Here is a 57,671-nt window from a genome sequence, read left to right as displayed (position 1 = left end):
AACTTGCTAAATCCACTAATATCCCACGAGTGGTAAAATAATATCCATTGTCCTTCGTATTCAACTACAGAATGGTGGTTGGTTCCATTATAGATGTTATCCATAATTTTACCCCCATAAATATAAGGTCCCATTGGATTGTCAGAAGTGGCATAGCCAATTGTATAACCCTCATCGGCAAATACGTGTGCAAAAGTTAAGTAGTACGTACCATCTTTTTGAAATGGGAAAGAACCTTCTTTGTATCCTGCAGGTAAACCTTCAATTAAAATTGGTTCAGCAGTAATTTCGCTCATGTTATCAGCCAAGGGAGCTACATATAACTCATGTCCTCCCCCAAAGAAAAGATAAGCATCGTTTTTATCGTCTACTAACAAACCTGGATCGATACCAGAAACGCCTTCGATAAAGTTCTTATTCCATTTAAACGGACCGAGTGGATTATCAGAAACCCCTACACCAATTCTTCTAAAAGCTTTATCTTTTTTTGGTTTGGCCGGATAATAGTAATAATACTTTCCGTCCTTTTCGATACAATCAGGTGCCCACATGGCATATGTATCTTTCTCGCCCCAAGGCACATCATTCTCTTTTAATATCCAACCATGATCTTTCCAAGTGGCACCATTTTCGAGCGTAAAAGCATGGTATCCTGGCATACAGAAACGCGGAAATTCTTCTTCGCGCCCAGCAGGGGGATAAGTATCACTTGAAGGATAAACATATAACTTTCCATCGAATACACGCGCTGTGGGATCAGCTGTAAACATGTGTGTAACTAATGGGTTTTGCGCATACAATGTTCCTGTTATTATGAACAACGCGAATAAGATTCTTCTCATACCTTGTTTATTTTATGTGTTTTTGTTTCTCACAAATCTAAGCTACAGTTCACCTATCCTGCGGAAATAATTAGAATTGATAAAGGGGATATAATTTAAACTTACTCAATAGCACTAGTTAAAATGAGTTCTAATTTTGTGTTGGTTCTACTTTTACCTTCGGCCTTAAATACCGCAATAAAATACGGAGAGTTATTAGTATTCTTCTTTATAAATGATGTTAAGCTTTCCCTATTGGTGAAAAATTCGATGGTAGAACTTACGCCAATATCGTGATTAGAAAAAAACAGCAATTGATTTGTATTAGCTGGACCAGGTATATTGGAAACCACGGCATATTCCTCGGTTAAGCCCGATGAGTTTAGATAAAACGAGGTATCAGCTAATTGTGGGTGCCCCTTTAAAAACAAAGAATCATTACTGATTCTGAAGTATTTATTGCTCTGATTGAAAAAGTGGATAAAGTGATTGTTATTTTTAGTAGGTCCCACATAAATAGCATTCTCCTGCTTAATATCGGCAATAGAGCTTTGTGATATAAACTTTATACTAGGCGAAGTATTAAACTGCTGAAAAACTTGTTCAATACGCTGAGTAGCAATTACAGCCATACCCGTAGTATAAGTATAGTTTGCTGGCTTTGTATTAGTTTTAAGCTCTTCACTCTTCTGACTTAGAGCATAATAATCGCTCAAGCTATTTACGGTGTAGTCTCTATTCCAGCCATAATTCCCCGTTGCTGTATTTCCCATAATGCCAAATATATCTCCAATATATAAACTTGTGGGCTTTTCAATATACGAGCCCCAAATTGCATCCTTTTTAGGGGGTAAATTCGATACCAAAAATGCCACTAGCATTATTAAAATAAGACCATACGGAACAACATTTTTCAACTTAATTTTAGAATAGAATGATTTAATCGGTGGCCTTTTTGTAAAATGAAGATTGTATTGTCCTTTTTCGATTGAAACAATATGAGCGTCTTCCTTACCTTCTACTTGGTAATATTCGTTCAGCTTTTTTCTTAGATTATAGATATTCACCCTAACCCTAGGCGAAGACTTATCACTATCGGCATTACTCTTAAAAAACTCTACATCGATAATACTTTCTTTTAAAACTATTTCATTAATCGATGCATCGCACAAATATTGTAGCAAAGAATTACTGGTAGTTGCCTTCGAAAAGGTTTTACTATTACGAATGGATGATATTAATAATTGCTTCTTTTCGTTATTGATATTCATATATAGATTACGGATAAACAAGTCTTTACGCAAAACTTTAACGGTTATAGGTACCGTTAAAACGCTGTTAAAGTTATTAAATAATGTATAAATCTATTGTTTTGTGTATTCAATATTTAATATCAATACAACAAAATAAAGACTTATGAATAAATATTCTCTTGCTACATTTCTACTTAGCATTGGCATGATACTTCAAGCACAAATTAAAGAACTTAGCGATGATGGAACCTGGTGTTGGTTCTCAGCACCCGGAGCTGTATATCATCACAATGGTCTACCACAAATAGTAACTGGTTGGGTAAAAGCCGATGGCTCAATAGAAGCTGCTGTACTTAATTATGAAAGTGATGAAATAAGCACCCAAATAGTAAGCCCTAAATTGGATAAAGACGACCATGCTAATCCCGGATTTGTAGAGTTAGAGAATAACGAGGTGCTAATGATGTATACCAAGCATTTTGATGAAGGGGTACGTTCGCACCGTTTAAATGCAAATGCTAAAAAGGCTACTTTTTCAGAGCTTCAAATGATTGAAGTATTTAACGAAGCCCAATTTAAACGCTACCCTAAAAAAGGTATTACCTATGCAAACCCAATTTCATTAAGTGACGAGAATGGCCGCTTGTTTGTATTTGGTCGATGGACAGGCTATAAGCCTAATATGCTATGGAGTGATGATAATGGTAGAACTTACAATGATGCACAAGTATACATAACCAATAAACCATTTGACGATGTAAACCGCCCTTATGTAAAATACTATTCAGATGGAAAATCTAAAATCCATATAATTTTTACTGATGGACACCCAAGAAAGGAACCTACTAATTCTGTTTATTATGCCTATTATGAAAAGGGTGCCTTTTGGCGAGTTGATGGATCAAAAATATGCGATCTTGAAAACATACCTTTTGAGCCCAAAGAAGCCTCTGTAATATATAAAGCCACTAAAGAATCGGGCCGAGCTTGGGTATATGATGTTACCCAAGATAAAAAAGGAAATCCGGTGGTTTTATATGCCAGATATCCAAAAGAATCGGAACACTTATACCACTATGCCAAATATGAAAAAGGCAAATGGATAGATCATAAAATATGTAACTCTGGCAAATGGTTTCCACAAACTCCTAATGGCAAAAAGGAGCGTGAACCGCATTACTCCGCCGGCTTAACCTTTCATCCCTCAAAATCCAATACTATTTATTTATCGCGCGATATTAATGGGGTATTTGAAATAGAAAAGCGAGTGACCAAAGATAAAGGCAATTCGTGGGACATTACGCCCATCACATCAAACTCTAAATACGACAATGTGCGCCCAATTGTACCCAAAAATCCGGAAAAAAGAGATAAAACGGTAGTGCTATGGATGGAGAACGAAAAATACATTCATTACTCAGATTACAAAACCCGCGTTAAGTATATGGTTGAAAACAAATAACAAGCATTCACAAAATCTATATAATTCATAAAGAATCTGAAATATGAACTTACTAAAAACAATTGCCCTAATTATTGTACTGAGTTTACCTTCTGTTGGCTATGCTCAAAAAATCAAAGCCAAACGCGTTAAAAAGGACATGCAAACGGTTGCCGATTGGCAGATAACGCATTTTAGAGACACCTTTAGCATGAAGCACAACAAACCCCACCATATTGCCGATTGGACCAATGCAGCTTTATATGTGGGCATGGTAAAGTGGGCAGAAATGGCCGATAGCGACAAATATTATCAATGGCTAAAAGGCGTTGGCGAAGAGCAAAAATGGAAACTACATTGGCGTAAATACCATGCCGATGACCATGCGGTAGCTCAAATGTATATTGAGCTTTTCAGAAAGTATGGCGATTCAACAATGATAAAACCAAGTATTAAAGGGATGGACTACATTATTAATAACCCAAGTACACAACCCATTACATTAGACAACTACAAACATTTAGAGCGATGGACATGGTGCGATGCACTATTTATGGCTCCTCCGGTATTGGCAAAATTGGCTAACATAACGGGCGATGAAAAATATACTGACTTCATGCTAAAAGAGTTTAAGGCTACAACAGCGCATTTATACGATGCAGACGAAGATTTATATTATCGAGATAACTCTTACATCGGTAAATTAGATCAAGGTCATAAAACCTTTTGGTCGCGCGGTAATGGATGGGTTTTTGGAGGCTTAACCATTATAATGGAAGAATATCCGAAAGACTCTAAAGAGTATGCTTACTTTTTAGATATCTACAAAAAAATGGCTGAAAAGTTAATAGAAATACAAACTCCAAAAGGGCATTGGGCTATGAGCTTACTGGCTGCAGATTTATATCCAACTCCTGAAGCAAGCGGAACGGCGTTCTTCACCTTTGGTCTGGCTTGGGGAATAAACAATGGCATCCTCAATAGAGAAACATACGAGCCGGCTGTAAAAAAAGGATGGAATGCCCTCACTAGCTACATTACAACAGATGGCATGCTCGGATATGTACAACCCATTGGCGCAGCTCCTGGTAAAGCCTGGCCCGATAAAACAGAAGTGTATGGTACCGGTGCCTTTTTAGCTGCAGGTAGCGAAGTTTACAAAATGTATAGCAAATAGATTTCTTAGAGAAAAGCTTTTATTTATGCCCTTTGTAATTAACAATCATCTGTTATTGCAAAGGGGCATTTGTTGATACAAACATAAGTTCGGCGCCAATGTTTGAACCTTTGTTGATACAAACACGTCTTTGGCGCCAATGTTTGAGCCTTTGTTGGTACAAACACGACTTGGGCGGCGATGTTTGAGTGTTTGTTGATGCAAACACAGCTCTGGCGTCAATGTTTGAACCTTTGTTGGTGCAAACATTGTATTACCCCGTCAATCCCATTAATAATTATAATATCCCCCCTATTTTACCAATAATACCAAATCTCTAATCATCATAATAAGTATAAATTAGCATACGTAAATAAACTACTCATACTACTTTATGAAACGGATTTCATTATTCTTAATAATATCCTTAGTTACCGTATTTTCCCAGGGGCAAAAATTACCCTCATTTGCTGCAGGCGACAAAGTCTGTTTTATTGGCAATAGCATAACTCAAGATGGCAGGTACCATATGTTATTCCAGTCCTATTATGCTACCCGATTTCCTGGTGTAGAAGTCGAATTCTACAATTGCGGAATTGCTGGCGATGTAGCAACAGGAATGATCAATAGATTTGAATCGGATATTTGGATACACAAACCCACCAAAGCCTTTTTAATGACAGGCATGAACGATGTAATGCAATATTTATATGAACCATCTGCCATAGTAGACTCCTTGAATTTAGCTCGCCGAGAGCAGGCATTGCAAGCCTACATTAATAATACCGAAACACTCGCCTCGATGCTTAAAAACAAAGGTGTAGAAACAATATTCATCACACCTTCCATTTACGATCAAACTTCAAAAATATCGCAAAGTAATAATTTTGGGGTTAACGATGCCCTAAAACAATATTCAGCACATATTAAACAATTGGCAAAGAAACACAATGCAACAGTGGTTGATTTCAATAACATGATGGAAACCATTAATCTAAAAGGCCAACAAAACGATAGTTTATTTACTATTGTTGGGCACGATAGGGTTCACCCTGGTGATGTTGGGCATTTTATTATGGCCTATGAGTTGATTAAAACAGTACTGCCACAACAAGCTCTTTCAAAAATTGTAATTGATGGTAAAAAAGGAAGAATACAAGCAAATAATAATGCAACAGTTGAATGCAAAAAAACGCGAAAAGAGATTAGTTTAAACGTAAAAAACGTGTCACTACCCTTCCCTATTTTTAAACAATATTCACAAGCTTTAAACTGGATACCTTTTCTGGATGAACTAAACCAAGAACTATTAACCATATCCAACCTTAAGCAAGGAAATTACACACTAGATATCGATGGTATTTATATTGGGACTTTCTCATCTGATGAACTAAAAAATGGAATTAACCTTGCTACAAATGAGAATACACCACAATACAAGCAAGCCTCTAAGGTTTTAAAATTATGCACACAATATCATAAAACAATGGGTAAACTCAGAACTCTGGCTTTTATCGATTATCGTATGTTAAACGAATACACAGGCCCAAATACGGCAAAGAGAAAACAATCTTATCTGCAAGCTAAACTCGATGCCGATATTGGTAAAAGTTGGCATGCTTGGAATACAAAAAATGTAAATAGATATTTTGAATTATTACCCCAAAAAGAAGCCTTAATAAATGAAGTTAACGAACTAAGAAACCAAATATACAAAAGTAACTTACCGCTCAAACACAATTATGTAATAAAGGCACAATAAGCCCAACATCGGGTACAGACTAGTGAATTAGCATTACTTTGTCTAGTTACTACGATATTCACCCCCTGTTAATGCACGTAAAAATGTAGCATCTGTGCAGACACATTTTAATACATTTGATACAAGAAATCAAAGTACTTTATATGAAAATAATCACAGCAAAAAAAGCAACCAGCTAAGTTGTGAACTAATAAAACTTAATTATAAGAACATGAATAAAATTACTTTATTATTCGGTGTTTTCTTGCTATCAATTACCTTGAATGCACAAAAAGACAAACAACCCAACGTATTAATTATTCTATCCGACGACCAAGGTTGGGGCGATGTTGGCTTTAATGGCTGCACCGATATTCCAACACCTAACTTAGATCAGCTCGCAGCTGATGGAGTAATATTCTCGCAAGGATATGCTGCCCACCCATATTGTAGCCCAAGTAGAGCCGGTTTGCTTTCTGGTAGAAACCAACAACGATTTGGTCACGAAAACAATTTACCATATACCGATGCAGATGCGGATGATGGTTTTCCTCTAACACAATTGATGATGTCGGAGTTGTTAAGCGATTACGATTTTCAAACTTGCGCTATTGGTAAATGGCATCTTGGTGACTCCATAAGCCTTTGGCCCGACAAACGTGGTTTCGACGACTGGTATGGTTTCTGGGGTGGCGGAATGAACTATTGGGGAAAACCAAAACACAACGACCCCTACCACGGTGTACTGCGTAACGGTGTGCCTGTACCACTGGATGAGATTACTTACCTAACCGACGATTTCACTAACGAAGCCGTAAACTACATAGATGGCTATGTGAAAAAGGACAAACCATTTTTTATGTACCTAGCGTATAATGCGCCTCACACACCCATTCAGGTTACCAACGAATATACCAAAGCCGTAAGCCATATTGAAGATGGGGAACGAGCTGCATACGGTGCCATGGTTTATGCAATGGATCAAGGTATTGGTAAAGTCATCCAAAAGTTAAAAGACGAAGGAGAATACGAAAATACTTTAATATTCTTTTACAGTGATAATGGTGGAACACGCTATAGAGCGAGTAACGCTCCCTATAGAGGATATAAAGGGATGCTCTTTGAAGGTGGTATTAGAGTGCCATTTATTATGGCCTACCCTGGACACCTAAAAGGAGGAAAGACTTACCACAAAATGGTTTCTGCTTTGGATATTTACCCAACTATTTTAGCCGCTACAGGATTAAAACACCCCGAGCCTGAAACACTAGCTGGAGTAGATATTATGCCTTTTGTTAAAGGAAAGAAAAAAGGAGAACCACATACCGATTTATACTGGCGATACTCTGATGGTGCAGGTTATGCCATGCGTTTAGGAAAGTATAAAATGGTAATGTCTGGGTTTAAAAAAGATTTCTTTTTATTTGATATGGAACAAGATCCATACGAGCACACAAACATAGCTTCAGAAATGCCTGAAAAATTAGCAGAAATGAAGCAACTCTATGCCAAATGGGATAAGGGTAACATAAAAGCCTTGTGGCAAGATCCTCACGCTGCTAATTTATCTAAAGAAGAAGGTGGTAGACAAAAAGCTCTTGATAGAGCAACAAGTGGAGAAAAGTCAAACAAATAAAAATATAGAAACATGTTAAGAAATATATTCACCATATGCATACTAACCTTAATGCTTGCAGTGCAAGCTCAAAAGGATGAACGCCCAAATGTAATATTCATACTTACCGACGATCAACAAGTGGGTTTATTGGGCGTTGAAGGAAACGAATTAATTCAAACACCCAACCTGGATAAACTGGCCAACGAAGGCGTACGTTTTACCAATGGCCATGTATCAACAGCCATTTGTACACCTAGCCGTATTTGTATGCTCTTAAGCCAATACGAACGTAAGCATGGTGTAAACTTTAATTCAGGTACATCTGTAGCACCTGAAGCTTGGGCACAATCGTACCCAGTGGTAATGCGTAACAATGGTTATTATACGGGTTATGTGGGTAAAAATCATTCGCCTATTGGCAAAGGTGGTTACGCAAGCGGACTAATGGAAAAATCATTCGATTATTGGTATGCAGGTCATGGTCACTTGAGTTTTTATCCTAAAAAGCGTCACGAAATTTTTGAGGATGCTTACCACAATACTCAGGTAGAAATTATGCAAGAAGGTGTGAACGATTTTATGAGTAACGAGCACCGATTGGGTGGTGCATTACACTTTATTGATGAGCGCCCAAAAGACAAACCTTTCTTATTAAACATTTGCTTTAACCTACCGCATGGCGCCAGCACAGGAACCATGAAGTTGCTAAAAGGGGATTCTGTTATTTATCGCGATTTATATCGTGATATAGAAATACCAACGCCTGAAAATTATATTGCTAAAGCAGATATCAAAGAACCTAAATTGCCAGCTTCTATACATAGAGCATCCGACCGACAAGCGGGATACGACTATGTAGATACTCCTAAGAAAAACAAAGAGCGCATTATTCGCCAAATGCAGGCCATGACAGGCATCGATGGCTTAGTTGGTAACCTTCGTCAGGTTCTAAAAGAAAAAGGTTTAGATAAAAATACCATCATTGTATTTACTTCTGATCATGGTTTATTTATGGGCGAACAAGGCATGGGTGGTAAAGCCCTTTGTTACGAGGCTTGCACCAATGTTCCTATGATTATCTATAATCCTTTAGATAAAAAGAAAAGCAGAAAACGTGTTAGTGATGAATTGATATTAACCATCGATTTGGCACCTACCATATTAAGCTATGCGGGTATCGAAGCTCCAAAAGAATTTCAAGGTAAAGATGTTTCAGGAATAGTTTCTGGCACAAAAGATAAAGTACGCGACTATTTATTTACCGAAAACATGTGGTCTACACAATTCGGTAACCCACGTTGCGAATCAATTCAAAACAAAGAGTGGAAATACATCCGATATTATAAAAACGAGAACTTATCAGCAGCCACTAAAATTGCAGCTGCAAAACAGCTAGGTATTCCCGTTAATAAAATGTTGTATTCAGTGCACGATCCGGATATTGCGCTTTACCGCAGCTTTGTTGAAGGGCCATTGAATGGTGAAAAAGCCGTATACGAGGAGTTGTATCACTTATCAGAAGATCCTAAGGAAGTACATAATTTAGCAAGTAAAAAAGAACATGCTGAAATATTGGAAACACTCAGAGCCGAGTGGAAAATTGCCATTAAAGAAGCGCGTGGTGAAGGGAAACCCAAAGTATTACGCTATACAGCAGATAGCATGATGGAACAATTTGGAACCGTAAAAAATCATTAAGGTGTTACATATTAAAAGAATATAATAAAAAGCAGGCTCTCACATTGGAACTATTCAATGATGAGAACCTGCTTTTTTTATTTAGGTGCGGTTGCGCTATGTGCATAGGAGATAAATAAACACAGTAATATTTAAAACTAAATAAACTAAGATTTAAAACTATGAAACAAATTATTTTCCTAGCCATAGCAATGGCTTTTGTGCAACATGTAATCGCCCAAAACAAAGTAAGCGGTAGAGTAACAGCCTTCAATAAATATACCTTAGAAGGAGTTAAAGTTGAAGCTAAAAAGAGTGGAAACACAGTGTATACCGATAAAAATGGGAACTACGATATTGAATGCAAAAAGAAGGATGCCCTAAAAATTAGTGCTGATGGATTTATGCAGGCACGGATAAAATTAGATGGATCCGAGTTGTACTTCAACACTAACCTTATCATGCTAAAAGGAAGTTCTGCACAATATAAAGTAGTTAACAAAGGGTATATGACTCAAGATGAATTGGATTATGCTTTAGAAAATCTGACATCCGAAAATAACGATTTCTCAAGATTCCAGGACATCTGTGACCTTTTACAATCCAAGTTTCCATTGGTTAAGTGCATTGAAGACAATGGTATTAACCGTATTTATTTAGGCTCTAATCCTCAATCGCTTCAATCTGGCTCTTGGGCCCTATTGGTAGTTGACGGGATTACAACTGATGAGATTAGCGGATTATCACCTATGCAAGTGGCCGACATTAGAGTACTTACCAAAGAGGGTGCTTCAGCCTATGGCGTTCGGGGCTCAAATGGTGTGGTAGAAATTGATTTAAAAGCATCTGCAGGATCAGGATATTAATAAAATAACATATTTAAAATAATGAAGAAGACATTAATCACACTCTTAGTTATACTAATTGCAATCCCATCATTCTCAAAGAAAAAACCCAATGTTATTGTGGTTTTAGCAGATGATGTTGGCACAGGTGACATTTCGTTTTATAGAAAGAAACATAGCCAAGATATTAAAGTAGAAACACCCAACCTCGATAAAATTGCAAGTCAGGCAATGGTTTTCACCAATGCCCACTCTCCTGCTGCCCTATGCGCTCCGTCGCGCTACGCTATAATGACGGGCAATAGCTGCTACCGTAGCGATTATCCTTGGGGGGTTTGGGGAGCCTATGAAAAGTCGCCTCTAAAAGAGGATCAATTAACACTGGGTAAATTAATGAAGGAAGCTGGTTACAACACCGCCTTTTTCGGAAAATGGCATTTAGGCGGAGATTACCGTCGCAAGGATAATCCTGAAAAAATATATCGCGGTCCCCGTTGGAAGCCAGAGTTAGAGGTAGATATCACCGAAGTTATTGGCGGAGATCCGTTAAGCAATGGCTTTGATTATAGTTTTATGTACCCAGCAGGCATACAAGATGTACCCTACGCCGTATACGAAAATAACAAATGGATGCCCTTAGCTGATGATTCTGAAATTACCTTTATTTCAAAAGAAAACATGCTAAAGAAAGATGTGAAACTCGATAAATCAGAAGGCTTAGGAGACAGTAATTGGGATGCCCACAATATGGGTCCTTTATTGGTTGCTAAAGGAGTTAATTACATCAACGAACAAGCTTCGGAAAAGAATCCATTTTTTATGTATTATTGCTCTCAAGCCGTTCACTTACCGCATACCCCTCCTGATAGCCTTAATGGAATTGCCATTAAAGGAACCACTCCAAGCCATCATTTAGATATGATTAAGGAGATGGATGTACAAATGGGTATGCTTGTGGATGCGCTAAAGGAAAATGGAGAATATGACAACACTATTTTCATTTTCACCTCAGATAACGGGGGATTAACATTTAAGGAAACCATGGAAACAGGGCATCGACCGAGTAATATTTATCGTGGGGGTAAAAATCAAATTCACGAAGGTGGTCACCGTGTTCCTTTCATTGTCTCATGGCCCAATGAAATCAAAAAGGGAAGTAGCGACGAGCCAATACTTGGACTAGATATCATGTCAACCTTGGCGCACATTTCAGATCTTACAATAGCGGAAAATCAGGCAATGGATTCACATAACCTATGGCCTATTTTAAATGGCTCTAAAAATGCCAAGGGACATCCTTACCTAATGGTACAAGGTGGTACAGCTAAAGAAGTAGCCATTATTGAAGATGGTTGGAAGCTAATCATCCAAATTGATAAAAAAGACAAAACTGACAATACAAGAACACCGAAGGCACTTTTCAATTTGATAAATAACCCTGGCGAAAAACAGGATCAGAATAAACTAAATGATCCAGAACAGAAAGGAAGGGTAAAAAAGCTATTTGATAAATACAATCGCTTGCGCGATGGAAAAGAAGTTACTGCGAAACGATAATAAATAAAGAGGTTTAATATGAATGATGACTTTAGCTTACTTCGTATAAAACTTTAAGCAAAAAAAACGTTGACTATATGAGATAAAAAAAGCCATTCAAATATATTTGAATGGCTTTTTTAAATTTCTTAAATATTGCAAAACTAACGCAATAGTATTTTTATATTCGTTGCAGCTGATTTATTTCCTGCCGCATCTTCACAAACTACACTTAACTGATAACCACTATCACCAGTATAAATATTGTCTGGTATAACACCAAATATTTCCTGATCAACTTCATCTGAAGTACCCGATAATTCAACAGTTTGAGTTTGTGTTTCCCAGGGATCATCCTCAACACCTGTCGCTGACTTTAAAGAACTTAAAGTAAAAACAACTGACTTAAGCTCTGTATCATCAGTAAATGTACCTTTATAAGCTACTTTACTTGCTGTCATAAATACTTCATCCGCAGTTGGTACTGCAGGAGTTTCAATTACAGGTTTAGTTTCATCTACAGGTTTCTCTTCTTCGTTGTCACTATCTCCACCACACGATGATAAAATCAATGCTGTACCAATTAGGAATGGTAAAAACTTTAATAAATTTCTTTTCATAATTACGTTTGTTATATATAATGTTGAATTATTTTGCAATGCAATATATAAAATATATGCAATGTACAATGTCACAATTGGTTCAAAATATGGTGTCAAAAATAAATATATGCTTTTACACATCATATAAACAATATTTTGCCCCCTACACAAATAAAAATTCCAGATAATGGAGATAAAAAAAGGGATAAAACATTCTCTGTTTTATCCCTTTACTCAATAATCAGTATACTTTAATTGAAACTACTTGGCATAATTAATAGCGCGAGTTTCTCTAATAACCGTAATCTTAACTTGACCCGGATAGGTCATTTCAGTTTGAATCTTCTTAGCAATATCGTATGATAATGTTTCTGCATCCTTATCCGATACTTTTTCACTACCCACAATAACTCTTAACTCTCTACCAGCCTGAATTGCATATGTTTTAAGTACACCAGGATAATCAAGAGCTAATGTCTCTAAATCTTTTAACCTTTTGATATATGAATCAACTACCTCTCTACGAGCTCCTGGACGTGCACCTGAAATGGCATCACACACTTGAATAATTGGAGCAATCATAGTGGTCATCTCTACCTCATCATGGTGAGCACCAATAGCATTACAAATATCTGGCTTCTCTTTATACTTTTCAGCTAATTTCATACCCAAAATAGCGTGTGGTAACTCTGGCTCCTCGTCAGATACCTTACCAATATCATGCAGTAAACCTGCACGTTTAGCCTTTTTAGGATTTAAACCTAATTCACTTGCCATAACTGCACAAAGGTTGGCAGTTTCGCGCGAGTGCTGTAATAGGTTTTGACCGTATGAAGAACGATACTTCATTTTACCTACTAACTTAATTAACTCAGGGTGTAAACCATGAATACCTAAATCAATTGTAGTTCGCTTTCCGGTTTCAATCATTTCTTCCTCAACCTGCTTGCGTACTTTATTTACAACCTCTTCAATACGTGCTGGGTGAATTCTTCCATCAGTAACCAATTGGTGCAATGCCAAACGAGCAATTTCTCTTCTCATTGGATCAAATGCACTCAATACAATTGCTTCTGGAGTATCATCAACAATAATTTCAACACCTGTTGCAGCCTCAATAGCTCTAATATTACGACCTTCTCTACCTATAATTCTACCCTTAATTTCGTCAGAATCAATGTGGAAAATAGTAACTGAGTTTTCTATTGCATTTTCAGTAGCAACACGTTGAATTGTTTGTAATACAATTCTCTTAGATTCTTTAGTGGCATTAATTTTAGCTTCATCCATAATATCGTTTACATACGACATTGCTTCAGTTTTAGCCTCTGCTTTTAAAGACTCAATAATTTGAGCTTTTGCTTCCTCTGCCGTTAGCCCGCTTATGGCCTCAAGTTGCTCAACTTGTTGGCTTCTTAACTTGCTTAATTCCTCCGACTTTTTCTCAACTATTTCTAACTGAGAATCTAAATTTAAACGAATTGCATCTACTTCTTTTTTCTTCTTTGCAAACTCGTCCTGACGCTGATTTAAAGTAGCTTCTCTTTGCTTTTGTCGGTTCTCAGAAGCTACAACTTTACTATTACGAGCTGTAATTTCCTTTTCGTGTTCTGCTTTTAACTCTAAAAACTTTTCTTTGGCTTGAAGTATTTTATCTTTCTTTAATACCTCTGCTTTATTCTCAGCATCATGAATAATCTTATGGCTCTGCGTTTTAAGCAATTTACCGTAGATAATCCAAGTACCTAGTACCCCTATAGCCAGGGCTGATATTCCTATGATTAACTCTTCCATTAGTACTTATTTAATTAAAATAAAAAACCGCTATCGCTAATAATAAAATTACCACTTTCTATTTCATCCTATCTAAATAGAATAGAAACAAAGCAATAACAATAAAAGCAATGCGGATATTATTGATATATAGTATTTACTCTCTTCTTAATATTTCACTCAATTGCTGATCCAACTCTTTGGCAGCATCTAATATTGGTGAGGTATCTTTTTGTTCTTCAAGCTCAAGCAACTTAATTACAAACTGTAAAGCCGCCATACCTAAAAAATCTTGTAAGTCTTTGTCTGAATAATGTTGTTTATATTGTAAAACCTTCTCATTAATCATCTTAGCTGCCTTTCTAATACGTTCTTCATCTTTTCTATCAATCCTTAAAGGATAATAGCGATCTGCAACATTCACACGTATTGAAAGTTTTTCCTCCATACAGCTAACTATCTATTTAAAAGAGCAATGCACTTATCAATTTCCCGCACAATCTGATTAATCCTAATCTTCGCACCATGAACGTCTCCACTGGTGACTTCTATTGCTTTAGAAAATTTCAATGTATTGTATTTTTCCCTAAGAGCAGCTGTTTCACGAGCACCCTCTTCAAGCTTAGTAGTTAGTTTGTCGTTTTCGGCCAACAAATTCCCATTTTCTGTTTTTAAATCGTTATAACGACTTACTAACAACGCAATTTTTTGTTGTAAACTATCTACTATTTCTATATTTTCGTTGGCCATATTCACAAAAATGCAATACAAAGTTAACATTGCAATTAAAAAATAAAAACAAACCCCTATATTCTTTTTACATTCTATATTTTTGGCCTCACTAAGTAAACTTATATTAATGTTTTATAGGTCGATTTTTTTATACTTTTACTGAAATATTTTTTCAAAAATTCAATATGCGTAGTTATTTTCTTTTACTTTTTCTGCTAGCATCATCAAGTATTTTCTCACAAAAAAAAATAGACAATACTTTCCTATTCCCAATAGATATAAAACCATCAGTTAGTGGATCGTTTGCAGAATTACGCTCAAACCACTTTCACTCAGGCATTGACCTTAGTACAAATGGAAAAACGGGTATTCCTATAAAATCAATGGAAAGCGGCACCATTTCACGCATAAAAGTATCACCTGTTGGCTATGGTAATGCTATTTACATTAAACACCCTAATGGATATACCACGGTTTATGGTCATTTAAAATCTTACTCGAAGAAAGTTGAAGAAATCATCACAAAAGCACAATACGAAAAACAGAGTTTTGCCATAGACTATTTTCCTAAAGAAGAAATCCAAATAAAAAAAGGTGAGGTTATTGGTTTCTCAGGTAATTCAGGAAGCTCTGGTGGTCCCCATTTACATTACGAAATAAGAGATACAGAAAGCGAAGAACCTTTGAACCCGTTTATGTTTCAAGATATAATCAAAGATGATATTAGACCGCATATTGAAGCCATTAGGTTATATCCTTTAAACAAAGACAGTCGCATCAATGGTTCAACCAAACCAATAAACTTTGTAGCTGTATTTTACGATGGTAAGTTCCACTTAAAAGGTAATCCAACTATAAAGGTGAAGGGCGATATTGGAGTTGCCATAAAGATGCTTGATTATATGTCGGGTTCATGGAAAAAATGTGGAGTTTATAAACTAGACTTATACAAAAATGACACTCCAATATATGGATGGGAGCTTTTCCGTTTTTCGTTTTATGAAAGCAGATATCTAAATAGCCACATCGATTATTCGTATAAGAAAAAAACGGGTCGTAGGTATGAAAAGTGTTTCCGAGATCCGAACAATAAACTAAGCATCTACACAAATACTGTCAATGATGGAATAATAAATTGTACAGGTAAAGACCATTTAAAGTTTATTGCTAAAGATGCTGCGGGTAATACATCTGAACTAGGATTTAACATTATTGCTGATACTAAATCTTACCCTATTGTTGAGCCGAATAAAATTAACAATCAATACAAAGTTAATTGTAAGGAAGATTTTAAATTAGAGAAAGAAAACTTCTCTTGCCACATTCCAAAGAATAGTCTGTACAAAAATGAAGCAATCATTATTAGAGAACTAAACCAAAAGAGTAAAGAAAACAATCCAATATTTGAAATTGGTGATTCGCATATCCCTTTGCATACTTCTATCGAATTAAATTTTAACTGTCCCGATTCTACAAATCACGAACAATTATGTATTGCGAGTGTAAGCCCCAAGGGTAATCTATATTATGCAGGTGGCAATTTTAATGATGGTAAACTAAGCTTAAAAACAAGAAGCTTTGGAAAATATACATTATCAAAAGATACTGTCCCTCCGAGTATTTCTTTGAGAAACATTCCTGCAAATCATAATTATAGCACAAAGGGAATCATCTATTTTAGAATATCGGATAGTTATAGTGGTATAAAATCCTATAATGGTTTCATTGATGGTAAATGGTGCCTTTTTGAATACGATGCTAAATCTAAATTAATTTGGTGCAAATTAGATAAAACAGCAGTTGTTAAAGGTGTAAAACACAGTTTAGAATTAATAGTGGAAGATAATTGCAACAATACAGCTAAAAAAGAATATTCGTTTGTGTACTAAAGTTGATCCTCTACTCAATGATAATTAGAAAACGAGCTACATTTTCACTTTAATGAAGGAGCAAGAATAACAGACTTAAATAAAACTTCTAAGACACTTCAAATATATTACGTTTAAACAATAAGCAAATGGGCCATTTTAGGATTGAATATTTGCACTAAAAATTCTGGAAGTATCAAGAATTAAAAATCTAGGTATATTTTATCAAGCAACAGATTGAATAGTTATTTTTTTTGGTAAATTTACGCTCCGAAATTTAACACAGATTCATGTCAAAACAGACTAACGAGCAATTTGATGCAATTATCAATATCTGTAAAGATATTTTTATAAAGAAAATGAAGGATTATGGAACCGCTTGGCGTATACTTCGTCCGGCTTCTATGACAGACCAAATATTTATTAAAGCACAACGAATTAGAAGTATCGAAACCAAAGGTGTTTCTAAAGTTGATGAAGGTGTTCGTTCAGAATTCATTGGCATAATCAACTACGCTTCAATGGCTATCATCCAACTTGAATTGGGCACTTCAGATTCGCCAGAGATGGATACAGAAGAAGCTTTAAACAAATACCTAAAAAACTTAAACGAAGCCAAAGATTTAATGTGCAATAAAAACCATGATTACGATGAAGCATGGAGAAGCATGAGAATTAGCTCATTTACAGATTTAATTTTGATGAAATTGCACCGAACAAAACAAATTGAAGATAACAAAGGAAAAACAATTATATCAGAAGGTATTGATGCCAATTATTTAGATATGATTAACTACGCAATCTTTGCAATGATTCACCTAGAGTTTCCTGAATAAAGTTTAATGAAGAAGTTATTATTTATAATAAGTAGAGTAATTGTTGGCGTTGTATTCCTTTTATCGGGTTTTGCAAAGGCAGTTGACCCAACTGGTTACGCTATTAAAATAACAGATTACCTTGTTGCTTTTAATGTTGAAGCTTTTAGCAGCATTGCTTATGTATTGGCTGTTGGCATATCGGCCTTAGAATTTATTACAGGCGCTCATTTAATTATAGGATTACGCAATAAACTATTTTCGATAATAGTCACAATATTCATGGCTATTTTCACACCTCTTACATTGTGGATAGCCTTATTTAATCCGGTTACTGACTGCGGCTGTTTTGGCGATGCTTATCAATTAAGCAATTGGGAGACTTTTCTTAAGAACATTATTTTACTTGTTCCTACACTTTACGTATTCTTTAATCGTAAAAACTATCCCTCTAGGCTAAATGCTTTTCAAAGTATTTTAACAACCCTTGGTTTATCATCGCTTATCGTATATATATCCATAGCTGCATTAATCCATTTACCCATTCTCGATTTTAGGCCTTATCATATTGGAGCCAATATCCAAGAAGGTATGACGATACCCGATGGTGCTGAGCAACCTGAATATTTGACCACATTTACTCTTGAAAAAGATGGTGTGCAAAAAGAATTCTCTGCTGAGAATTACCCATACACGGATACGACTTGGGTATTTGTTGACAGCAAAACAAAAGTAATTAAAGAAGGATATCAGCCACCCATTCACGATTTTGTTTTAATTGATGAAGAAGGAACCGATTTTACCAGCACCCTTTTAAATTCGAGCACTCCTACTCTATTAGTTGTGAGTCCACAAATAAAAAAAGGAAATTGGGAAAATAACTTTAACAAAATCACAGCACTCAAAAACTTAGGTCTAGAAAAGAATATCAACACCTATGTATTAACAGCATCGAGCAATGCTGATATTTCTGAATTTGAATTTGCCAATAATGCAGGTTATCAATACCTAACTGCCGACGAAACAGTATTAAAAACCATGATACGCTCTAACCCAGGAGTCATTCTTATACAGGACGGAACCATAATATCTAAGTGGCACTATAATAACATACCATCTGCTAATGAGTTTTCTAAGCCCATTTCGTATTCTTTAAAAGAACAGAAAAAGCAATCAAATTCATATTGGTTATGGTGCCTAGTATTAGGTACGGTACTTTTTATAAGTATCATTTATTTAAGTAAACGAAAGTAATTTTTATATTCTAATAACAAACATTTTTACGATGAGACAAAACATTGTTGCCGGAAACTGGAAAATGAACAAAACCCTTCAAGAAGGGGTAGAATTAGCAAACGAATTAAACACAATTCTTGCTTCAAAAACACTTAACTGCGATGTAGTTATCGGTGTTCCTGCTACTCACATCACTGAGGTTGTTAAAACTGTTGATGGCGCGAAAATCGGTGTTGCTGCTCAAAACTGTGCTGACCAAGTATCTGGTGCTTACACAGGTGAGATTTCAGCTTCTATGGTAAAATCTACAGGTGCTGAGTATGTGATCTTAGGTCACTCTGAAAGAAGAGAGTACTATGGCGAAACTAACGCTACTTTAAAAACTAAAACTGACTTAGCTTTAGCTAACGGTTTAACTCCAATTTTCTGTATTGGTGAGGTTCTTGAAGAAAGAGAAGCTAACAAACAAAACGAAGTTGTAAAATCTCAAATCGAAGAGGCTTTATTTCACCTTTCTGCTGACGAGTTTGCTAAAATCGTTTTAGCTTACGAACCAGTTTGGGCTATTGGTACTGGTAAAGTAGCTTCTCCTGAGCAAGCTCAAGAGATTCACGCTTATATCCGTTCTATCGTTGCTGATAAATTCGGTGCTGAAGTTGCTGATAACACTTCTATCCTTTACGGAGGTAGCTGTAAGCCAGGTAACGCAAAAGAGTTATTCTCAAACCCTGATGTTGACGGTGGTTTAATTGGTGGTGCTGCTTTAGCTGCTGCTGATTTTGTTGGTATTATTGACGCATTTTAGTCGGTAAAACCCAAATGATATAGAATGGCCATCTCATATTTGAGAATGGCCATTTTTTATTACTAAAAGAACACCTTAAGTTGATACTTTGAAGCACTAAATATATACTTTTGCAAAAAGTAATCTATCATTCACAATTCGTAATAGTAAAGGCACTATTGCGTTAATAATTTCTACATTATGCAATACACAAAAGTAAGCTTTACTATTTCCCCTCTTTCTGAAACTATTCAAGAAATACTAATTGCTGAGTTATCACAATTTGCTTACGATAGCTTTCAGGAAACAGAAAGTGGGCTTGATGCTTATATTCCCACAGAAGACTTTAATACTGAAGACCTCGAAACACTTCATTTATTGAATGATAAAAATTACCAAACTAGTTATACCAGCGAACCTTTAGAAGATCAGAATTGGAATGAAACTTGGGAAAAGAATTATTTTCAACCCATTGAGATTGATGATCGCTGCGTAGTTCGAAGTCCTTTTCATACCAATGTAAAAGAAGTTGAATACAACGTACTAATTGACCCAAAAATGGCTTTTGGAACTGGTCATCATGAAACTACGGGCCTTATGATAAAGCATATTCTTGAAATGGATTTTACAGGCAAATCAGTTTTAGATATGGGATGTGGAACCGCGATACTCGGAATTCTATGCGCAATGCGCAATGCTAAATCGGTATTCGGAATTGATATTGAAGAGTGGGCTTACCATAACTCCAAAGAAAACATTAAGCTTAATCATATTGATAATATGGATGTAGCACAGGGTGATGCCGCATTACTTTTGGGTAAACAATATGACATTGTCTTGGCCAATATCAATCGTAATATTCTTTTAGAAGACATTAAAAAATATAGAGCCTGCTTAAACACAGGAGGCATACTCCTACTTAGTGGATTCTATAATTCTGACATTGATGTTATTGATGCCGAGTGCTCTAGTAACAAGCTTAAAAAAATAACTGCAAAAGAGGATAACAAATGGGTAGCTCTCTCGTATATGGCTTTTTAAGCTAAATTTATGAGATTACAATTTATATTGGCCATCCTATTATTGATGGCTACCCAATCTTTTGCACAAAACAAAACACAACTCTTCAGTAATGATACTGAGGAGTTTTTACCTCAAGTTGAAGAACTTTTTAAAAGTATTAGCGACAAAAAGTACGCAAAAAGCTATATTGAAGAGTTAGAGATATTCTGGTATAACCCAGATATAACTGATCAGGACAAAAAACTCATTATCGACAACTGTAATCTCCTGGCCTTAAAACGTGCCAGACCTATTCCTGATTACGAAACCTACCTTAATACCATCCGCGATTATATTTTATCCGATATTGCTACCTCAAGCTTTAATGCTTGGAACAGTGCTATTGTTAGCTTATTAAAAGAAAAGCGTTATCCACTCCGTAAAATAAATAGTCTTTTAATAACAACTAGCGCCTTATTAAAAGACAACATTATATATAAAACACCCTCCTCGCAATGGAAATCAAGTGATAACAATTGGACCTTAGAATTTAAGGACGAGTTAATCGTTAAATTTAACCCGATGACTTTAACTTGCTTTTCTAAAAGCGATAGCGTAAAGATATACAACACTAAAGGTGAGTTTAATTACAAAACAAATATTTGGAGTGGAGAAAATGGTAAAGTAACCTGGCAACGTGCAGGCTTTAAACCGAATCAAGTTTATGCTACTTTTAACGAATATTCTATACCTTTTAAAAACGCTTCTTTCGAAATAAAAGAAGTAGACTTTTACAACCACACCTACTTTGATCATCCATTAAAGGGATCATTACGTCATAAGGTAATGAATATTACAAATCCCAATAACGCCACCTACCCTCAGTTCCGATCTACACAAGAACGTTTCAACCTTGAAAATATTCAACCTAATGTAAATTACGAAGGTGGTTTTGCTCAGAATGGTGCAAAGTTCTTAGGTGCAGGAACCTACGAAGATCCCGCTGAGATAACTATCCTACGAAATGACACCACTTTTTTAACTGCAAAATCCTTATTCTTTGCTCTCCGATCAGATCAAATATTAAGTACTGATACTGAAATAAAAATGGACTTAGATACTGGATTTATTTACCACCCTGGGCTTCAGTTTAAGTACATGGTTGACAATAATGAATTACACCTCATACGCAATGGAGAAGGTTTATCAATTAGTCCTTACTTTAATACATATCATAACGTAAGTATGGATATTGAACTGCTTACCTGGCAGCTTGACAGTACAATTATGGACCTAAAGATGGTAGCTGGTGCTGCTGAAAACCATGGTGCCTTTGAATCTCTAAGCTACTTCAGAGAGTCATTTTACAATCAGTTACAAGGCATGGATGCTATTCATCCCTTACAAGGACTAAAAAATTGCGCCCTCTATTATGGTAATAATTTTACTGCAAAACAGTATGCTCAAAATTTAGGTTTACCCGAAGCACAAGTGAGGCAACAGGTTATTAACCTTTCCTTTTACGGGTTTATTGGATACAATGTTAATACCGATGAAATTATTATTAGACAAAGGCTTGAAGATTACCTCCAATTTCGTTTAGGAGAAAAAGATTACGATGTAATTCGATTTGCCTCTAACACACCTGGTAACCTAGCAAATGCCACACTCGATTTAAAAAACTACGATCTCAATATCAATGGAGTAAAATCCATCTCTATTTCCGACCATCAAAATGTTGTATTCTTCCCTGCTAATGAAAACATTATGCTTAAACATAACAGAAACTTTGTATTCGATGGAGCCATTAATGCAGGTATGTTAAATTTATTCGGAAATGGTTTTAAATTTAATTACGAAGAATTCTTAATAGAGATGACTAATATTGACTCTTTAAGAATGAAAGTTCAAACAGGTGAGCTTGACTATTTTGGACGACGAAAACTTACCTACGTTCGTAATGCAATTGAAAATCTATCGGGAACTCTCAAAATTGATGAAGCTGATAACAAGTCAGGTACAGAATCCTATAGTCAATACCCAATATTAAATAGTACTAAAGAATCGTATGTTTATTACGATAAGCCCGAAATACAAAATGGGGTTTACAATAGAGAAAAATTCTACTTTAAATTAGATACATTTATGCTGGATAGTATTAGCCAGTTATCTCGTTCTAACTTTGACTTTACAGGATCTTTCGTCTCAAACATCTTCCCTACCTTTGATGAAACACTTACTGTTCAGCCAGATTTCTCACTTGGCTTTAACAGAACTGCACCCGCTGAGGGTTATGGAATTTACGAAGGGAGAGCAACTTACTTTAGCAATATTTCACAAAGTAATCAAGGTTTAAGAGGCAGTGGCATTCTAAAATACCTAACAACAACATCAGCGTCAGACGACTTCTTATTTTTACCCGAAGAGGTGAATGGTATGGCAAAAGAATTTACCGTAGAAAAACGTGAAGATGGGGTTGAATATCCTGATGTTATTGCCCATTACAATACTATTGTTTATAAACCTTACGAAGATCAGTTAATCGCCAAATCTCAAGAAGAGAGCTTTACCATGTTTAATAACGAAGCAAACCTAGAAGGTGAACTTGTTATCAATAAATACGGCGCCAAAGGAAAAGGAACATTCTATATGGATAAAGCCAACATTGTATCTCCGATAATGACATTTGGTGGGCACACTATTTTGGCTGATTCCTCAGACTTTAATCTTGTGCTAGCAGAAAATGTTCAAGACGTATCCTTTAACACGACTAACCTAATATCAAACATCGATTTCGAAACTCGTAAAGGTACCTTCGTTTCTAAATCGGGCGGTAGTTTAGTACACTTTACCGATAACAAGTACATCTCTTACATTAGTGAATTCTCGTGGGATATGGATCTAAATGACATTTTTATGGGAACCAGTGGTTCTGAGGGTAACCGATTTATATCTACTCACAGAAAACAGGACTCACTTGAATTTAGAGCTCCTTTGGCGAGATATGATGTTGAAAACAAAATTATATATGCCGAGGAGGTAACTGAGCTTAAAGTAGCCGATGCCCAATTGAAACTTAATGATGGTTTTATTACTATTAGACAAGATGCTGATATGGTGCGCCTTGATAGTACAACAATTGTTTTAGCCGACACATCACACACGCATACCATTTATAATGCCACAATGAAAGTTGAAGGTAAAAATGCATATTCGGGATATGGTGAATACAATTATGTAAATGGCAATGGTAAAAATTATAAAATTAACTTGAGTGAGATTAACTTGAATGAAAACAATAGAACCATAGCAAATGGAACAATAATAAGTCAAGACCTATTTACCTTTGATGAAAACTTTACCTTTAAGGGTAAGGCTAACCTTTTGGCTTCAGACCCACTATTTACGTTTAAAGGAGGTGCTCAAATGCTGCATCAGTGTAATGGTGGCCCGCAAACTTTTGTATACTTTGAAGAAGCTATTGATCCAAACAATGTTATTATACCAATTGGCGCAGAACCGGTAAACTACGATCGCGATAATATTTATAGAGACTTCTTTTTAACCAAAGATTCATCTCATGTTTACTCCTCATTTTTAGGTAGCAGAAAAGATTATAGCGATATCCCAATTATTACGGCTGATGAATATTTATATTTCAATAGCAATGAAAATGCCTTTGAAATAAGTTCAATGGAAAAGATTGCAAATCCTGATACAACAGGTACAATATTGAGGTATTCAAATACTAACTGTGATATTGTAGCACAGGGTATTCTTAATTTAGGTATTGACCTTGGCCAGGTTAAAACAACTGCTTCAGGAACGATCACTGATAATCCTAAAAAGAAAGATATCACCTTAAATACATTATTCTCTTTAGATTTCTTCTTTAATGAAGAAGCTAGTGCTCAAATGGTAAAAACCATACAACAATCAAAAGCTGAAGAAAGTAAAATTAGTGACGATATACTTAATAAAAGATTAAGTGAATGGGTTGGTAAAAAAGAGGCAAAAACTCTTACCTCAAAACTTAAATCAAATGCTTTATTTGAGGATATTAATCCTGAGTTAAAAACAATGTTGCTATTCGGAAATATAGACTTTGAATTTAATGGGAAAGCACATACGTATATTGCTGACGGGAAAGCTGACATCAGTTTTATAAATGGCTATGCCGTAAATAAGCAAGTTGATGTTAAAGCTGAGATTACAAAAAAACGTAGCGGTAACTCAATAGAAATGTTCCTTCAGTTTGATAAGGATAATTGGTTTTTCTACTCGTATAAGAATGGTATGATGCAAACCTTATCATCGTCGGATGCTTATAACAACACCGTACAAACGCTTGAAGCTGCAGACAGAAAACTAAAAGTGGGAATAACTGAAAAACCTTATACGTTTATATTATCTCCAACAACTAAGTTAAATCGATTTATTAAAAAGTTTGGTTTAAGCCCCATAAGTAAGGCCACAAGAGCAGCAGGTCAAGATATTCAAGAAGAAGCTGAGGAGGAGGAAGAGTAGAAAGAATGAACATTGATATTACAAAGGAAGTAGGAAACGTTAACTAAAATTTTATCGAGTACTTCTTTTTAGCTACTTTTGAAGCTATTAATAATTCTAAAAATTAATAATGAGACTTATATTATTTATCATATTAGCCTTAACCATCAACCTGAGTTTAGTTAAAGCGCAAAACGAAAACATAGTTGACACCTGCAACTACGCTCTTGACGTCTACTCTTCAGAAGGAATTAAAGAACTCAATATAAAAAGTTTACATGCTAAAATAAATATCCATAATTGGGATAAAGAAACTGTAAGTGTTGAATCAACCGTGAAAATTCTCACGCCTAAATTGATAGTTGCAGAAGAGCTATTAGCTCTAATCGAAGTAGAAGCAAAAAACACAAAAGATGCCATTAATATTATAACTACTCTAAGCAAAGATTTCTCAAGTACAGTACCTTATGAGATTACACACAACATTTTTGTACCTGAACATGTTGCTTTTAACATCACCAATAATCATGGTAATGTTGTTATACCAAAAACAACAAGTGGGGTGAACCTTAAGCTTAATTATTGCTCATTAATTGTTAACGATATCCAAGCAGAGTTGGCAGAAACTAAAAACTACTTAAATTTAAAATTCTGTAAGGCAGACATTAATCTATTGGGGAATGCTAGCATAAACAGTAATAGTTCTGAAATATTAATAACGAAGTGTGATTCTATTTTACTCAAATCAGAATATAGTAATATTTCAATTCTAGATAATAGAAAACTAGATGGAGATACTAATCTTGATAAAATACAAATAGATAAAACTGATAACATTATTTTACTAGGTAAATATAGTGCTATAAAACTTGATTATTTTAGCACGGATGGAAAAATTGAATTAGAGGAAGGAAAGCTCAATATTAATGGCTCTTCTAATAATTTTAGTTCACTTCTAATCAGCAACAACAATACTCCAACAAGTATAAAATTAAACCCATCTGCTTCTTACATCATCAATGGAGAGGTAAAAGATGCTAAAATAAACCACCCTAATACAAGTGATCTTGATTTAATTAAAGATAATAATAAAACTTCTTTCTCAGGAGTTATTGGTGATAATCCCAATACAAATTCAAGAGTAATTGTTTTCAACAAAAACAAAGACATAACTTTCGACTAACAACATAAAACACACATATATGTCAACTGCAGATAATATTTTTTTGCTTCGCACTAAAATGCTAGCCAACGGTATAGATGCTGTTATTATACCAAACAGCGATCCTCACATGAGTGAATATATATCCGGGCATTGGAAAAAAAGAGATTTCATTTCTGGATTTACTGGTTCAGCAGGCACCATAGTTATTATGGCTGATGAAGCAGGCCTATGGACCGATAGTAGATATTATCTTCAGGCTGAAGATGAACTAGCTGGCTCTGGAATTGATTTATATAAAACAGGAGAAAGTAGTACACCTCACTATTCTGATTGGATTGCTGAAAGATTAAATCCTGGAAGCACCATTTCAATTGAAAGCCTTGTTTTTTCTACTGATGATGCGCGTAAACTAGCTAAAAAGTTTAAACCATACAGTTTACACCTTGATACAGAAGGAAATATTTTAGATGAAATATGGCAAGGTCGCCCTCCTATTCCAGAAAACAACGTATTTGTTCACGATACTGAATATGCTGGTTTAAGCAGAACTGAAAAGATAACAATGATTCGTGAAGAGATGCGCAATGTGGATGCTTCACACTATATCGTTTCTGCACTTGATGAAATTGCATGGGTACTAAACTTAAGGGGTTCAGATGTATCTTACAACCCGGTTTTTCATTCTTACTTAATAATATCTCTTGATAGTGTTCATCTATTTATAGATACGCATAAAATAACCGCAAATATTGGAAAAGAACTCTCTAATGATGAAATCTCAATTCATTTATATGGAGACGTTTTCAAGTGGATTAACGAAATGCCAAATGATTCAGGGCTACTTTTTGATTCTTCTACTACCAATGCGCGTATTTACTCATTAATACCTAAAGAGGTTATTAAAATTGAGAACCCTAGCTATGTTCGCCGTATTAAAGGAACAAAGAACGAGGTTGAACAAAATGGGTTTAGAACAGCTATGCTTAAGGATGGTGTGGCGATGACTAAATTCTTACATTGGCTAGAGCAAGAAGTTCCTTCAGGGAATATAAGTGAAATTAGTGCCTCTAAACAGCTTAAGAAATTCAGAGCTGAAAACGAAAACTTCATTGGAGAATCTTTCGGAACTATTTCTGGGTTTGGTGCTCATGGTGCTATAGTGCATTATTCAGCTGATAAAGACTCAGATATTAAACTTACCACCAACTCATTCTACCTGGTAGATTCTGGTGGTCAGTATTTAGAAGGTACAACTGACATTACAAGAACTATACACTTTGGTAAACCAACAGAACAACAAAAAACGGATTTTACCCTAGTTTTAAAGGGTAATATTGCGCTCGATTCAACCATATTCCCAAAAGGAACTAGAGGAGTTCACCTCGATATTTTAGCACGTAAAGCACTTTGGTCTCATGGTTTAAATTATGGGCATGGTACGGGGCATGGCGTGGGTTGTTTCCTTAACGTACATGAAGGTCCTCAAAGTATTCGTCCTGACGATAATGGCATTTGTCTTGAGGAAGGCATGGTAAGTTCTAACGAACCAGGATTGTATAGGGCAAGTGAATATGGGATACGTATAGAAAACTTATTACTGACTACTAAAGCTCAGAGTACTGAATTTGGAGATTTCTTGCAATTTGAGACATTAACTCTGTGTCCTATCGATTTAAAATCAATCAAAAAAGAATTACTAACTGAAGAAGAAATTCTGTGGTTAAATAATTACCATAAAAATGTATACCAAAGTGTATCACCATTCTTAAACGATACACTTAAGGCTTGGTTAAAAGAAAACACAAGAAGTATATAGTAAAAAAGAAACAGAATGCTGAGTATATGTTTACCTGTTTATAATGTTGATGTCAGGGCTATCACAAATAAATTGATGGTTCAAGCAATTGAATGTAAAATTGAATTTGAAATACGCATTTATGACGACGGCTCCACTCAAAATTACAAGCAGGTAAATCATACGCTTGGCAATAATAAAAATATAATATATCACGAGCTGCCACAAAATCTTGGAAGCGCTGCCATCAGAAATAAATTATTAGCTGATGCTGCCTACAATAATATCCTCTTCCTAGATAGCGACTCGGATATACAAGACGATTACATACAGAAATACATTCCCCATTTATCTCAGAAAAACCTAATCGTATGCGGAGGACGTGTACACCCAAGCAAATTACCCTCTTCTGAATTTTCACTTAGGTGGATAGTTGGCAAAAAAAGAGAAGACCATAGTGCTGCACTTCGAAATAAAGTACCCAACAAAAGTTTCATGTCAAATAACTTCTTGGTTAAAAAAGAATTATTTAATACCGTTGCTTTTAATGAAAGTATTAAACGCTCGGGACACGAGGATACCATGTATGGAATAGAGTTGGAAAAAAATGGCATTAACATTGTTCATATTGATAATCCGGTAACTCATATTGGCTTAGAAACGAATAATGAGTTTATTACTAAAACAAAACAACGCTTAGAAACGCTTTATTACTTAGAAAGTATAAATAAGGATGAACTAATTTACAAGCGTATTACACTATTAAAGGCCCATCAAAAATTAAAAAGATGCCATGGAACTTTTATTTTTAGTGCACTATATAAAACTTTAGGGTCGAGCATTGAAAAGAATCTAGCATCAAAGAAACCTAGCATGTTTCTTTATGACATATATAAATTAGCATACTATTCAACATTAAATAATTAACTGAACGAAAAGAAACCAATGAAACGTATCATATTCCTATTCATAGCCACTGTAACATTTGTTACTTCTGCTACGGCCCAAGGTTATAAAATTGATGTAAACATTAATGGATGGCAAGATACCACCCTTATTCTTGGTCATTATTTTAATAAGAAAATGTTGGTAAACGATACCATTGACCTTGATTCAAATGGTAATGGAACCTTTACTGGGGAAGAAAAACTTCCGGGAGGAGTATACATCATTTATATGCCCGATCAGAATTTCTTTGATATTATTATTGATGATGAGCAACATTTCCAGATTGCGGCTGATAAATCAAACCCTGTTAATACTTTAACAGTAAAAAATAACAAGCAAGAAGCTGCATTTAATAAATACCAACGTTTTATTGCCAAGCAACAAGAAAAAGCAAAATCGCTACAAGAACAGATTAAAACGTCGCCTGATGATCCATCTGTTGCAGATTGGAAAAAAGATCTTGGTTCGCTTTCAACTGAAGTAAACAAGCAATGGGATCATATCACGGCCAATAATCCTAATACATTTTTAGCTTCTTTTATTACGGCCATGCGTGAAGTTGAGATACCCGATTTTGCTGCTGATAAAAGCTTAAATGATTCTATTATTCAATGGAAGAAATATGAATATTACAAAAACCATTACTTCGATAATATAGATATGAAAGATGATCGCTTATTGCGAACGCCTTTTTTTACTAATAAATTGGAAAGCTTTTTTACAAAAACAGTGTTTCAGATGCCTGATAGTTTAAGTAAAGAAGCCAAACGCATTGTTAAGTTGGCTGAAGGCAATAGCGAAATGGAGAAATACCTAATTCAATATACTTTTAATTTAGTAAACGAAAGTAAGGTGATGGGTATGGATGCTGCAATGGTTGATTTAGCAGAAACATTTTACCTGTCGGGAAAAGCCGATTGGGTTGATCAAGAATTTATTGATAAATTACAAGACCGCGTAAGTAAACTAAAACCAAACTTATTGGGTAATACTGCACCCGACCTTAAGTTATATACACCTAATAAAGAAGCCTACAAGCTTAGTGAAGTTTTTGCCAACTATACTATTTTGGTTTTTTGGGAGCCAGACTGTGGCCATTGCAAAAAAGAAATTCCGGAAATTAAGGAACTAGTTTATGACAAATACCAAGATAAAGGTGTAAAAGTATTTGCTGTATATACCCAATTTGAAACAGAACATTGGACCGAATTTATAGCGGAAAAACAATTGGAAGAGTGGATTAATGTATATGATCCTTATAACCAAAGTAATTTTCGTAATTTGTACGATATTTATAGTACTCCAGTTATATACGTGCTTGATAAAGACAAAAAGATTGTTGCAAAACGCATTGGTGCTGAACAGATACCTGATTTTTTGGATCACCAATTTAACCTAGTAAATAAATAAAGATGAAACTATATATAAGCCTTATAATACTTACAACAATTCTCATTTTCTCTTCATGTGAAGATAATACACGTGAAATACCTGCGTCTGAAATAAACTCAAATATGCCTGAGGGAGGATATGAGGTGGAAGTTGATAGTGCTTTCGCACTTCATCCTAAAATAATCTATGATTATGACTCGCAATACCGCTGGTACTCTCATGAGAATGATGATACTATATCAAAGGAATTAATCTACGAGCGTTATTACAACGAGTTAGGTACCTTTAATTACACCTTTTATTTGAGTAATGATAGAGGTTCTGCTAGCTACGATTATATAATTACCTGTTTATTTTTAACTGACTTTGAGGAATTAGATGCTTTATCTAGCAATAGTTTTTGGGATGCGCCTAATGGTGAAACTTCATTTACCTCGGGAGAAACCTCCTTTAGTTTAGTTGGTAAACCCGATTTAGTAGAAGAATGGTATGGCTTTACCTTTTCTAATTTAAGTGGCTCTAAAAGCGATGACGCTGAAACTTATTTTAGTATGAATAGTACTCCAACTGATTATAGCTCAAAAATATTCTCTGTACTTAAGCAAGATCCCGCATTAAAATCCTCCTTTATAACCTTTGATGAAAATAAAGAACACCTAATTAAAAGTATATCAGTAAATAATACTTACGGTACACGATATGCCCTTGAGCAAGGTACAGAAGATGAAGATGGAAATGAACTATCAAAGCAATTTGGAGGTACAGATGGTACAGAGAAAGATTGGTTAAAATTAACTTTAACAGGACATAAGGCAGATGGCTCAATAACAGAGCCTATAGAGTTCTACATGGCTGATTTTACTTTTGAAGCGTATAGAGATAACTACATTATCAGAGATTGGACTACAATTAATCTTGAATCTTTAGGTTTAATAACCAAGCTTGAATTGGTACTGCATTCAACTGATGTGGATGATGAAGGTAATATGCGAACACCTGCATCAATTTGTATTGATCAAATTAAAATAACTGAGTAATACCAAAATATTAAGCATAAAAAAGAGTTTGCCTTGAAGCAAACTCCTAAAACTCTCCTCTTCCCCAATATACTCGCATAAAAAAACTACAATGCGAGGATTACTTTAGTTTGTTTTATTCTTCGAATTATAATATGCTGTCAGTGAATTTAACTCTCCTGCATTATTCAACTGAGCAAGTTCTTTTATTTCTTTAGTTAACTTTAGTTTATTCATCGGGTTGGTGCAATAATCAAGAAATGAAGTAATTGCTTTTTCTTCGGCCTGTAAACTATTATCTGCATTTCCTTCAACCAATTCTTTTGCAATACATGTAAAGTATAAACCCAATAATTCAGTTCTATTATCTGTTAATGATTGAATATTCTCACTCACTTTATAAGAACTATTAGGAGCTCCTTTTACCCAACGTTCAATAAAATTAGTTGCTGCTACACGTTCACTATCCTTTTTACTAAATGGTGTTAATAATAAGTAATCGCAGCAATCATAAACTGTTTCTGTGTACTCTGAATAATCCGCTGTGCTTTCTAACTCAACATCATTTAAATATGAAAACTGTGCACTAACTAATGTGGCTGACACACAGAATAGAAATAACAATAATATATGTTTCATAATTTACACGTTTTAGATTCTAATACGCAAATACCTGAAAATGTATACATTGGTTTGATTAATGCCACAATGTTATACACTAAAGTTATTTTTATTATGATGAATATTACTTACACTCACATTTCCCTAAGGTGGTTAATTATCAGTATACTACACCGAACTACCATATAATCTTCCTCTATTTTCTAATTTTCAATAAAAAACAAAAGTCTACTAGTAACAAATACTAATAGACTTTTATAAAGAATTATTCAGCAACAATCTGGCATGAGTTCTTTATCAAACCTTTACTGCTAACTTCTAATGTTATATCACCAGGTTTAGTACCTGCCTGTACCAAAACAACCAGCTGTCCGCTAAATGCCTTCATTGATGGATTGTGAAATAGCTCTAATGAAGTCGCATCACCATTACATGCGGCACGATAGCTACCAGCTCCTTTTACTTTAAAGTTTAACTGACTACTAGCTGTTGGACATAAATTTCCATCTTTATCAAGCACTGAAACTGTTACGTAACTCAACTCTTTTCCGTCGGCCTTTATGGTTTCTCTATCGGCTGATAATTTGATTTGATGTGGTTTACCTGCTGTACTGATTTCTTTTTCAGCAGCAGCTTTACCATTTTCATCGTAAGCCACAACTTTTATTGTTCCTGGCTCATATTTCACGTCCATCCACATTAATCGATAACGCGTTTGATTGCTCTCCTTGTTCTTTTTTCTAATCCCTTGGCTTTTTCCGTTAACAAATAATTCGGCACTATCATAACTTGTGTAAGCAAATACAGGCGTTGTTTCCCCTTCTCTTCCTTCCCAATTCCAATGCGGTAATAAGTGAAGGGTTTCATCCTCAGTATTCCAACGGCTTCGATATAAATAAAATCTATCCTTTGGCAAACCACCTAAATCGCAAATACCAAAGTACGAACTGCGCGAAGGCCATTGTCGATCGTAGGGAGTTGGCTCACCTAAATAATCAAAACCGGTCCATACAAATTCTCCAATAACCCAATCTTTGTCATCTTGCAAAACAAAATCATCATCAGGAACGTTACTCCAATTGCATCTACCAAAATCGTAAGAACAACACTGTCCATCTTTATAACGTTTCATGTTAGTGAATTCAAGCGGGAATTTATAAACCCCACGTGAACTATTGGTGGATGCCGTTTCTGAGCCTAAAAGAAAACCTTGCGGGAATTTATCGTAGGCCTCCTCATATAAATGAACTCGGTAATTTAAACCTGGCACATCAGTAATAGAACCAAATCCACTTTCCATAACTGCTTTTACTTGGTCCATACCTACCGTAACTGGGCGAGTTGGATCTTCGCGATGGAAAATATCTTGTAACCACTTGGCACGTTTTACACCAATACTTCCGTGCTGATCTGGCACCTCATTACCCGAACTCCACATAACAATGCATGGATGATTGCGAGTAGCTCTCACAAGATTCACCACATCGGCCTCAGCCCATTCATCAAAAAAGCGATTATAACCATTCTCCACTTTAGGTTTAGCCCACTCATCAAAGCTCTCTGCCAAAAATAAGAAACCCATCTCATCGCATAATTCAAGTTGCTCCATAGATGGCATATTGTGTGCCGATCGGATGGCATTACAGCCCATATCTTTTAAAATTACCAACTGACGGCGTAATGCGGATACATTAATAGCTGCCCCAATTGGTCCTAAATCGTGGTGAAGACACACCCCTTTAAACTTGGTTACTTGGCCATTTAACTCAAAGCCTTTTTCTGCACTATATTTAATGGTGCGCACACCAAACTGAATACGCTGCAAATCTTTGAGTTCATCGCCTTGATATAACTTTAAATTGGCATAATATAGATTCGGAGCTTGTGGGCTCCACAAGCTAGGATTTGGTAATGCAACATCAAACTCTATCTCATTGCCATAGCGTTCACTTGATTTTTTAGTTGCCCATATTTTGCCCCTTGCATCCACAATTTCAGTTTCAATGCTAAGGTTATCCCCCTGAACAGCAGATTTTACATTTACTTTAGCAACATCATTTGTTATATAAGGCGTTGTAATAAACGTTCCCCATTGCTTAAAACTGACTTCATCTTTTACTATAAGCTGTACCTTTCGGTAGATACCTGCTCCGGGATACCAACGCGATGAATAAGGATCGTTATGCAATCGAACGGCTAATGTATTCTCCTCACCTTCCTTTAGATATTCCGAAATATTAAAATAGAAATAGCTGTATCCATAAGGACGCTCTCCTACTCTTTGGCCATTTACATATACCTGGGCCTGACTCATGGCGCCATCAAATACCAACAAAGCCTCTTTACCTTTTTTATATGCTGGTGCTGTAAAAGTTTTACGATACCAAGCCGTTCCTATGTGCGGTAAAGCCCCTGTTCTTCCATATTTCTCTGTAGCCTTCTTCTCCATATTCTGAGTAATACGGACTGTTTGTTTATCAATTTCCTTATCAAACGGACCATATATGGCCCAATCATGAGGTACTGTAACCGTTTCCCATTTTCTATCATTGAAATCTACCTGTTGGGCCTCAGCAATATCTCCCTTACTAAATTTCCAGTTATCCTCTAAGGTAATAATGGTTCGTTCTCCATTAGTCTGAGCCTCTACACCAATAAACGCAAGCACACAAAGTAGTGCGAATACAATTCTCTTCATCTATTTTAGTTTTGTTTGTTTCTATTAGCAAAGATGCTCAAAGGGGAACTGCAAAAAATATCTGTGGGTAAATAATATAAAGCTATGGGTAAAAACGGCATTGTTATTCTATAAAATCACTCCTGAAAATCAGATTTGTGTTTTATTCGTTTAAAATTTTAGCAACTCGATGTTTTAAAGTGGGTAAAACATTTTTAGCAAACCAATCATTTTTAGCCTGCCATATATTATTACGAGGTGATGGATGCGGAAGGACAAAATATTTTGGTAGGTAGTCCTGATAACTTAAAACCGTTTTAGTCAGGTTCTCCTTTGCATTATTTCCCAAATAATAGTCTTGGGCATACTTGCCAATTAACAGAATAAGTTCAGGATTTTTTATGGCGCTCAATAATTTCGGGTGCCACTGAGGCGCACATTGCTTCATGGGTGGTTTATCTCCCGATTTACCTTTTCCGGGATAACAAAATCCCATTGGAATGATCGCAATATTAGAAGAATTATAGAAGCTAAACTTATCAATGCCCATCCAATCTCTTAGGTTCTCACCACTTTTATCATCCCATGGTATTCCTGAATTATGCACTGCTAAACCGGGGGCCTGACCAATAATAACTATTTTACTATTACGATTGGCACTTACAACTGGCCTTGGGCCTAATGGCAAATACTCATTGCAGATTGTACAGTTTTTAATTTCCACTAATAGAGATTTCATACCCTTACTACTTAAGTTTACACCAAAAGAACAGGTTAATTGATATTGCCTTTTTATTTTCTTCACCAATGTAGTTAGATAAAAAAAAGCACAATGCGGTGCCTTATAATATACTTATAAAAAAAGGGAATATCATATAAAACGATATTCCCTTTAGTTTAACACTTATAATAACTTAACCTTAATATCCTTTGTTATGTTTAACTTATTTATTGTACAACTAGTTTTTTAACACAAGTACCAGCCTCTATAAAGTAGATACCAGTTTCAAGATCACTAATATTTAAAGACACTGTTTCTGTTAAATTAACAGCCTGTTTTGTAACTATTTTTCCATCTGACGAACGAATGAAAACACTAGTAACTGATTCAGAATGTTTGCCCAATTGAACGTTTATAATTTCATTAGCTGGATTAGGGTATACTTTAAAATCCTCTGCCAATTTGGACTGCATATCTGGAGATATAGCATTTGCCGACTTCAAACAATCATATACGTCAGTATCAATTAATACATCTTTATCCTGCTCTTTAAAACCGATGGAGGTAACATCCTCTACGCTCATATTATAATATCCTTCGCCATTACCAACGGATGCATTAATTACAGCTGCAATAGACGGACCTTGGTAACTCTCTCCATCCGGACTAATATCCTCGGCAATAAGGTTACGTAAATCGCAAGGCATATATTTAAAATGCTTCGACTTTAATTGAGCTTCGGTTCCATAAGTTGCTTTTACTGTTTTTACTATTGACTTACTATCAAACCAACCTGGTTTAATCCCTAACTCTTCTTCAGCAGTGCGGGTATAGCCCTGACCTATTCGTACTGCAAAACCGCAGCTTACCGCCTTTACACCTTCAATATTTACATAACCATTTTTTTGGGCATGGGGCGATATCATAAGCGCTGCATTTCCATTGGTACATGAAATATCACGGCCATAAATATCAAATAAACCTTCAACTTGGAGAAGATTTAGTTTTGAATAACCTGATTCTAACCTCAAGGTTACGCCTCCCTCACCACTTAAATTTGTAAACAGGATATTGGAACCTACTTGAGCTTGAACCAAACCATATCCGTAATGCGCATTTGTAATTCTAGCATTTTTAACAACCCCATTACGAGGAGAGAAATATTTTCCGTTATATTCTGCCAGACTTAATGCAATAGCCGAAAATTTTGTGATATCATCTTTAACTATAATATTCTCCAAACGGAAATTATCTACATTTTTAAGACGAAATGCGGTTACATTTTTATTATTGGCAACACGAAGGTCGACCTTAAAGCTTCCCTCCTTACCGATAATACTCACATTTTTAACCACTTTATCATCATCACCCAAGCCTAGAATAAAATAGTTCTTATCATCAGAACGTTCTGTTGGATAAATAATGGCATCAGGTGATACTTTCAAGTGTACATTTGACTTTAAATTTACGTTGGCCAAAAAATACTTTCCTGCTGGTAAAAAAATACGCCCACCATTACTCAAAGCGCTGACCTCGTCGATAGCGCGTTGCAGCACTTCGGAATCATCATTCTTATCTGTTACATTAGCCTGATAATCTTTTACCAGGTTTTTATACACGCCCTTATTCTCAGGACTTTTGTAAAAATCGGCCTCCTTTTGAGACCACATAGACATAGATATCAACAGCCCTAAAGCCATTAATACAAAATTGTTTTTTTTCATTTTAGATTTATGTTAAAAGGATATTAAGGGTATTCCGTGCTAAATATATTAAGCACTCTCAAATCTAGATAACACACAATACTTCTTGTACTTAGGCGTAATAATTAAATGCGTTATAGTAAATAATAGCTTTAAAATTATCAGAACAAGAACCTATAAAACAAAAAAATCCCTAGTGAAAATAAGTATTACACTAGGGATTTTATTAGCTTAATTAAGCTAATTATTTTACCATGATTATTGCAGAATGTGGTGGCACAATTATCTTCTTACCTTTTGTTATATCTATAGATAAGCCATCCTCATCAATCTCACGCCCGTCGCAAATTAATTTATAGCCATCGCCATTAAATGGATAAGTTACGCTTTTGTTTTTACCGTTAAATACGATAAAAATATCTTCCCACTCATCACCCAATTGTGCGCCGGCAATATTATAAGCAATTACATTATCGTATTTAATATCATTTCGTATTTTAATATAATCCTGAATATCTTTGGTACTGCTCATCCTAAAGGCGGGATGATTCTTTCTCATCTGAATCAGGTTTCTGTAATAAACATATTGGCTGTGGTTTATCGCCTTTAATCCCCAACGGATTTGGTTAATTGAATCAGGAGCATTGTATGAATTTTCAACACCAAATTTGGTTCTTCCGAACTCAACCCCTGCATGCAAAAATGGAATACCTTGCGAAGTAAGCACAATTGTATTGGCCAAACGATGCATAGCCATTATTTGTTCTTCAGTGGCATTGGGGTTAGACTCGTGCAGCTTATCATATAAGGTATGATTATCGTGACACGATACATAATTAATGGTTTGTGATGGCGTATTAGCCCAAGGCTCCTTAGAATAATTCACCTTACTATAATCAATATCAGGGTGCTGTACTGACCCAACAATTCCGTACTTCACACTCTCTTCAAAACCTTTTTTACCACTTACAAAACCCTTTTGCTTGTAATCAGACCAGTGTCCTTTTATGGCATCGCGCATATCATCTGAAAAAACGGCTAAATCGGGCATTTGTTTGGCGTGTGCTTTTAAAGCTCTATCCTTTTCCTTTAAAGGAGAATCGGCTGCAGTCCACCCTTCACCATAAATAAATATAGAAGGATCAATGGCCTTTAAGGTATCTGTAATTTGGTTCATGGTTTCAATATCGTGTATCCCCATCAAATCGAAACGGAAACCATCAATATGATATTCATTGGCCCAATAGGCAACTGATTCAATCATAAACTTACGCATCATGGCTCTATCCGAGGCTGTTTCGTTACCACAAGCTGAGGCGTTAGACCATTTCCCATCTTCCCATTGGCGGTAATAATAATCAGGAACCAACTGGTTAAAAGTCGAATTTTCGCCTGGCCCAGTATGGTTGTAAACCACATCCATAATAACGCGAATCCCTGCTTTATGGAAACCCTGCACCATCTGTTTAAACTCCTGAATGCGCACCTCACCGTTATAAGGATCTGATGCATACGAACCTTCAGGAGCATTATAATTAACCGGATCGTATCCCCAGTTAAACTGAGAATCTAAATCTCCGGCTTCATCAACTGAATGAAAATCGAAAGCCGGTAATATATGTACATGAGTTACACCAAGATCTTTGATATGATCTAAACCCGTAAACAAGCCATCGGGACTTTTGGTACCTTCTTCTACTAGTCCGGTAAATTTTCCTTTATCCGTAATTCCCGAACTGTTGTGAGATGAAATATCGCGCACGTGCAATTCATAAAGGATAATATCATTAATATTATTTAAGGCAGGCTTTTGATCATCTTCCCAATTTTTAGGATTGGTTTTATTTAAATCTACCACCATTCCTCTATGACCATTAACCCCTGAGGTACGGGCATAAATGTCGGCTACTTCATCATTCCACTGATCATTATAAAGTGTTTGATAGGTATAATAAACCCCATGTAAATTCTCGTTGGTATGATATGACCAGGTACCTTGCTCACTGGCAACCATACTAACTGTTTGAATTAACTTATCACCATCGCCTGTTTTATACAAACGCAGTTTTACTTCCTTAGCCTCTGGTGCCCATAGTTTAAAACAGGTTTTCCCACTATTTACTATAGCTCCTAAATCATTACCCTCGTATACCGGATAGTCTGAAAATAATTGGTACTTAACTTCTCGCACAGTTTTACATTTTGTGTTACAGCAGGCTGATATTAATAAACTTGTGGTAATTATTAGCACAATACTAAGTGGTGGTCTCATGGTATTCTATTTTAATGTGGCATGCTTTAATCAATACTCATGCCAAGATACTAATCATTAATCAAAGGTTAAATAGTAAAAACACTAGAAATATCATGATATTTAACCATACAAGCAACATCTCTTATTTGGCAAAAACAACATCCCAATCTTTCCAAACTACTTCATAATTTATACCCTTTAACATGGTTTCAATTTCCTGTGGCGAACGCTCATCAGATATTTGAAACTGCTCTAGTGAATCCTTCTCGGTGACGTAACCACCGGGATTAGTTTTTGAACCTGCGCTCATGCTAGTTACGCCCATTTTAACAATATGGTTACGAAAATGAGCAGATTCACGTGTAGATAGTGATAATTCAACATCGTTATCAAACAGTCGGTAGGCGCAAATTACCTGTGCCAGTTGCTTATCGCTCATGGGGACATTGGGTTTAAAACTCCCCTCGTGCGGGCGAATACGTGGAAACGATATAGAGTACTTGGTTTGCCAATATTGTTTGCGCAAATATTGCAAGTGCAGGGCTATAAAAAAACTCTCGGTACGCCAATCTTCTAGTCCATATAAGGCACCTAGGCCAATGGTATTAATATTGGCTCTACCAAGTCTGTCGGGGGTTTCAATGCGATTATTAAAGTCCGATTTTTGACCTGCAAGGTGGTACCTTGTGTAATTGGCCTTGTGGTAGGTTTCTTGGTACACATAAACACCATATAAACCTTCGGAAACAAGCAACTCATATTCATCCTGCTCAAGGGGCTGCACCTCAATGGATATTTTTGAGAAAAAGGGCTTAATGAGTTGTATCACCTTTTGCAGATAAGGAATATTAACAGCAGTTGGAGATTCGCCCGAAACCAATAATATATTATCAAAGCCCAATGCTTTTAAGGCTTTTACTTCCTTTAATATTTGCGATTCGCTTAGGGTGTGGCGGGCAATGCGATTGGTAATACTTAAGCCACAATAGGTGCAAATATTCTTACACTCGTTACTCAGATATAGCGGAATAAACAACTGCATGGTTTTGCCAAAACGTTTCTGGGTAATTTTATGACTTTGCTGTGCCAAAGACTCTAAATACTGATCTGCAGCAGGAGATACCAAAGCTTTAAAATCCTCAATATCTAAATCCTTCTTTTGCAAAGCGCGTGCTACATCAGCATCCGTTTTGGCTAATATACTTGCCTTAACATCATTCCAATTGTAGGAATTATAAACTTGTAAAAATGAGTTTTCCATTATTATAATTTAGAGGTGAGATGAGAGATTTTACATGATAGCAAAAGGCTGAAGACTGAAGTGCTAAAACAGTGAGATAAGCATTTTAGCCTTCTATATTCAGCCCTTATACTAAACCAGACTTAGCTTCTTAAGGTCTATCTTTAATTCCGTATTACCATAATCCTTTAGCTCATGGCTCAGTTTCATAGAGCAGAATTTAGGTCCGCACATTGAGCAGAAATGCGTTGTATGTGGCGTATCCGAAGGCATGGTTTCATCGTGATAAGCCTTAGCTGTAAGCGGATCGATAGAGAGGTTAAACTGATCATTCCACCTGAACTCAAAACGTGCCTTGCTCAGTGCATTATCGCGCTGCTGTGCACCCGGATGCCCCTTAGCTAAATCGGCAGCATGAGCGGCAATCTTATACATAATTACGCCATCCTTAACATCTTGCTTATTGGGTAAACCCAGATGCTCTTTGGGTGTAACATAACAAAGTAATGCCACACCATACCAGCCAATGATAGCTGCTCCAATGCCCGATGTAAAATGATCGTAACCCGGTGCAATATCGGTAGCTAAAGGACCTAAAGTATAAAATGGAGCCTCGCCACACTCAGCCAATTGTAAATCCATATTTTCTTTAAGCATATGCATGGGCACATGACCGGGTCCTTCAATCATGGTTTGAATATCGTATTGCCATGCTATTTTAGTTAAAGCACCCAAGGTTTTTAACTCGGCAAATTGGGCTTTATCGTTGGCATCGGCAATGCTACCTGGGCGCAAAGCATCACCCAAAGAGAAGGATACATCGTAATCTTTCATGATATCGCAAATATCCTCAAAGTGTGTGTATAGGAAATTTTGCTGCTTGTGTTCCATCATCCACTTGGCCATAATAGAACCCCCACGCGAAACAATACCAGTGGTACGCTTTGTAGTTAACGGCAAATGCTCGGCCAATATACCTGCATGAATGGTAAAATAATCGACCCCTTGCTCAGCTTGCTCTATCAGCGTATCGCGATAAATATCCCAAGTTAAATCTTCAACAATGCCATTCACTTTTTCCAAGGCCTGATACAAAGGAACGGTACCAATGGGTACGGGCGAGTTACGGATAATCCACTCACGTGTTTCGTGTATGTTATTGCCCGTTGATAAATCCATAATGGTATCGACACCCCAATGGGTTGACCAAACGGCTTTTTCCACCTCTTTTTCGATGCTTGAAGTCACCTCGGAGTTTCCGATATTGGCATTGATCTTCACCAAAAAGTTACGTCCAATAATCATGGGTTCTGCCTCGGGGTGATTGATGTTTGATGGTATTATAGCTCTACCCGCTGCCACCTCATCTCGCACAAACTCGGGTGTAATAAATCCTTTTGGGGTATTGGCACCAAAGCTCTCGCCAGGATGTTGGTTGATCTCCTCAAGATTACGAATGCGCTGATTCTCACGTATGGCAATGTATTCCATTTCGGGCGTAATCATACCTTTGCGGGCATAGTGCAGCTGTGTTACATTAGCGCCTTTTTTAGCTTTTAGAGGTAGTTTACTGTTTTCGAAACGAAATACGTGTGTGCGTTCATCATCATTACGCACTTTGCTATAGGCTGATGTAAAAGCAGGCAATTGCGCCACATCTCCCCTATCGATAATCCAGCTTTCGCGGATGCGCTCAATACCTTGGTGTATATCAATATTCTTTTTAGGGTCGGTATAGGGTCCGCTGGTATCATAAACTGCAATAGGTGCATTGGGTGTTTTTGCATGACTATTGAGTAATTGCGTATCGCTCAAGCTAATTTCGCGCATAGCTACCTTAATAGGATGCAACCTTCCTTTTACATATATTTTTTTTGATGCTGGAAAAGGAGTGCGGGTAATCACATCCTTGCTGGGTTTCTTTTTTTCTATGGCCATTGTATATTAAATTAATGATTAACAAATTCAATAAACCATAGGGGCAACACATGGATATTCCACGGCTCCTCAGTAACTTTTCCCTACGCTGGTATTAACCAGATCAGGTTAAAGGGTATCATCTCAGCCTTGCGGCACCCCTAAAGTTTATTCTTACATGGAAACATAGCTTAGGGGAAAAGGTTTAAGACTTTTATATCTTTTATTCCTCTCTTAATTAAAGATAACAAGAAATCTATTTAATAAATCGTCTTAAAACTCTTACTTATAATCAGGTCAATCAGCTAAAGTGTAATACTTCTTACACCTGTAAAATTACTTAAATCACTCTCAAATTGATCGCAATAATTCAAAAGTTTAATCCCCCCCTCTGTTAGCTTGGCAACGCCACCACCATTACCACCTTTTCGACTTACTATTAACGGACATTCTAGTTGACATCCTGTTTTATAAATCAGGTTCCAAGCATACGAGTATGACATTCCCAAATTGCTTACTGCAGAGTTTAAGGATCCGGTTTTATTTACCTCGCGTAAAATATTAATAACCTTTGAATTAATAACAAAACCCTCAACTTCAATTGAATATGCTGCTTTTATAAAAACCTCCATAAGTAAACTATATTAGCTGTTTATTTTTATCAAGAATATTACCAGCTCTAAAATATTCTTTAGTTTTTTGTAATTTATTGTCTAATTCTTCAAGCTCAGCATAAAACGTTTTCTCAGCACTAGTTGTACTTATTATTTTATGCATACCACCATTTTTAATCACTACTCGTTTATGAGCAAGCAATATTAACAAAGGATCGTGCGTTGCCATCAATACAATTTTATCTTTGCGGACCAATAAATCGAGTGCCTTTTTTTTATTTACACCTGCGTTCTCAATTTCATCAATTAAAACCACAGGGGCTTGACCAATACAAGCAACATCGGCTATCATTAAAGCTCTGGATTGACCACCACTTAAAAAAGTAACAGGTGTTGATGGTAAAAACTGTTCTCCTGAAAGATCATTAGCCAAAAGAATCACCTCATCAACCACTTTCTCAGGATTCTCGATAAACCGACTTTGCGCGTGTAACATCAAAAAACTCTGCACATCCATATCGAGCACAAAATTCATATTTTGAGTTATCTGTGCAATTAATTTACCTCCGTACAGGTTAACCGTATCCTCATCGGCCAACTCGCCATTAATTAACACCTTACGCTTGGTTGGTGTATCGCTATTGGCAAGCCACTCGATATCGGCTAATAGCCTACTTTTTCCAGAACCAGTTGGACCTACAATGCAGGTAATTTTACCAGGCTCTAAATGTAAATTACAGGCTTCTTTATTGCCTTGTTTATCAATACCCGCAAGCACATCTAAACTACTAATAGTAGTTTTACTAGCCGTACTTGTTAATCCACTAACAAAGTCGCTAAACAAAGTCACAAACTCACTACTGCTTATACCATTATCTTCGTAAAACGATAAAGATAATATTTTGGTTAATTCTGTAAACGTTTTCTCTTCTTTTTCGACATCTAAATTAAACGAAGTAAAAAAATCTGCGAATAAAGGATTATCCTTTTGTAGGTTTTTAAGTGGTATATGTAGCATTTGCATCTCTTATAATTTTATTTTTCGGTTTAAACCGATTTGAAAATCTTCGCCTACGCGCGTTTCTCCCAAACAATAGGAACATAGTGCCGCAGGCATAGAAAAACGTAATTTAAGTTGTGTGGCACTATTGTGTTCTTTACTCTGTAAGGCAAGTTTGGCCAACTTATCAGCTCCCTGACCTGTAATTCCGTTTATAAACAACACTTTGCATCTTGGGTTTACTTGCTGAATTTTAAAACGAAATACCTCACGCTCGGCTTGAGACACCAAATCGCTTTTTGTAACCACCACAACATCGGCAAGCTTAACCATAGGACCTGTTTTAAGCGGTGTGTTTATACCACTTAAATTATCGAGAACACAAACGGCAAGTACCTCTTTTAAATGAGGCGAACAGCGATTACACAAGCCTGCACTTTCGGTAATTAAAGTTGAAAAACCGTTGCTTTTGGCCCAATCGAAACACTCATTAATATTAGATACAAAATAATGATCGGGGCAAAGGTTACCAGCTAAGCCCGTTTTTGCGGTGATGTTATGTTTTGCATATTGTTCCTCATCGAGCGAACTTATGCAATCAAATTTAATTACGCCACATTCCTGTTTTAACTCAGGAATACTTTCAATCATTTTTATAATTACAGATGTTTTGCCCGATGATGGTGGTCCGGCAATGGTTATTAATTGTACCATAGAAGTTATTTATTCCAAACTTTCATAAATTCTTTTCTGATCTCATCTTTAAGCGCTCCTATATTATGCTGCTTTAAAAAATCCCAGCCCAACCATTTTACTGTTTGTGGTAAACATTCAGGATCTGCTTCAGGGTGAATGCTAGGGAAAAATCTGCCCAAAAGCATCTCCGCCATTTCCTTAGATAAGAGAAAATCGAGAAGCAATTTATGCTGATTTAGCTTGCTTTTTTTAGCCAACAAAAATACCGGGCTAGCAATGGCTCCATCATGGGGCCAAACCACTTCTGCCTTTTGACTTTTTATTCGTTTTGAGAAGAAATATGGCATAATATAAACCGCTGCACATTCGGGCTTACCCGATCCTGCCAGCTTCACCATTTCGGCAGGGTGCAAGCCACTTTTAATATTCTGAGCCAGTATTTTAATGGCCTTCATCCCTTCATCCTTATAAAAAGGCAACATTACTGCATTGCAAAAGAAATCCTCTTCGCCACGCATAATTACATCGTTTTCGAAAGCCGGATCGAGCAGATCTTCCCACTTTTTTGGCATTTTTCGTTCGCCAAGTTTTTCTTTATCAACCACCATTACCAACATATTGGCCGTAAACATGGTAAAATGTTTTTCAGGATCGGCATACGCAACTTTTTCTAAATAAGAATTCGGTGTGTATGGCTCGTATGTTTCAAATATATCGTTATGAATAAACTGCTCCATAAACGGACGATGGAAAAAATTATTTACATCGGATGCTACAATAATATCGGGCAATTCATCCTCATCTTTAATATTATCGAGCAAAGGATAGTAAGATAGTTCGTGATTTACATTCCCTTCTATCAGGTAATTCAAATCTTTAAACTCAGCTTTATTTTTTTGTAGGAATGCTTCAACAAATTCCTTAAACGGATTACGCAAACCACAAGGCAACATAGCTGCAAAATGTAAGTCTTCTTGATGTTGATTACTTTCCTTATTTACTTTTTCATCCTCATCAATAATATTATTGAGTGAAGTAATAAAGAGTTCAACATCAATATTATTAGACTTAAGCAAAGTATTTAAACGGGTAAATCGTCCAATTTTCGACAAATTATCGGGTTTAAAATACGATCCCAGCCCTTGCTTCTCAAAAACACCAATTAACTTTTCATTCTGTTCAGCCAACTGCAATAAATTTTCTGTTCCTGTAATCATATGCTTTGTCTGTTTTTTAAACGGTTACTAATAACTTTCTTATTTCGCCCTTTGACGTATAAGCTTCAACCAACTCAAGAGGCGTGTTGTATAATTCCGAAACAGTATCGGATTGAATAACTGCTGATGGAACGCCGATGCGATCCAAGCCACCTTTTTTAAGCATAATTACCTTATCGGCAAATTGCAACGCTTGTTCTGGCGAATGGGTGTTCATTATTACTCCGTAGCCACGTTCCTTTAAAACAGTAGCAACTTTTAAAACTTTATACTGATTTCCCAAATCGAGGTTGGAGGTTGGTTCATCCATAGCAATGAAACGTGGCTGTTGCGCCATTGCCCTAGCTATAAGCACCATTTGCTTTTCGCCACCACTAATTTTTGAGAACTTTTTATGCATAAGTTTTCCAATACCCAAGGCATTGATGCAATCAGTTGCCACCTCAATACTCTGCTTTGAGGGCATACCAAATAACTTTGTAGAATGGACAAATTGCCCCATCAAAACCACTTCGAGCACTGAAAAAGAAAACGGTGTTCCATGCGCTTGTGGCACATAACTAATTTCTTTAGCCAATTCGCGGCACGATAAAGATGCTATATCTTTATCACTATAATTTACACATCCCTCAAGAGCAGGCAACAAACCTAAAATGGTTTTAAAAAGTGTAGTTTTACCTACTCCATTTTTACCTATTAAACACGTTATTTCTGCCTTTTTAATGGTTAGATTAATATCAGAAAGAATCGTTTTTTTTCCGTAACCACAGCTTATATTATTGAGTGTAATCATGATTTATTCTTTTTAGAGGTTCGCATTAATATGAAAATAAAAAAGGGTGCTCCTATTAAAGATGTGGTTATACCTAATGGTATTTCCATGGATGAAATGGTGCGACTAAAATCGTCGACCAAAAGCAAAAAAGTACCGCCAATTAAAAAAGATGCAGGCAATAACACAGCATTTTTTGAGCCAATTAACATGCGAGTTATATGCGGAACAAGCAATCCTATCCATCCAATAATACCGCTTATACTCACAGCACAGGCAGTCATTAATGTAGCAATGGCAATAACGGCAAATCTTAAACGATCTACATTTAGTCCCATTGATTTGGCCTCATCGTCGCCAAAAGAAAGCATATCGAGTTTCCATCCTGAAATACTTAAAAAAAGCAAGCCTGCCAACGATATGATTGAGATATAACGCAAATCAATCAACTCAATATCTGATAAACTACCCATGAGCCAATAAACAATTGAGGGTAAAGTGTCATCGGGATCGGCAACAAACTTCAGTACTGAAATAAGCGCTGAAAACACAGTAGCCACAATCATCCCAGCCAATATAAGTGTTAAACATTTATCGTGCTTTTTGCCCGTTGATATACTGATAAGATAAACCGCAACAACGGCACCTACCCCAAACAAAAATGAGGACAACTGAAGCATAAACGCACTTAAGCCTAATAATATGGCTAAGGCAGCACCAAATCCGGCACCTGCCGACACACCTAAAATGGATGGCGAAACCATAGGGTTTCGGAACATACCTTGGTAACTAGCTCCGGTTATCGATAGGGTTCCTCCCACCAAAAATGCGGCTAAAATACGAGGTAATCTGATATTGAATATGATGGTTTCTACCTGTGAGTTGGCAAGTTTTGTGCTAAATGGATTGATAAGTTGACTAATATCGCTTAAGGCTATACTAAAACGCCCTAATAGTAACGATACTAAAATAGTAGTCAGGCTAAGTACTGTGAGGAGTAGAAATAATAAAGGGGTGTTTTTCTTATTCATATTGTATTGACTTAATAGACCCAAATAGATAGCATACACTATTCAATATTTTTGGAACCTGAACTTATCGTTATTCTTTTTACAGATAATGTGCCGCTTGCGATTAGCAAAAAATGCCACAAACATATTTGTTTAGTAATGGGCTATTTACACGATGATTACAAAATATGCAGCAGCAACAACTCTTACATATATGTAGGATTTTTAGGATTATAATAACAATTATGTGCTACTCTGTATGGGAAAATAGTTGGCATTCCCCTCTGGTTTATAATGATAAAAGATGTCGTAAAATTCAGCAGCAATTGCTTCAACATCATATGAGAAAATATCGGGATATAATAAATTTGAAAGCCATATTAAACCAATTACCTGATTCACACTTGGTGGCATATCTAACCAACAATAAGGAATATGAGGAACTGTGTACACTTGCTGATTCTTAATGGCATTTATACTGCTCCAACGCTTATCATTTATTAGCTTTTGCTGAATAGTATCCGTTTTATTGTAACTTGGCGTATAGCTTAATATCACCTGCGGATTCCACTTAATTAATTGCTCTAAAGAAACATTTACATGCCCCAATGCTTTATCAATATCTACCACATTTACACCTCCTGCTAAGGATATAACCTGACTATGTAAACTCCCCTGCGGAGATGACTGTAAACCATTCTCTCCAATGGCAAAATAAACACGTTTACGTTCACTCATTGGTATTTTTGACGATTGCTCAATAATATCAGGAATGTATCTATTAATAAAACCGATCAGTTGTTCTGCTTTTTCTTCCCTGTGCAATAAACTACCTAATTTTTTGTAGGTATCACATAAACTCAACAAGTTAGTACTTACCTGAACTATCGGTATATTAAACTGTACTTGTTCCTTATCCGAAATCTTTTGTGATGTTTTATTGGTGTTACCTGCAGAAATAATCACATCGGGCTTTAGCCTAATTAACTCTTCGGTATTTCTAGTTCCGTTACTTCCAAACCACCCTCCAATTACAGGCAAATTACAATATTGCGATGTGCAGCACTGTTTTTCGGAGTAGGATGGAGTATTGTTTCGTGCCACCATTAAACTATCGGCAAGTGTATACAGTAAAATTGATCCGGGTGAATTATTGGAAACAATACGGTTAATCTCAGATGGAACTATAATAGTTCTTTGTGACATATCCGTATAACTACGGGTATTAGTTTGCTCGTTACGCATTTTACTATTGATACAAGCACTCAATAGTAACAGCACAATACCAATAATACCAAATCTAGTGCATCCACGAATCAATAGTAGCATCATCAACCTGAACGTGATAAAACAGTTTATAGAATTGTTTAATTTCTTCATTTATTGAGATATTTATTTTTTCACTATGAAACTTATACATAAGCCACTTTACACCTATTAAGCGATTAATGCTAGGTGGGCGTCCAACCCAATTGAATGGTTGGCAAGGCGCCGTTAGAACCTTTTTGTTTTTAATGGCTGATAAGGGCTTCCAAACAGCACTCTTTTGCATATCAACAAGTTTGGTATGATGCGACCGATTACTTTTGATGATATAATCAGGATCCCAAATTAAGAGCTGTTCTGCGTTAATACTCATATCCGAATAACCATACTTTTCGCCAAGTTTGGCACAGTTATTAAGGCCTACGAGCTTAAAAATTTCGGAATGGGTTGAATTATGAGGGATGGTTCTCAAACCATTTTCACCCTCAGCAATATAAACAGATAAAGGGTTCGTTATTGTACTTGATATTGAATCGGCTAAAGCAATAGTTTGTTCGCAATAACTAGCAAATTTACTGGCTTTTGTTTCGCACTGCAATAGCTTTCCCATAAAATAATAGGTGCTGTTTAACTCCCGTAAATCGAGATTAATACACACAACAGCAGCTCCTAACTTTTGCCCAATTTGTTCATACTTATCAATATCAGTCTGCTTTGTAAATGGAAATATCGGACATAGTAATATTTCTATTTGCAATTGCATGAGCTCTTCAAGATTAATACTTGAGTTGGCTAAAAATATACTTCCTAAAGCAGGTAAACTGCAGAATTGAGGCGTAAGATAATCTTGTGCCTTTTGAGGTAGTTTATTATTAATGCCAACAAGCTTCTCGGGCAGTAAACTATAGGCAAAAATAGTAGTAGCCATATCAGAGCAAAATACCCGCGAAATGTGTTCAGGTACCTTTACTTTTCGGCCAATCATATCTGTTATTTCATGCGTATGTTTTTTTTCGCTGGACGTTTTTAAGTTGCACGAACAGAATGCAATGCCTATAACAAGCATTATTAAGGTTTGGTATTTCATTTATATTAATATTTAAATTGTTGCTATACCAAGTTGAATATGAGTCGTCCTTTTCTTTGTTCAACTAACTTACATTGTACTTGGCTTCCTTTACCGAAAACATAATCCTCTTCTAGTTTCAATTTAAACTCATCTCCACTATTATTCTGAATTACTAAAATATGAATGGCCTGCTCATTTAATCTTATACTACTCTGCCGTAATACACTAAATGTATATACCTCCCCTGTTTTATAATATGGGTGAAACAGCTCTGTTATTTCTTGCCCTGCGCACCCTCTTGAGCGTACCAAGCCATTTACTATTTCACCTTGCTTTAAATTAAATGACTTATAGTTACCTTCTTCAACCACCCTAAACTCACCATTTATATCTTTAAACAGTAAAAAGAGGTCTGGTTCAATTTCGCATCTTTTAATAAAAGTAAGTTCCTCTGTTTCCATAGCATTGGGTTTATAATTTATAGATAAGCGACGCGAATGCATTACGCCCCATCATTGGATACCCTTCAGTAACCTCATAGTTCTTATCAAAAATATTATTAACACCTGCCTCAACAACTAATGTATTTTTAAAAAAGGCATATGCTGCTTTAGCATTTAAAAGAGAATACCCGCCAACTTTTACGCCATTACTAAAGGCATATCTATCAGAATAACTTTCGAAATTAAGATTAACATATGAGCTTTGTTTTATTTGATAGATTAACGAAATCATTCCGCTATGCTCTGGTACATCCACAAACTTAACATCGGGCTCCGAAATATTATTTCGCTTAACGTATGAGTAATTAGCCTGTGCCATAAGCTTTTTAAAGATAGGATACGACAAGGCAATATCTCCGCCTAAATACTCGGCTTTAGCAGCATTCTGATATTGAAATATTTGAGTATCCTCTTCTAAAATACCATATACTGGAGTTATCGCATCTTTTAAATCGCTATAAAATAAACCGGCAGTACACTGAAACTTATTTTGCAGTAAGAAAGAATAATTAAGGTTATAGTTTAGGGCATTTTCCTCTAACAATTCTGGGTTCGCAATACTTTTCCCCATCCGCAAAGAATACCTATCCTTCATAGTTGGGAAGCGGGTTTTATAGGAAATGCCACCACTTATTTCGTTATTAGACGAAAACATATACTTCATGTTAATTTCGCCGTTATACACTAAAACACTATGGGTTGGATGCTCGTTTATTCCGCCTTCACCATTTAAATATTCGGCTTTAAGTCCATCCTGAAATTGAGTACTTAATCCACCATGTATTGAAAACTTGTCCCAATAATAGCAGTCGGCTAAACTTAACGATAAGCTCTGATCTGTTATATAAGTTGGATCATCACCCTCATTAAATTCGCTATGATTATCGTATTTATACTGCACGTCAAAATTTAAACTATTCTGACCTTTGATATAACTAAGTGTACTTATACCACCTATTGAATAATCATCGTAATAACTCGTAAACGTATAGCGTGCAAACTGTGTTTGGTACGTATCGTCATCAAAACTATCCAAGCAATCGTCGAATTTTGTATAATACAAGCGAGACTTTAATGATAAATTAGTTCCCAGTTTATTTTTGGCTATCATATATAAACTTTGTGTGGTATAATCGGGAAATTGCCAAAATCGTGGCGAACCATATTCGCCTAGATAAGGTGGAATTCCTTTCTCGCCAGTATTAATTACATAAGAAAGTGCATACTCGTTATTTGCGTTTGGCAGATAAGCCACTTTCATATTAAACTGCGTATTTTTCTTGTATGAATTGTGTAAGTCACCTTTACCCTGTAGGTCTGAACTAGGTTCGTAATCCGAAGATAAGCGATAGTCGTTTCGATCGAGTATGGCAAGTGTAGCTGTTGTATAAAACTTATTGTTTGCATAGGATAAGGTAGCTTTACTATTATGTTTTCCGTTGGTAATAGTTCCTAATTTGGCCAAGCCACTAAATCCATTTTGCGGTTTTGACGATACAATATTTATTGCCCCTCCCAAGGCATTGGGACCATACAAAATAGACTCGGTACCTGAAACTACGGATATCTCGGAAATATTTGTTGACAAAAGCATATCCAAATCTAAAAAGCCATCATACGGCAATGAAATTGGAACACCATCTAAATAAATTGGTATCTGACGTTGATTAAATCCGCGCACATAAACCATATGCTCCTTTGCTCCGGCAACCCCAATTACACCAGGCACCATATTTAATGCATCAGAAACATTCTGTTTTTCGTTACGCTCAATAACAGCGGCATCCACCTTCTTAATTTTTGGCAAACATTGTGATGATATGACCACTTCGCCTAAATCAAATTTCATCATAGTAGTATCAGCGGGTTCGCCCTTTGCATGGCATATATTTGCAATAAAACTTACAAATAAGAGTAGGTATATTTTATAATAGTGCATGTGTATTTTCTTTAGTTGTGGTTTTAAAATCTACATAGTTGTTGAAAATGTGCTTGCCCATGATGATGATAAAGTGGTCGGGTAACTGATCATCATTAGCCAATATATCAAGCAAATCAGCACAATCACCCAACTTAGTTTCAATTAGTTTTGATGATGTCAATGAAACATCGCAACAAATAGCTACTGGCATTTTATTACATATTTCGTTGTTTTGCATGGTGGCAACAAGGCCTTTAACTGCGGCTACATTCATTGGATAAAAACAGACCGGCATGCTGCTATATTTCATAAGGTGGGCTAAATCGGCCAATTGCTTTTCTTGCTCCCTAATATCATCGATTATGCAAGTTGCAGATGCGTTACTTTGTCCTATCTCGGTGAGGTTTAATCCATGTAAATTTGAAGCAGCAACATGCGCCGAAACTCCTGCAACCATCTCTACCTGATACCCTTTGCGAGTAAGGTAGTTATTTTCCATACCCCCAGAATTAAAATTCATAGAATCACCAGGTTTTATGCGAACTACCTGCAGACCTGCATCGGCACATTCCATCATTCGGCTTAAAATATCCTGATCAAAAATATCAATCCCATTGCCTATTTTGTATTTTTTCTCAACACGCTCCTGCTTAATATGTGCAGGCACTGCGGTTAAAATGAGTGGATCAACAAGACAATCGTAAAGTAAAATATCGGCTTGATTGATATAATCCATAGCTCTTTTTGTTAAAAAATCTGGGTGTCCTGGTCCGCTGCCTACTATGGCAATTTGTTTAAACTCGTTCATTGTTTTATTTTTTATTGATTAATATCCAAGTACCTTCTTGGCTCGATTCAATTGACCAATTAGGTATGTTTGTTTCTCTCATCATTAACTTTAAATGGATGGGCAGATTTTGTCGGTACCGCCAATTTGTTTCTTCGATCCATGTTTTATCCGTGGCTAATCCTGTAAGTATCTGCTGGCTTAATTTATAGTTACCCATTCCGCCGCCCACATAAGCAAAACCTCCCGGTTTTAATACACGGTATATTTCTCTCATGCCCTTTACTTTATCTTCCCAAAAGAATACGGAACCCCTACTTACCACTAAATCGGCACTTTCAGATGCTAGCTGTAAATCTTCGGCACTACAATTCAGAGGGATAATACGCTTCTCCATTTCCTGGCTCTTAATGTATTCCTCGGCTAGCTGTATGCTGCGTGCATCCTTATCAACATTTATAATATTGAATTGAGAAATGCGCGCGATTTCAACACCCAGAACCGCTGTCCCCCCACCAACATCGACGCAGAGTCCCTGCGACTTCCTGCTTTTCTTTATAATATTATTGGCTATTACAGGATAAATAGATTTAAAATATCCGGTAGCCATTTTCTTATGAAATTTTTGTCCATCCATACTATTATCGTTATGTTATTTTGTGATATCGATAGATATAGCTCTCCCATTACAAGAGAATTATCCTCGTTTAATAAATCATAAAATACTGTTGTGCTAATTGAAGTTGTTTAAAGTTGAATCTTAGCGACTACTTTTTTGTGATTGTAACAAATAGCAGCACAAAGGCTGCATCTGTTTAGTTAAAAGCCAATCCTTTTCATCATACGTATTATTCAAACAAACTTGAATACTCTGAGTCACTTAGATTATAAGCATAAAACAACTTATAGAATTCTGTAATTTGGCTTTTAGTTTCTGCTGCTGATTGACCGTAGAACAAATGACCAAGCCATATAATTCCTGCAATGCGGTTAACTGTAGGTGGATGATCGAACCAACCAAATGGACGTGATGGTACTTTATAAACTTGCTTGTTTTTAACAGCTTCAATATTTTTCCATTTATCGTCTGTAGTTATCGAAGTATAGGCATTTTTATCCCCTTTAAATCCGGCACAAAAAATAAGTTCTGGATTCCAAATAAAAACTTGCTCCATGTTTACTTTTGCGTGTCCGCCAGTTGGAATGGGCACTTTAGCAACATTATTAAGTTTCATAAAATCGATAACCTCGGTATGTTTTGAGCCCGATGGATCCGTCATTAAACCGCTTCCACCAATGGTATAATACACCGATGGCGTTTTAACATCCTCGTTATTAAGAAAATCATTGGTCTTTTTATAAACCTCTTTTATATAATTTGCTCTTAATGTACAAGCTTCTTTAGCATTTAATAAATCACCCAAAAACAAATAGGTCTCATCTAATTTATCCAAACTTAAATCAACAATCACAACAGGAATTTTAGATCGTTTCTGAAGTTTTTCGAACTTATCAGTATTTACCTTGGCAATGTAGGATGCTGCTATAATAAGTTGTGGCTTTACAGCCATTAACTCTTCAATATTTTTTATATCCACCTCGGGCAACTGATTGTATGCAGCATCAATTAACTGATAGTGCTTACTGCCGGGTATCATAGCCTTGGCAAGCATTTTATCGGCTGCTACCGAAAATAATAGAATTGAGGTTTTTGCATCGTGTGGTACTATTTTGCTAATATCGTTGGGCACTGTTACTTTACGACCGGCCATATCTGTAATGGTTTTGGCCGATAAATAAAGGCTAAAACTTATGAGCAAGGCAATTATCACAACTTTTTTCATGGTGCTATTTTTTTAGTTATCAGGAGTTATTTTTTAATGACATGCGAAATGCTGAAAAGCCACTTCGCTTAATTCTTCTTTAAGAAAAGGAAGCGAACTATTTTTTATGGTATCCCATCCAACCCATTGCGTTTTTGAGCTTCCTGACATGGGTTTATCAGAAGTAATATGAGCTGTTCCGCATTTCTCTAGTATTGCCTTTATATCAGAAGAATAAAAGTATTGAGCCATTTGAATAGCTTGATGGCTCGCATTGTTTTTCATCAAATAAAAATGACATACACTCGGATTTCCATCTTCGGTAATAAGCAATTCTGTTTTTTGCTTTGCATCGCTACGTATAAAGTTTTCAGTAAACTGATGAACTATGCTAATGAGTGCAGAATCGTGATTATTGCGTGCCATATTTTTTATGATATACGAAAAATGCTGTTTGTTTTTAACATTATTGGCATACTGTCTTATACCTTGCTCCCCCACTTTTGTATGCAGATAAAGCATCATATTAAACCCAAAATGATCGCGCTTACTTTTTCCCATTTGCATTATGGCATTTGTATATTGTGGCTGTAATAAATCAAGCCATTTTTGAGGCATGGCTTTGTCAAAGGGAATGGTTTTATCCCGTATCATAACCATTTCTTCAACACCAAAGGGATGATAATTTTGTTGTACATCTCTAAAATTAGCACGCTCAAAAGCATTGCCCATTTGCGAACTAACAGAAGGATGGGCATAGTTACCTGATTTTACAAATTTATCGACAAAACGTTGCGACATAAGAGAACTAAATCCTTTTCCAATTAACAGTTCTGGCAAGTCGTTGGGAGAATCGCAAACAGCCAAATAATTCTGAAATGTTTTTTTAGAATGTTTGGGGAAGATATTTAAGTTCAAGTTTATCCCTAATGCGGCAGCTTTGGTTTCAAGGGCATTGATAAACTCATTTTGCCACAAAAAATTAACAAACCCTGCCACATTTAAATGTCCTGGCTTAATCAGACGGTTTCGCATCTGTTCATAATCCAATGGATTTTGCTCCGCTCGCTTTATGGTCCTAGATAATCCATATTGTAGGGCTTCGACAGATACATTGTGCTCTTTTGAAATACTCAACAAAGTGCTACTACTTGTAATCCCTTTCATAAATGGATAAAGAAACTCCTCGCATTCTGGCGTTTGCAATATCAGGGCTTCAATATTTGTATGCATATCTATCATAATATTAAAGATTAAAGGTTAAAAAAACGCGTACATCTCTCCCTTCGGCCGGGAGGTAAGATTGATAGCAATAGTACTCGGCATTAGCCAAATTATTAATGGCAATATTAACATTGGGCTTTGCTTTTATTTTAAGAAAACTTACACCCAAGTTACCACCTAATACGTAATAGGCAGGTGTGGCGTACGGATCTTCACCTAAACGAGTTTGCTCAGAATAATAGGTACTCCGCAATGCGCAGTTTGCCTTTATGTGCTGACTAATATGCAAACTGTAAGAAATATTAGCCTTCAAGTTAAATGGAGGCACATAGTCTAAGGGGACGCCCTCGCTAAAGTAGTTTTTAGCATCAGTTACATTAGTGCCATTTAAATAAGCTATACCAACTTGAGCCGAAAAATTATCGGTTTTAGTAAACACATTGTTTTGTCTATATCTCACATTTAATTCTCCACCAAACATCCGGGTTTTGCCAATATTTACATACGTAAAGTTAGTCCCTGGCAATCCGCCAATTTCTTCTTTTGTTATCATATTGCTCATGAGCAATAAAAACGGACTTGCCTCTATGGAAATGCTTTTGGTGCTTAAGCGATAACACACATCAAAGCTATTGGAATACTCAGGCAACAAATTTGGGTTGGCATAAACAATTCCGTTCGAAGTAAAATTATCAGCAAATAACTCGGTTGTTTCGGGCATACGAAAAGAGCGTGCCAAATTAATTTTTATGGTAGATTTATAACTTGTTCCAAAATGATGCAAAACAGCCACATTACCACTAATGGCACTTTTATTTTGCTCCTTGGGAGGTTCCTCTTCGCTGGCATATGCAGTACCTTCGTTTATAATGGCATTGTTATATCTAATACCCGCAATGGCCGTCAACTTTTTG

At 36.1% G+C, this 57,671-nt stretch carries 46 protein-coding genes and 1 riboswitch (2 of these 47 only partly in view); of the genes, 18 read left to right on the top strand and 28 right to left on the bottom strand.

From position 1 onward, the window contains the following. A protein-coding gene (locus tag QMO11_RS03165) for a family 43 glycosylhydrolase (RefSeq protein ID WP_075602806.1) crosses the window boundary here: on the bottom strand, nucleotides 1-842 show its 5' portion. The gene continues 490 nt to the left of window position 1, outside the view; 842 of the gene's 1,332 nt are visible here — the first part of the coding sequence; it begins with the start codon at nucleotides 840-842; the stop codon falls past the left edge of the window. A 101-nt stretch (nucleotides 843-943) separates the two neighbouring features. After that, on the bottom strand, nucleotides 944-2,092 hold the full coding sequence (locus QMO11_RS03160) for a helix-turn-helix domain-containing protein (protein WP_282036001.1): 1,149 nt from the start codon (nucleotides 2,090-2,092) through the stop codon (nucleotides 944-946). A gap of 145 nt (nucleotides 2,093-2,237) precedes the next feature. Here QMO11_RS03160 and QMO11_RS03155 point away from each other — a divergent pair, with 145 nt between their 5' ends. The 7 genes from QMO11_RS03155 (at nucleotide 2,238) to QMO11_RS03125 (ending at nucleotide 12,109) form a co-directional block, all read left to right on the top strand. Beyond that, on the top strand, nucleotides 2,238-3,536 hold the full coding sequence (locus QMO11_RS03155) for a BNR-4 repeat-containing protein (RefSeq protein ID WP_282036000.1): 1,299 nt from the start codon (nucleotides 2,238-2,240) through the stop codon (nucleotides 3,534-3,536). Nucleotides 3,537-3,579: 43 nt separating this feature from the next. Beyond that, nucleotides 3,580-4,692 carry a glycoside hydrolase family 88/105 protein gene (locus tag QMO11_RS03150; protein ID WP_282035999.1) on the top strand — a complete coding sequence of 371 codons (1,113 nt, stop codon included), beginning with the start codon at nucleotides 3,580-3,582 and terminating at the stop codon, nucleotides 4,690-4,692. Between the two features lie 373 nt (nucleotides 4,693-5,065). Further along, on the top strand, nucleotides 5,066-6,433 hold the full coding sequence (locus tag QMO11_RS03145) for an SGNH/GDSL hydrolase family protein (protein ID WP_282035998.1): 1,368 nt from the start codon (nucleotides 5,066-5,068) through the stop codon (nucleotides 6,431-6,433). Nucleotides 6,434-6,644: 211 nt separating this feature from the next. Further along, nucleotides 6,645-8,048, top strand: coding sequence for a sulfatase family protein (locus tag QMO11_RS03140; protein WP_282035997.1), 1,404 nt, complete (start codon nucleotides 6,645-6,647; stop codon nucleotides 8,046-8,048). 12 nt (nucleotides 8,049-8,060) lie between these two features. Then, nucleotides 8,061-9,728, top strand: a complete 1,668-nt coding sequence (locus QMO11_RS03135; protein ID WP_282035996.1) for a sulfatase-like hydrolase/transferase — start codon at nucleotides 8,061-8,063, stop codon at nucleotides 9,726-9,728. 161 nt (nucleotides 9,729-9,889) lie between these two features. After that, nucleotides 9,890-10,573 (top strand): hypothetical protein, encoded by a 684-nt coding sequence (locus QMO11_RS03130; protein WP_282035995.1) that lies wholly within the window; start codon nucleotides 9,890-9,892, stop codon nucleotides 10,571-10,573. 21 nt (nucleotides 10,574-10,594) lie between these two features. Further along, the gene (locus QMO11_RS03125; protein WP_282035994.1) at nucleotides 10,595-12,109 is read left to right on the top strand and encodes a sulfatase family protein; all 1,515 of its coding nucleotides are present in this window, start codon (nucleotides 10,595-10,597) and stop codon (nucleotides 12,107-12,109) included. A 143-nt stretch (nucleotides 12,110-12,252) separates the two neighbouring features. Here the strand turns inward: QMO11_RS03125 and QMO11_RS03120 are convergent, their stop codons facing one another. The 4 genes from QMO11_RS03120 to QMO11_RS03105 all read right to left on the bottom strand — a co-directional run bounded on the left by QMO11_RS03120 (nucleotide 12,253) and on the right by QMO11_RS03105 (nucleotide 15,213). Next, entirely contained in the window at nucleotides 12,253-12,708 is a 456-nt protein-coding gene (locus QMO11_RS03120; RefSeq protein ID WP_282035993.1) for a DUF4625 domain-containing protein, read from the bottom strand. 243 nt (nucleotides 12,709-12,951) lie between these two features. Next, nucleotides 12,952-14,484 (bottom strand): ribonuclease Y, encoded by a 1,533-nt coding sequence (gene rny / locus QMO11_RS03115; protein ID WP_282035992.1) that lies wholly within the window; start codon nucleotides 14,482-14,484, stop codon nucleotides 12,952-12,954. Nucleotides 14,485-14,620: 136 nt separating this feature from the next. Further along, on the bottom strand, nucleotides 14,621-14,911 hold the full coding sequence (locus QMO11_RS03110) for a cell division protein ZapA (RefSeq protein WP_075602815.1): 291 nt from the start codon (nucleotides 14,909-14,911) through the stop codon (nucleotides 14,621-14,623). A gap of 8 nt (nucleotides 14,912-14,919) precedes the next feature. After that, nucleotides 14,920-15,213 carry a hypothetical protein gene (locus tag QMO11_RS03105; protein WP_282035991.1) on the bottom strand — a complete coding sequence of 98 codons (294 nt, stop codon included), beginning with the start codon at nucleotides 15,211-15,213 and terminating at the stop codon, nucleotides 14,920-14,922. 167 nt (nucleotides 15,214-15,380) lie between these two features. Between QMO11_RS03105 and QMO11_RS03100 the strand changes: the two genes are divergently transcribed. The 11 genes from QMO11_RS03100 (at nucleotide 15,381) to QMO11_RS03050 (ending at nucleotide 31,743) form a co-directional block, all read left to right on the top strand. After that, nucleotides 15,381-17,084 carry a M23 family metallopeptidase gene (locus tag QMO11_RS03100; RefSeq protein WP_282035990.1) on the top strand — a complete coding sequence of 568 codons (1,704 nt, stop codon included), beginning with the start codon at nucleotides 15,381-15,383 and terminating at the stop codon, nucleotides 17,082-17,084. Nucleotides 17,085-17,353: 269 nt separating this feature from the next. Next, complete coding sequence (locus tag QMO11_RS03095) at nucleotides 17,354-17,899, top strand: DUF1599 domain-containing protein (protein WP_075602817.1); 546 nt, start codon at nucleotides 17,354-17,356, stop codon at nucleotides 17,897-17,899. A 6-nt stretch (nucleotides 17,900-17,905) separates the two neighbouring features. Beyond that, a complete protein-coding gene (locus QMO11_RS03090) occupies nucleotides 17,906-19,132 on the top strand; it encodes a BT_3928 family protein (RefSeq protein ID WP_282035989.1) in 1,227 nt (408 codons plus the stop codon). 31 nt (nucleotides 19,133-19,163) lie between these two features. Beyond that, a complete protein-coding gene (tpiA, locus tag QMO11_RS03085) occupies nucleotides 19,164-19,919 on the top strand; it encodes a triose-phosphate isomerase (RefSeq protein ID WP_075602819.1) in 756 nt (251 codons plus the stop codon). Between the two features lie 180 nt (nucleotides 19,920-20,099). Next, on the top strand, nucleotides 20,100-20,939 hold the full coding sequence (gene prmA / locus QMO11_RS03080; RefSeq protein WP_282035988.1) for a 50S ribosomal protein L11 methyltransferase: 840 nt from the start codon (nucleotides 20,100-20,102) through the stop codon (nucleotides 20,937-20,939). A 9-nt stretch (nucleotides 20,940-20,948) separates the two neighbouring features. After that, on the top strand, nucleotides 20,949-25,427 hold the full coding sequence (locus QMO11_RS03075; RefSeq protein ID WP_282035987.1) for a hypothetical protein: 4,479 nt from the start codon (nucleotides 20,949-20,951) through the stop codon (nucleotides 25,425-25,427). A 109-nt stretch (nucleotides 25,428-25,536) separates the two neighbouring features. Continuing rightward, on the top strand, nucleotides 25,537-26,589 hold the full coding sequence (locus QMO11_RS03070; protein ID WP_282035986.1) for a hypothetical protein: 1,053 nt from the start codon (nucleotides 25,537-25,539) through the stop codon (nucleotides 26,587-26,589). Between the two features lie 19 nt (nucleotides 26,590-26,608). Next, nucleotides 26,609-28,387: an aminopeptidase P family protein gene (locus tag QMO11_RS03065; protein ID WP_282035985.1), complete on the top strand. Its 1,779-nt coding sequence runs from the start codon at nucleotides 26,609-26,611 to the stop codon at nucleotides 28,385-28,387. Between the two features lie 15 nt (nucleotides 28,388-28,402). Continuing rightward, nucleotides 28,403-29,293, top strand: coding sequence for a glycosyltransferase family 2 protein (locus QMO11_RS03060; RefSeq protein WP_282035984.1), 891 nt, complete (start codon nucleotides 28,403-28,405; stop codon nucleotides 29,291-29,293). An 18-nt stretch (nucleotides 29,294-29,311) separates the two neighbouring features. Continuing rightward, complete coding sequence (locus QMO11_RS03055; protein WP_282035983.1) at nucleotides 29,312-30,724, top strand: TlpA family protein disulfide reductase; 1,413 nt, start codon at nucleotides 29,312-29,314, stop codon at nucleotides 30,722-30,724. Nucleotides 30,725-30,726: 2 nt separating this feature from the next. After that, entirely contained in the window at nucleotides 30,727-31,743 is a 1,017-nt protein-coding gene (locus QMO11_RS03050) for a DUF4465 domain-containing protein (RefSeq protein WP_282035982.1), read from the top strand. A gap of 105 nt (nucleotides 31,744-31,848) precedes the next feature. Here QMO11_RS03050 and QMO11_RS03045 read toward each other — a convergent pair whose 3' ends face one another. The 22 genes from QMO11_RS03045 to QMO11_RS02940 form a co-directional block, all read right to left on the bottom strand. After that, nucleotides 31,849-32,361, bottom strand: a complete 513-nt coding sequence (locus tag QMO11_RS03045) for a hypothetical protein (RefSeq protein ID WP_282035981.1) — start codon at nucleotides 32,359-32,361, stop codon at nucleotides 31,849-31,851. Between the two features lie 247 nt (nucleotides 32,362-32,608). Beyond that, the gene (locus tag QMO11_RS03040) at nucleotides 32,609-35,041 is read right to left on the bottom strand and encodes a DUF4982 domain-containing protein (RefSeq protein WP_282035980.1); all 2,433 of its coding nucleotides are present in this window, start codon (nucleotides 35,039-35,041) and stop codon (nucleotides 32,609-32,611) included. A gap of 142 nt (nucleotides 35,042-35,183) precedes the next feature. Beyond that, complete coding sequence (locus tag QMO11_RS03035; RefSeq protein ID WP_282035979.1) at nucleotides 35,184-35,759, bottom strand: uracil-DNA glycosylase family protein; 576 nt, start codon at nucleotides 35,757-35,759, stop codon at nucleotides 35,184-35,186. Nucleotides 35,760-35,968: 209 nt separating this feature from the next. Continuing rightward, a complete protein-coding gene (locus QMO11_RS03030) occupies nucleotides 35,969-37,465 on the bottom strand; it encodes a T9SS type A sorting domain-containing protein (RefSeq protein WP_282035978.1) in 1,497 nt (498 codons plus the stop codon). Nucleotides 37,466-37,688: 223 nt separating this feature from the next. Further along, nucleotides 37,689-39,635 carry a type I pullulanase gene (gene pulA / locus QMO11_RS03025; RefSeq protein ID WP_282035977.1) on the bottom strand — a complete coding sequence of 649 codons (1,947 nt, stop codon included), beginning with the start codon at nucleotides 39,633-39,635 and terminating at the stop codon, nucleotides 37,689-37,691. A gap of 205 nt (nucleotides 39,636-39,840) precedes the next feature. Beyond that, nucleotides 39,841-40,959 carry a 2-iminoacetate synthase ThiH gene (thiH, locus tag QMO11_RS03020; protein WP_282035976.1) on the bottom strand — a complete coding sequence of 373 codons (1,119 nt, stop codon included), beginning with the start codon at nucleotides 40,957-40,959 and terminating at the stop codon, nucleotides 39,841-39,843. A gap of 111 nt (nucleotides 40,960-41,070) precedes the next feature. After that, complete coding sequence (thiC, locus tag QMO11_RS03015; protein ID WP_282035975.1) at nucleotides 41,071-42,876, bottom strand: phosphomethylpyrimidine synthase ThiC; 1,806 nt, start codon at nucleotides 42,874-42,876, stop codon at nucleotides 41,071-41,073. 63 nt (nucleotides 42,877-42,939) lie between these two features. Beyond that, nucleotides 42,940-43,028, bottom strand: a riboswitch (TPP riboswitch). A 132-nt stretch (nucleotides 43,029-43,160) separates the two neighbouring features. Then, on the bottom strand, nucleotides 43,161-43,487 hold the full coding sequence (locus QMO11_RS03010; RefSeq protein WP_282035974.1) for a winged helix-turn-helix domain-containing protein: 327 nt from the start codon (nucleotides 43,485-43,487) through the stop codon (nucleotides 43,161-43,163). A gap of 7 nt (nucleotides 43,488-43,494) precedes the next feature. Further along, nucleotides 43,495-44,493: an ATP-binding cassette domain-containing protein gene (locus QMO11_RS03005; protein ID WP_282035973.1), complete on the bottom strand. Its 999-nt coding sequence runs from the start codon at nucleotides 44,491-44,493 to the stop codon at nucleotides 43,495-43,497. Nucleotides 44,494-44,496: 3 nt separating this feature from the next. Continuing rightward, on the bottom strand, nucleotides 44,497-45,183 hold the full coding sequence (locus QMO11_RS03000; RefSeq protein ID WP_282035972.1) for a GTP-binding protein: 687 nt from the start codon (nucleotides 45,181-45,183) through the stop codon (nucleotides 44,497-44,499). Between the two features lie 5 nt (nucleotides 45,184-45,188). Then, nucleotides 45,189-46,382 carry an ABC transporter substrate-binding protein gene (locus tag QMO11_RS02995; protein WP_282035971.1) on the bottom strand — a complete coding sequence of 398 codons (1,194 nt, stop codon included), beginning with the start codon at nucleotides 46,380-46,382 and terminating at the stop codon, nucleotides 45,189-45,191. A gap of 16 nt (nucleotides 46,383-46,398) precedes the next feature. Next, the gene (locus QMO11_RS02990) at nucleotides 46,399-47,175 is read right to left on the bottom strand and encodes an ABC transporter ATP-binding protein (protein ID WP_282035970.1); all 777 of its coding nucleotides are present in this window, start codon (nucleotides 47,173-47,175) and stop codon (nucleotides 46,399-46,401) included. Continuing rightward, a complete protein-coding gene (locus QMO11_RS02985) occupies nucleotides 47,172-48,185 on the bottom strand; it encodes a FecCD family ABC transporter permease (RefSeq protein WP_282035969.1) in 1,014 nt (337 codons plus the stop codon). The genes QMO11_RS02990 and QMO11_RS02985 overlap by 4 nt, the downstream gene beginning before the upstream one ends. A gap of 222 nt (nucleotides 48,186-48,407) precedes the next feature. Then, the gene (locus QMO11_RS02980) at nucleotides 48,408-49,544 is read right to left on the bottom strand and encodes an ABC transporter substrate-binding protein (protein WP_282035968.1); all 1,137 of its coding nucleotides are present in this window, start codon (nucleotides 49,542-49,544) and stop codon (nucleotides 48,408-48,410) included. Beyond that, nucleotides 49,465-50,517, bottom strand: coding sequence for an ABC transporter substrate-binding protein (locus QMO11_RS02975; protein WP_282035967.1), 1,053 nt, complete (start codon nucleotides 50,515-50,517; stop codon nucleotides 49,465-49,467). The genes QMO11_RS02980 and QMO11_RS02975 overlap by 80 nt, the downstream gene beginning before the upstream one ends. Nucleotides 50,518-50,540: 23 nt before the next feature. Further along, entirely contained in the window at nucleotides 50,541-50,960 is a 420-nt protein-coding gene (locus QMO11_RS02970) for a hypothetical protein (protein ID WP_282035966.1), read from the bottom strand. A 10-nt stretch (nucleotides 50,961-50,970) separates the two neighbouring features. Beyond that, nucleotides 50,971-52,941 (bottom strand): TonB-dependent receptor plug domain-containing protein, encoded by a 1,971-nt coding sequence (locus QMO11_RS02965; RefSeq protein ID WP_282035965.1) that lies wholly within the window; start codon nucleotides 52,939-52,941, stop codon nucleotides 50,971-50,973. Further along, nucleotides 52,928-53,731 (bottom strand): uroporphyrinogen-III C-methyltransferase, encoded by an 804-nt coding sequence (locus QMO11_RS02960; RefSeq protein WP_282035964.1) that lies wholly within the window; start codon nucleotides 53,729-53,731, stop codon nucleotides 52,928-52,930. Before QMO11_RS02960 ends, QMO11_RS02965 begins: the two co-directional genes overlap by 14 nt. A 4-nt stretch (nucleotides 53,732-53,735) precedes the next feature. Further along, nucleotides 53,736-54,347 carry a class I SAM-dependent methyltransferase gene (locus tag QMO11_RS02955; RefSeq protein WP_282035963.1) on the bottom strand — a complete coding sequence of 204 codons (612 nt, stop codon included), beginning with the start codon at nucleotides 54,345-54,347 and terminating at the stop codon, nucleotides 53,736-53,738. A 211-nt stretch (nucleotides 54,348-54,558) separates the two neighbouring features. Beyond that, a complete protein-coding gene (locus QMO11_RS02950; RefSeq protein ID WP_282035962.1) occupies nucleotides 54,559-55,554 on the bottom strand; it encodes an ABC transporter substrate-binding protein in 996 nt (331 codons plus the stop codon). A 33-nt stretch (nucleotides 55,555-55,587) separates the two neighbouring features. Continuing rightward, on the bottom strand, nucleotides 55,588-56,775 hold the full coding sequence (locus QMO11_RS02945; RefSeq protein ID WP_282035961.1) for an ABC transporter substrate-binding protein: 1,188 nt from the start codon (nucleotides 56,773-56,775) through the stop codon (nucleotides 55,588-55,590). 4 nt (nucleotides 56,776-56,779) lie between these two features. Next, nucleotides 56,780-57,671, bottom strand: the final stretch of a protein-coding gene (locus tag QMO11_RS02940) for a TonB-dependent receptor (RefSeq protein ID WP_282035960.1). The gene runs 1,361 nt beyond the window's last position; the window shows 892 of its 2,253 coding nt (coding positions 1,362-2,253); its start codon lies off the right edge, out of view; it ends in the stop codon at nucleotides 56,780-56,782.

Source organism: Saccharicrinis aurantiacus, from assembly GCF_947489045.1.
Classification (GTDB): domain Bacteria; phylum Bacteroidota; class Bacteroidia; order Bacteroidales; family Marinilabiliaceae; genus Saccharicrinis; species Saccharicrinis aurantiacus.
This window is presented reverse-complemented; position numbering and strand designations above follow the sequence as displayed.

What these genes read in the sequence shown, in the direction of transcription:
- QMO11_RS03160 (WP_282036001.1), bottom strand. Translation starts at nt 2,092, where the DNA reads ATGAATATCAATAACGAAAAGAAGCAATTATTAATATCATCCATTCGT.
- QMO11_RS03155 (WP_282036000.1), top strand. Translation starts at nt 2,238, where the DNA reads ATGAATAAATATTCTCTTGCTACATTTCTACTTAGCATTGGCATGATA.
- QMO11_RS03150 (WP_282035999.1), top strand. Translation starts at nt 3,580, where the DNA reads ATGAACTTACTAAAAACAATTGCCCTAATTATTGTACTGAGTTTACCT.
- QMO11_RS03145 (WP_282035998.1), top strand. Translation starts at nt 5,066, where the DNA reads ATGAAACGGATTTCATTATTCTTAATAATATCCTTAGTTACCGTATTT.
- QMO11_RS03140 (WP_282035997.1), top strand. Translation starts at nt 6,645, where the DNA reads ATGAATAAAATTACTTTATTATTCGGTGTTTTCTTGCTATCAATTACC.
- QMO11_RS03135 (WP_282035996.1), top strand. Translation starts at nt 8,061, where the DNA reads ATGTTAAGAAATATATTCACCATATGCATACTAACCTTAATGCTTGCA.
- QMO11_RS03130 (WP_282035995.1), top strand. Translation starts at nt 9,890, where the DNA reads ATGAAACAAATTATTTTCCTAGCCATAGCAATGGCTTTTGTGCAACAT.
- QMO11_RS03125 (WP_282035994.1), top strand. Translation starts at nt 10,595, where the DNA reads ATGAAGAAGACATTAATCACACTCTTAGTTATACTAATTGCAATCCCA.
- QMO11_RS03120 (WP_282035993.1), bottom strand. Translation starts at nt 12,708, where the DNA reads ATGAAAAGAAATTTATTAAAGTTTTTACCATTCCTAATTGGTACAGCA.
- rny (WP_282035992.1), bottom strand. Translation starts at nt 14,484, where the DNA reads ATGGAAGAGTTAATCATAGGAATATCAGCCCTGGCTATAGGGGTACTA.
- QMO11_RS03110 (WP_075602815.1), bottom strand. Translation starts at nt 14,911, where the DNA reads ATGGAGGAAAAACTTTCAATACGTGTGAATGTTGCAGATCGCTATTAT.
- QMO11_RS03105 (WP_282035991.1), bottom strand. Translation starts at nt 15,213, where the DNA reads ATGGCCAACGAAAATATAGAAATAGTAGATAGTTTACAACAAAAAATT.
- QMO11_RS03100 (WP_282035990.1), top strand. Translation starts at nt 15,381, where the DNA reads ATGCGTAGTTATTTTCTTTTACTTTTTCTGCTAGCATCATCAAGTATT.
- QMO11_RS03095 (WP_075602817.1), top strand. Translation starts at nt 17,354, where the DNA reads ATGTCAAAACAGACTAACGAGCAATTTGATGCAATTATCAATATCTGT.
- QMO11_RS03090 (WP_282035989.1), top strand. Translation starts at nt 17,906, where the DNA reads ATGAAGAAGTTATTATTTATAATAAGTAGAGTAATTGTTGGCGTTGTA.
- tpiA (WP_075602819.1), top strand. Translation starts at nt 19,164, where the DNA reads ATGAGACAAAACATTGTTGCCGGAAACTGGAAAATGAACAAAACCCTT.
- prmA (WP_282035988.1), top strand. Translation starts at nt 20,100, where the DNA reads ATGCAATACACAAAAGTAAGCTTTACTATTTCCCCTCTTTCTGAAACT.
- QMO11_RS03075 (WP_282035987.1), top strand. Translation starts at nt 20,949, where the DNA reads ATGAGATTACAATTTATATTGGCCATCCTATTATTGATGGCTACCCAA.
- QMO11_RS03070 (WP_282035986.1), top strand. Translation starts at nt 25,537, where the DNA reads ATGAGACTTATATTATTTATCATATTAGCCTTAACCATCAACCTGAGT.
- QMO11_RS03065 (WP_282035985.1), top strand. Translation starts at nt 26,609, where the DNA reads ATGTCAACTGCAGATAATATTTTTTTGCTTCGCACTAAAATGCTAGCC.
- QMO11_RS03060 (WP_282035984.1), top strand. Translation starts at nt 28,403, where the DNA reads ATGCTGAGTATATGTTTACCTGTTTATAATGTTGATGTCAGGGCTATC.
- QMO11_RS03055 (WP_282035983.1), top strand. Translation starts at nt 29,312, where the DNA reads ATGAAACGTATCATATTCCTATTCATAGCCACTGTAACATTTGTTACT.
- QMO11_RS03050 (WP_282035982.1), top strand. Translation starts at nt 30,727, where the DNA reads ATGAAACTATATATAAGCCTTATAATACTTACAACAATTCTCATTTTC.
- QMO11_RS03045 (WP_282035981.1), bottom strand. Translation starts at nt 32,361, where the DNA reads ATGAAACATATATTATTGTTATTTCTATTCTGTGTGTCAGCCACATTA.
- QMO11_RS03040 (WP_282035980.1), bottom strand. Translation starts at nt 35,041, where the DNA reads ATGAAGAGAATTGTATTCGCACTACTTTGTGTGCTTGCGTTTATTGGT.
- QMO11_RS03035 (WP_282035979.1), bottom strand. Translation starts at nt 35,759, where the DNA reads ATGAAATCTCTATTAGTGGAAATTAAAAACTGTACAATCTGCAATGAG.
- QMO11_RS03030 (WP_282035978.1), bottom strand. Translation starts at nt 37,465, where the DNA reads ATGAAAAAAAACAATTTTGTATTAATGGCTTTAGGGCTGTTGATATCT.
- thiH (WP_282035976.1), bottom strand. Translation starts at nt 40,959, where the DNA reads ATGGAAAACTCATTTTTACAAGTTTATAATTCCTACAATTGGAATGAT.
- thiC (WP_282035975.1), bottom strand. Translation starts at nt 42,876, where the DNA reads ATGGCCATAGAAAAAAAGAAACCCAGCAAGGATGTGATTACCCGCACT.
- QMO11_RS03010 (WP_282035974.1), bottom strand. Translation starts at nt 43,487, where the DNA reads ATGGAGGTTTTTATAAAAGCAGCATATTCAATTGAAGTTGAGGGTTTT.
- QMO11_RS03005 (WP_282035973.1), bottom strand. Translation starts at nt 44,493, where the DNA reads ATGCAAATGCTACATATACCACTTAAAAACCTACAAAAGGATAATCCT.
- QMO11_RS03000 (WP_282035972.1), bottom strand. Translation starts at nt 45,183, where the DNA reads ATGGTACAATTAATAACCATTGCCGGACCACCATCATCGGGCAAAACA.
- QMO11_RS02995 (WP_282035971.1), bottom strand. Translation starts at nt 46,382, where the DNA reads ATGATTACAGGAACAGAAAATTTATTGCAGTTGGCTGAACAGAATGAA.
- QMO11_RS02990 (WP_282035970.1), bottom strand. Translation starts at nt 47,175, where the DNA reads ATGATTACACTCAATAATATAAGCTGTGGTTACGGAAAAAAAACGATT.
- QMO11_RS02985 (WP_282035969.1), bottom strand. Translation starts at nt 48,185, where the DNA reads ATGAATAAGAAAAACACCCCTTTATTATTTCTACTCCTCACAGTACTT.
- QMO11_RS02980 (WP_282035968.1), bottom strand. Translation starts at nt 49,544, where the DNA reads ATGAAGAAATTAAACAATTCTATAAACTGTTTTATCACGTTCAGGTTG.
- QMO11_RS02975 (WP_282035967.1), bottom strand. Translation starts at nt 50,517, where the DNA reads ATGAAATACCAAACCTTAATAATGCTTGTTATAGGCATTGCATTCTGT.
- QMO11_RS02970 (WP_282035966.1), bottom strand. Translation starts at nt 50,960, where the DNA reads ATGGAAACAGAGGAACTTACTTTTATTAAAAGATGCGAAATTGAACCA.
- QMO11_RS02965 (WP_282035965.1), bottom strand. Translation starts at nt 52,941, where the DNA reads ATGCACTATTATAAAATATACCTACTCTTATTTGTAAGTTTTATTGCA.
- QMO11_RS02960 (WP_282035964.1), bottom strand. Translation starts at nt 53,731, where the DNA reads ATGAACGAGTTTAAACAAATTGCCATAGTAGGCAGCGGACCAGGACAC.
- QMO11_RS02955 (WP_282035963.1), bottom strand. Translation starts at nt 54,347, where the DNA reads ATGGATGGACAAAAATTTCATAAGAAAATGGCTACCGGATATTTTAAA.
- QMO11_RS02950 (WP_282035962.1), bottom strand. Translation starts at nt 55,554, where the DNA reads ATGAAAAAAGTTGTGATAATTGCCTTGCTCATAAGTTTTAGCCTTTAT.
- QMO11_RS02945 (WP_282035961.1), bottom strand. Translation starts at nt 56,775, where the DNA reads ATGATAGATATGCATACAAATATTGAAGCCCTGATATTGCAAACGCCA.